Raw genomic sequence first — 57,671 nt, 5'->3', positions numbered from 1 at the left:
CAGGTAACTTTTTAAGTAAAGGATACGCCGGAGAATCTAATAATTCAGTAGGCGGATGGGAAGATATTGATGAGGAATATGTACTATTCCCATCAGATGAAGCAGAAGAGGACCATTTCGACGATGCTGAAACATTTTCTGATTTCCGTACAGAAGTCTCGGATTATTTTCCAAACTTTGTCGGCATGATTGCAAACGGGTTTTACGTAGATGATGAATTACAGGAAGTAAAAATCGACATTCCGATTCAGTTTGACTCCCAATCTGAAGTAACCGGCTTTACCCAATATGTGTACAGTCTGGTCATGGAAATGTTTGAAGATCACTATTCCGTAGAAGTAAAGATTAACAGCATGGATCAACAGGAAAGCTTAATCGTCAAGGAACCAGACCAGGAAGAGCCTTTCATTCATATTTATGACTAATTATAGGAAGCCATGACGGCAGGCAGGAGCCTGAGCCGAGCCGTCGTGGCTTTTTGTTTTGCCCATAAGCGGTGAGTTTCTGCCCATAAACAAAAATATTCGCCCATAAAGGCATAGAAAAGCCCATAAACTGCATAATACCGCCCATAAATAACAATAGAAATAATTTGAAGAAACCAGCAACATACGATAGAATATTTTGTGGAAACGCTTAATGTAACAATTTTCAAAAAAAGCGTCTGACCCCAAAATATGAGGAGGCGGTTTTACATGGTAGTTCCTTACAAGCATGAACCTTTTACTGATTTTACAATTGAAGAGAATAGGAAAGCAATGGAAGATGCCATTAAGCAGGCTGAAGCAGACTTAGGCAAAGATTACCCGTTGATCATCGGCGGAGAGCGAATTATGACAGACGATAAAATAAAAGTAGTTAACCCAGCCAATAAAAAAGAGGTCGTTGGCTACGTGTCCAAAGCGAACCAGGACCTGGCTGAGAAAGCTCATCAAATTGCGGATGACACATTTAACTGGTGGAGAAAAACGAAAGCACAGTTTCGAGCTGATATTCTTTTCCGTGCTGCAGCAATTATCCGCCGCCGTAAGCATGAATTCACGGCTCATCTCGTGAAAGAAGGAGGCAAGCCTTGGAAGGAAGCTGACGCCGATACTGCAGAAGCAATTGACTTCCTGGAATATTACGGCCGGCAGATCATCGAAATCGATAAAGGGGTGGAAATTAACTCCCGGCCTATCGAAAATAACCGGTTCCATTACATACCGCTTGGTGTGGGAGTAGTCATTTCTCCATGGAACTTCTTATTCGCCATTATGTGTGGGACGACGGTGGCATCGATGGTATCAGGGAATACAGTCCTTCTTAAGCCGGCAAGTGCGACACCAATCATTGCGTTTAAGATGATGGAAGTGCTCGAAGAAGCCGGGCTTCCCGCAGGAGTCATCAATTATATTCCTGGCAGCGGCAAAGAAGTGGGCGATTACCTCGTTGATCATCCTCGTACTCGCTTTGTAAGCTTTACTGGCTCCCGTGAAGTTGGAACGCGCATCTTTGAGCGGGCGTCAAAAGTTCAGCCAGGCCAGAAGTGGCTGAAGCGCACGATTATTGAAATGGGCGGAAAGGATACGATCGTGGTGGATAAGGACTCTGACCTGGAGTTGGCCGCTGTTGCCATCACATACTCTGCTTTCGGATTTTCCGGTCAAAAATGTTCTGCCTGTTCCCGGGTGATAGCGCACGAAGACATCTATGATGAACTGCTTGATAAAGTAGCAGCCAAAACGAGGGAATCTGTCTCCTATGGTGATCCTGCTGCACATGACACATACATGGGACCAGTTATCGATCAAGCGGCTTTCGATAAAATTATGAGCTATATTGACATTGGCAAGGAAGAAGGCAAGCTTGTGACTGGAGGAAAAGGGAATGACAGCAAAGGGTGGTTTGTAGAGCCGACTGTATTTGCTGAGTTAGCTCCTGATGCGCGCATAATGCAGGAAGAAATTTTCGGACCTGTGGTTGGTTTCACGAAAGCGAAGACGTTCGATGAAGCGATTGAAATCGCTAATAATACAGATTACGGCCTGACCGGGGCAGTAATTACGAATAATCGTCATAATCAGGAGAAAGCCCGGGAGGATTTCCACGTCGGAAACCTGTACTTTAACCGCGGGTGCACAGCCGCCATTGTCGGCTACCATCCATTTGGAGGGTTTAATATGTCAGGAACAGACTCCAAAGCCGGAGGACCCGACTATTTAATTCACCACATGCAGGGAAAAACAACTTCAGAGATGCTTTAGAGTCAGGCAGCCCCACTTTATGTTTTTGAAGCAGAAGTGGGGTTTTTTTATGAAAAAAGGGTATTAGGTAACTATCCGGATTGTGTCGTTTGAATCAGGGAAAAAGGCCCTGGAAATTATGGGATGATTACCCCTTCTAAACTTTTATTTATAAGATTATATGAATAGATATCATCTATATGGGAGAAATTTAATTATATATTGCAAATTAACGTATATTTAATCATGAAAAAGTTAATATTATAATTTTTGTAATGTTCTAACGACTATATTGTGATATAGTGGTAGCTGAGTTTGGCTTTTCTAACTTCTATGCTTGATTTGTAGGATTTCTGAATTATTTGAAAATTGCATAGAAGTGTATATTACAAAATATGGAGGTGACCTCGTGTTTGAACTAGCAGCCGCTGCAGGACAATATTCACTTTCAGGCGCAACATGGTTTTGGCTTTTTGTACCAATGCCGTTATTAATTATTCTATCACTTATCTCAGTATTTACAGGAAGGAGCGAATAAGAAAACATGGGTTCAGCAACATTAATTACGTTTATAGTATATCTCATAGGTATGCTGTTAATTGGTTTTGCAGCATATCGCTTAACAAGCGATTTATCAGATTACGTACTTGGAGGCCGTCGTTTAGGACCGGGAGTAGCAGCACTAAGTGCTGGAGCTTCAGACATGAGCGGGTGGCTGCTGTTAGGTTTACCGGGAGCGATTTATGCATCTGGTTTAGCAGAGGCATGGATTGGTGTAGGTCTGGCAATAGGTGCATACTTAAACTGGCAGTTTGTCGCTCGACGTCTTCGCATTTTCACTGAGGTTTTTCAGGACTCGATCACTGTGCCGGATTATTTAGAGAATCGTTTCCACGATCACTCACATATCTTACGTGTGATTTCTGCTCTTGTTATTTTAGTATTTTTTACGTTTTACACATCTTCAGGGATGGTCGCGGGAGCTACACTATTTGAGGCTTCATTTGAATTAACTTATAATCAGGCTCTATGGGTTGGCGCAATTGTTACCATTTCTTACACATTCCTAGGCGGGTTCTTAGCTGTAAGCTGGACGGACTTCGTACAGGGTATCTTAATGTTCTTAGCTTTAATAGCCGTTCCAATTGTAGCCGCACAGGAACTTGGCGGATTCACTGAAGCTGTAAATGCGGTTGGCGAAATTGATTCAGGACATCTGCAGATGGTACAGGGTGTCGGTGCAATGGCAATTATTTCATCTCTTGCGTGGGGACTTGGTTACTTTGGCCAGCCTCATATCGTCGTGCGTTTTATGGCTTTACGTTCACCTAACGACGTACCTAAAGCACGTCTAATCGGAATTGGCTGGATGGTTATCGGCCTTTATGGCGCTATTTTTACAGGGTTATTCGGAATGGCTTATATGGCCACGAATGACGTAGAGGGGTTAGGCAGCTTTGGTGTAGAACTGGTAAATGAGGGTGGAGTACAAATGCTCGATAACTCTGAAACCATCTTTATCGCGTTCTCACAAATTCTCTTCCACCCGATTATTGCAGGTATTCTCCTGGCAGCCATTCTTTCTGCTATTATGAGTACGATTGATTCACAATTGCTTGTATCATCTTCAGCACTTGCGGAAGACTTTTACAAAGCGATTTTCCGAAAAAATGCTTCTGACCGTGAGCTTGTATGGATAGGGCGCGCAGCCGTAGCCGGAATTGCACTTATCGCCATTCTGCTTGCAGGTAACCCGGATAGTACAGTACTCGAGCTTGTTTCCTACGCGTGGGCAGGATTTGGTGCCGCATTTGGTCCGATTATCGTACTGTCCCTATTCTGGAAAGGCATTACACGAAATGGTGCTCTTGCCGGGATTATTGTGGGAGCTATAACTGTGATTGTATGGGCCAGCTTGAGCGGAGGTATTTTTGATCTTTATGAGTTGTTACCAGGATTTATCTTAAGTGGTATTGCCGCTATCCTGGTAAGTTTAGCAGGTACACCTCCTAAAGAAGTAATCGCAGAATTTGAAGAAGCATCAAGCAAGTAATGTAAAAGGATCTCCAGCAGGCAGCTGGAGATCTTTTTTGTATAATAAAGAGAAGAAAAGGAGGAAAGCCATGATTATAAAAGAATGAAACAAGCCGGACCAAATGCTGGCGCTGGAATCCCTGCATAGAAGGACGAGTTTGAGAAAAGAAGAGATTGAAAAAGATCTCCTGCTGACGGGGGCAGGCTATCGCGGGTAAGAAGCGCTGGATTATCATTTACGGCAGCTCCCGTCTCATTATTAAATCTTTCATGATCTAAGGCTCGCCGCTGGTGAACTCTTCATTCAGCTGGACACCCTGCTCATAACAGAGAATCTCATGATCATTATCGAAGTGAAGAATATTACCGGCACATTAACCTTTGATGAAGAGCGGCATCAGATGATTCGCACGCTCGAAGGAAAAGAAGAAGCATTTCTCGACCCGCTGCTGCAAGTAAGAAGGCAGAAGAATCTTTTGCAAAAGTGGATCAACGCTAAGGGTTACCCCGAAACCCCCATTGAAACCCTCGTCGTCATAAGTAAACTCTCAACGATTATTCATACATCCAACCCCTCCGTCATCCACAGCGCCTATCTCCCCTTTAAAATAAATGAACTCTCAAATAAGTATGGCGGGCAAGTACTCGGGCAGAATGATTTACTACGCCTGGGTCAGGAGCTGAAGCAGGCTCATACACCACGAAAAGTCGATGTGCTTCAGAAATATAAAATTAAGAAAGAAAATTTACGGGTGGGCGTGCACTGCCTAGGCTGCAGAGCTCTGCCTATGATAAGGGTTTATGGAAAATGGCAATGTTCTTTTTGTGGAGTGGTTTCGGTGGATGCGCACATAGAGAGTCTGCGCGATTACCGATTGCTGTTGGGAAATGTTATTACGAATCGAGAGCTGCGAGGGTTCTTACAAATTGACTCTGAAAGAATAGCAAGGAGCATTATCCAATCCTTGTATCCAGTTGGGAAAACGAAAGGAAGGACATACAGGCTGGATTTTTAGTGATTGTCAGAATTAATGCATATAATGTCAGAAAAACTAGTTGGAATGTCAGAAAAACCACCTCAAATGTCAGAATCCCTGCGCCCGATTGGCTCAACTAACATTCAGGAAAAACCCCCTGAATGAAGTTTCGCTTTATGTTATGATAGGAAGGGTGTAAAGCTGTACGTTGCGAATGAAAACAGATTTTTGGTATGATCATATATTATGTGAGATCGAAATGGAGGTAACGACAATATGTCCCGAATTAGTAAAGAAGAAGTGAAGCACGTGGCACACCTGGCCCGTCTTTCCATTAAGGAAGAAGAAGCTGATCTTTTCACAAAGCAGCTTGACGATATTATTACGTATGCGGAGCAGTTAAATGAACTGGATACCGAAGGCGTAGAGCCGACGACACACGTTCTTGATCTGCAGAACGTGATGCGTAAGGACGAACCGAAGAAATGGATTGAAAAAGAAGATGCGCTTAAGAACGCACCAGATCATCAGGGTGGACAATATAAAGTCCCATCCATTTTGGAATAGGGAGGGTATTTCATGTCATTGTTTGAACATTCTTTACGTGAGTTGAAAGACAAGCTACATAGTAAAGAAATTAACGTAACAGATTTAGTCAATGAATCGTACAATCGAATTGAGGAAGTGGACGAGCAGGTTAAAGCTTTCCTTACGTTAAATAAAGAAGCTGCTTTAAAGCAGGCAGCTGAACTTGATGAAGCACGCGGCGACGATGCTGCCAAGCTTTTCGGCCTGCCAATCGGCGTAAAAGATAACATCGTGACCAAAGGCCTGCGCACGACAGCAGCGAGTCAGTTCCTGGATAACTTCGAGGATCCGCTTTATAACGCAACCGTCGTGAACAAGCTGAACGAAGCGAAGTCTGTGACGATCGGAAAGCTGAACATGGACGAGTTTGCCATGGGATCTTCCAACGAAAACTCAAGCTATTATGCGACGCGCAACCCGTGGAATACAGATTACGTTCCAGGCGGGTCAAGCGGTGGATCAGCTGCTTCCGTAGCTGCCGGCGAAGTACCATTTTCGCTTGGTTCTGATACAGGCGGATCCATCCGCCAGCCAGCAGCATTCTGCGGAGTTGTCGGACTGAAGCCTACCTACGGCCGTGTGTCCCGTTTCGGCTTGATCGCATTTGCGTCTTCCCTGGACCAGATCGGACCGATCACCCGCTCGGTTGAAGACAACGCGTACCTGCTTGAAACGATCGCAGGCTATGACAATATGGACTCCACATCTGCGAACGTAGAAGTGCCAAGCTATACAGATGCTCTTACAGGCGATGTAAAAGGGTTGAAAATCGCCGTGCCGAAGGAGTATCTCGGCGAAGGTGTAGCACCTGAGGTGAAAGAGGCCGTCCAAGCCGCACTGAAAAAGTATGAAGAGCTTGGAGCGACTTGGGACGAAGTATCCCTGCCTCACTCTAAATACGCCGTAGCGACATACTACCTGCTGTCATCTTCAGAAGCGTCCGCCAACCTTGCCCGCTTTGACGGCGTCCGTTACGGCAAGCGCACAGAAAACGCAGAAACGATGCTTGATATGTTCAAGCGTTCCCGTTCTGAAGGATTCGGTAACGAAGTGAAGCGCCGTATTATGCTTGGAACCTTTGCGCTCAGCTCTGGTTACTATGACGCCTACTACAAAAAAGCACAGCAGGTTCGTACATTGATTAAAAACGATTTCGAAAAAGTACTCGAAGACTATGACGTCATTGTAGGACCGACTACGCCTACTCCAGCATTTAAAGTCGGAGAGAAAATCGATGATCCGCTGACGATGTATGCGAACGATATTTTAACCATCCCAGTTAACTTAGCTGGTGTGCCGGGAATCTCTGTTCCTTGCGGCTTCTCATCTGACGGCCTTCCGATCGGCCTGCAGATTATCGGGAGACACTTTGATGAGTGCAGCGTTTATCGTGCTGCTCATGCTTATGAACAGGCGACAGACTTCCATAAACAACGTCCATCCCTTGGAGGTGCGCGCTAATGAATTTTGAAACAGTGATTGGACTTGAAGTCCACGTAGAATTAAAAACAGCATCTAAAATTTTCAGTCCTTCTCCGAACATGTTTGGAGATTCACCGAATACAAACGTTAACCCGATTGACCTTGGCTATCCGGGGGTGCTTCCTGTTCTGAACGAGGAAGCGGTAAACTATGCCATGAAGGCTTCAATGGCGCTGAATTGTGAGATTGCAACGGATACGAAGTTCGACCGTAAGAACTATTTCTATCCAGACAACCCGAAGGCGTACCAGATTTCTCAGTTTGATAAACCGATCGGGGAAAATGGCTACATCGACATTGAAGTCGATGGGGTGAAGAAGCGCATCGGCATTACCCGTCTGCACATGGAGGAGGATGCTGGTAAGCTGACACACAGCGATGACGGCTATTCTCTTGTTGACTTTAACCGTCAGGGGACGCCGCTGGTAGAAATTGTGTCCGAGCCAGACATTCGTTCACCAAAAGAAGCATATGCTTATTTAGAAGCATTAAAAAATATTATCCAATATACAGGTGTTTCGGATTGTAAGATGGAAGAAGGATCACTGCGTTGTGACGCGAACCTTTCCATCCGTCCAATCGGTCAGGAAGAATTCGGGACGAAGACGGAGCTTAAAAACTTAAACTCGTTCTCGTTTGTGCAAAAAGGCTTAGAGTTTGAAGAGAAGCGTCAGGAGAAGGTTCTTCTATCCGGCGGAGAGATTCTTCAGGAAACCCGCCGTTATGATGAACAGACGAAAGAAACCATCCTTATGCGTGTAAAAGAAGGCTCGGATGACTATCGTTACTTCCCGGAGCCGGACCTAGTGCCTCTTCACATTGATGAAGCGTGGAAAGACCGGATCTTCAGTCAGATTCCTGAGCTTCCGGATGCGCGTAAGAAACGCTACATTGAAGATTTAAAGCTGCCGGCATATGATGCAATGGTGTTAACGAATAACAAAGAGATGTCCGATTTCTTCGAGGAAACGATCGAGGCAGGCGGAGATGTGAAGCAGGCGTCCAACTGGCTGATGGGTGAAGTATCGGCTTATATGAACAAGCATGATAAAGAGTTCAGCGACATTGCCTTAACACCTGAAGGTCTGGCGAAGCTGACGAAGCTGATTGAAGACGGAACCATTTCCTCTAAGATCGCGAAGAAAGTGTTTGGAGACCTTGTAGAAAAAGGCGGCGACCCTGAGAAGATTGTTAAAGACAAAGGTCTTGTACAAATTTCCGACGAAGGTCAGCTGCGCGAAATTATTACAGGTATTCTTGATAACAACGAGCAGTCAATTGAAGATTATAAGAATGGAAAAGATAAGGCGATCGGTTTCTTAGTCGGCCAGGTGATGAAACAGACAAAAGGTCAGGCGAACCCGCCAATGGTAAACAAAATTCTTCTAGAAGAAATAGATAAACGTTAGATTTAAAGCGGCAAGGGTACGGCCCTTTCCGTTCACAATGAGAGCAGGCACTCATCGTGCGTGCTTTTATTCGTGGAATACAAAAATGTTTGCAAATAACGGAAAAAGAGCTATGATGTTATTTGGAGCATGATGGATGAGGGGGTCATACTATGCAGCGTGCCCGTATTATATATAATCCTACCTCTGGGAGAGAGATTATTAGAAAAGTTCTTCCTGATGTCCTGCAGCGCTTTGAACAGGCAGGCTACGAAACTTCTGCCCATGCGACAACGTGTGAAGGCGATGCGACAGAAGCGGCTAAAATTGCCGTGGAGCGCAAGTTTGATGTTGTGGTGGCAGCAGGCGGGGATGGAACCATTAATGAAGTCATAAACGGAATAGCTGAGCAGGAATTCAGGCCGAAGCTTGGCATAATTCCTGTAGGAACTACAAACGACTTTGCGCGTGCGTTATGCGTGCCGCGTAATATTCATAAAGCCGTAGATGTAATTTTAGCGGATTATTCAACGCCTTTAGATATTGGACGAGTCAACGATCAGTATTTCATGAACATTGCCGGCGGCGGCAAAATCACCGAAATTTCGTATGAAGTGCCAAGCAAGCTGAAAACAATGCTTGGACAGCTCGCCTACTATTTAAAAGGCATCGAGATGCTGCCTTCGCTGCGTCCGACGTTTGTCCAGATGGAATACGACGGTCGTCTCTTTGAAGGCGAAGTGATGCTGTTTCTCGTATCGAATACGAACTCGGTCGGCGGACTTGAAAAGCTGGCGCCTGAGGCGAAGATGGATGACGGTGTATTTGATCTGATGATCATTGAGAAAATGAACATCGCTGAATTCGTCCGCCTTGCTACACTGGCGATCCAGGGCAACCACCTGAATCATCCGAAGTTTATTCATACGACAGCGAGTCGTGTGAAAGTGCATACCGAGGAAAAAATGCAGCTGAACATTGATGGAGAATATGGCGGCCAGCTCCCCGGAGAGTTCGTCAACCTATACCGGCACATGGAATTTTTCGTGCCCGAGGATAAATTCTCTTCAGATCCAAAGGATAATTGTTAACCGTAAACGCTGCCGTTCTAATGACGGCAGCGTTTTTGTTATAATAGGGAGAGTTAAGAAATGAAAAGGACGGATAAACGATGGCAAAACCTAAACCGCCGGTAGAAAAAAATCAAACGATCGAGATCACTTTCGAGGACCTGACTCATGAAGGCAGCGGCGTCGGCAAAGTGGACGGGTATCCCTTATTCGTGCCGTACGGACTGCCGGGAGAAAAGGCACAGGTCAAAGTAGTGAAAGTGAAAAAGAACTTCGGATTCGGCAAGCTGTTAGAAGTGGAGGCACCGAGCGATGAACGAGTCGAACCTCCATGTGACGTCTATTACCAGTGTGGAGGCTGTCAGCTCCAGCACATGAGCTACAGCATGCAGCTTGAAATGAAGCACAATCAAGTCAAAAACGCGATGAAAAAAATCGCTCATTTAGAGCACATTCCTGTCCACGAAACCATCGGAATGGCCGATCCATGGCGCTACCGTAACAAAATACAAATTCCCGTCGGGCAAAAAGAAGACGGCCAGCTGATGACCGGCTTTTATCAGAAACGCAGCCATAACATTATCGACATGGATACATGTGTAATTCAGGATGAAATGAACGACCGCATGGTAGAGTCCGTCCGCCGCATCGCCAGCCGTCTCGGCATCGATGCCTACGACGAAGAAAACCACCGCGGTGTGCTGCGGCACATTATGGTACGCACCGGCCAAACGACGAAGGATATTATTGTCGTCCTCGTCACCCGCACGAAAAAGCTTCCTCACCAGGAGAAATTAATTGATGAGCTTCGGGAAACGTTTCCTAATGTGAAGTCAATCGTCCACAACGTGAACAGCGGCAGGACGAACGTCATTTTAGGAAAAGAAACGAAAGTGCTCTGGGGCGATGAATACATTTACGATACTATCGGCGATGTGAAGTTTATGATCTCGCCAAAATCCTTTTACCAGGTCAATCCGACCCAGACGAAAAAACTTTACGACCAGGTACTTGAATACGCTGACCTTCGCGGAGGAGAAACCGTCATCGACGCCTACTGCGGCATTGGCACAATTTCGTTATTCTTAGCGCAAAAAGCGAAGAAAGTGTACGGCGTAGAAATTGTTCCTGAAGCCGTAACGGATGCAAAGAAAAACGCCCGCTTAAATAAAATGGACAACGCCGAATTTTACGTCGGACAGGCCGAGGAAATCATGCCATGGTGGCGCAACCAGGGCTTGCAGCCAGATGTTATTGTGGTGGACCCGCCGAGAAAAGGATGCGATGAGGAACTGTTGAAGGCGATGCTGGATATGGGGCCGGAACGTATCGTGTACGTTTCCTGTAATCCATCAACACTTGCACGTGACTTGCGTGTACTAGAAGATGGGGGATATGAGACGAAAGAAGTTCAGCCTGTTGATATGTTCCCGCAGACGAATCACGTGGAGTGTGTGACGTATTTAACCCTTAAATCATAGGGTTTTATAGGAGAAAAACACGTGAGTGGTCACATTTTGACCACTCATATGTTTTTTCGGAGGTAATTTCCGAATTTTTCAGCTGATTCAGTTTTCATATTTTCAGTTACGTGAGCGTAAATATCACCAGTTGTTTTTATGCTTTTGTGACCAAGACGATCTTGGACATCTTTTAATGAATTTCCTGCTTCTAACATTAATGAAGCATGGGTGTGCCTCAGATCGTGAATGCGAATTTTTGTTACTTTTGATTTCTTAATTAGCCGATTGAATATAGTAGTCAGGGTTCTTGGGTAAATCGGGCGGCCGTCTTCACGACAAAATACTAAACCGTAATTATGGTCGTATTCTTTGCCGAGTAACAGTTTAAATTCACTCTGTTTCTTTTTATGTTTTCTCAATTCTTTGGTGACATATTCATCAATCTTAACTGTCCGATAAGAGGATTCATTTTTAAGCTCTCCAAATCGAAACCCTTCTTTATCATAGATGAGGTTTCGCTTAACTTCGATTAACTCATTCTCTAGATCAATATCTTCCCATTTCAACCCCAATAATTCACCACGTCTTAACCCTGTATAAATGAATGTCAGAAAAACAGTATAGTAATTAATGTTTTCATATTTAGCGAAGTGTAGGAACCTTTCTATTTCTTCCACCGACCACGTAAGAGGTTTTCTCCTTCTCCCTCTAGGAATATCCACTTTTTCCATTGGGTTACGCGGGAGCAGCGGTTCATATAACTAACCGTTTTAAAGCACTGTTTAAATGACTGGATTTTGACTGGATAATACTCATGTCCATCCATGTGTTATTTATCAAAAAAGTATCTTGGTTAGCTGAAAGGGCTTTTATATAAGGGATTTCATTTTTTATTGATAGATATTGTTGTCAAAAAGGGTATGGGCGGCATGATGTAAGCAACCTTATACCTCGGGTAAACGCTAGAATTAAGTTTACAGTTTTCGCTTGATTAGATTTTACACTTTTGCTTTATCAGCCTGTTCCTTTTGAAAAATAGTAGGTGACGTTATTTAGGGAATTTGCTAAGCAATAATTAGCTTATACAGAAAGAGCTTCATCCTATTGGTTGAGGCTTTTTGCTTTGTTAGAGAAATAGAAAAAAAGACTATATTTTTTACGGATTTAAAAGGATTACATAAAGTTTTGTATAATATATAGTTCTAAAGGAGGTGTGGAATTGGGAAAAGTAACTATGGATTCAGGTTTTGGATATCCTTTGGACTATCCGGTTAACGGAGATATCAATATTTTATTTACCATTAAGAAGATTAAAAAGGGAGAAAATGATCGTTACATTCTTATGGAGTATTTGCCGAACTACCCTTCCGTAAAGTCCTTCAGTCGCAGATCCCCACCCTAGATAACCACGCAAAAAGCTTCTTACTTAGCAAACTTTCTGACATTGATGCAGGAAAATATGATACTTATAATCTGCTTGCTCAGAGAATATATGCAACTGAGAAAAAATATTAAGAGAAACCTCACATTAATGGTGGGCTTTTTATTTTGTAACTAACGGAATCTTTTATTGATTAAAAAGTCTCAGGATGAATATAATAAGAACAAAAGTTCGTATATGAAGTGAAATCATGGAAAGTTTGTTAATCAAAGCTAGTGAAGAAAAAATAAAGCTTGAAATGATTTATATGGATTCACAAGGAGAGCTAACATACCGAGTAATTAGAACAGTGAAGAATGAAGAAGAACATATCCTTGGATACTGTTATATAAAAAAGGAAATACGTTCATTTAGGAAAGATAGCATTCTTTCCATTTATCCATATAAACCTAGTGAAAGGAAAGAAGCCAAAAGTATGTAATCAGTATCCTGTGCAGCACCATAGCAATATAAGCACGCTGAAGCTGTCCGCCACTTAACTCGTCAATAAACTTATCTTGTAACTTTATTAATACCATATAATGTATGGCTTGCTCTACTCGCTCCCAATCTTCTTTTCTTAACTTTCCCTGGGAATAAGGAAATCTCCCAAAGCTGACCAATTCTCGAATGGTTATTCTAATATTTACATTGTTAGATTGCTTTAAAGTAGAAATGGCCTTTGCTAAGTCATTACTCTTAATAGTGGTGATATCTCTCCCATCCAAAAGAACAGAACCTTGGTCCCTCGAAATAAGTCGAGAAACCATGGATAATAACGTGCTCTTACCAGCACCATTTGCATATCACGAATGAACTTAGCAGTTAAAAAGGTTCATGAGAACTTCTATAGCGAATCACCTTGTATTAAATAGGTGATTCGTATTTTTTATATTTTTTACTCTTGAGCTTTCGACACTAAACGTCTTTTCAACAAAGTTAAAAATTATGAATTGTCTAAAATTTGTTTGAATTATTAAAGATAGTGTGCTAGAATTTCGATTATAGGATTAACAAACCGATAATCGGATAAAAAGATGTTGGATCCTGTCAAAACAACTGCTAGGAGGGATAGGATGAAAAAAGCATTAGAAGATATTGTAGTTTTAGATTTAGGTCAGATCTATAACGGACCTTATTGTTCGTTAATGTTAGCTTTTCAAGGAGCGAAGGTTATTAAAATTGAACCTTTAAAAGGAGAAAACCTTCGAGTTAGAAGGAAGGGGGATAGTCATGAGCTGCTTATGCTCAACTCTAATAAAAAGAGTGTGTCTATAGACCTTAAATCAGAAGAAGGAAAAGAGCTGTTTCTAAATCTAGTAAAAAAAGCAGATGTATTGGTCGAGAATTTTTCTCTTGGAGCTATGGACCGGCTGGGACTAGGATATGAAGTTTTAAAAGAAGTGAATCCGAGTTTAATTTATGCCTCTGGTAAAGGTTATGGCCTTGAAGGACCATATGCGGAAAGGCTTGCCATGGACTTAACGATTCAGGCTATGGGTGGAGTGATGGCTACAACAGGGTTTGCGGATAAACCACCCGTAAAAGCTGGCCCGGCATTATGTGACTTTCTTGGCGGCATTCACTTATTCGGAGGAATTACCACAGCCCTTTACCAAAGGGAAAAAACAGGAAAAGGCCAATTGATTGAGGTTTCCATGCATGACACTATTTATCCTACATTGGCTTCAGCCTTGGGTGCTTACTATAGCAGTGGGGGGAAGGTTTCTCAGAGGACCGGCAACCAACATAGCGGCATGGCCACAGCCCCATATAACGTGTACGCAGCAAGTGATGGTTATATTGCGATTCTCTGTGTGGCAGACAGACAATGGCAATCACTATTAAAAGTTATCGATAAACATGACCTTTTAGAAGATGAGCGTTTCCAAACGAATATTGATCGATCCGCCCATACAGAGTTGGTAGATGAAATCGTGACTAACTGGACTTTTGATAAAAAGAAGCTGGAAATATCCGATATTCTCATTGAAGCAAATGTCCCTCATGCCCCTGTATTGTCTATAGACGAAGTAGCTGATGACCCCCATCTGAAGTATCGAAAAATGATCCGCGAAATTGAACATCCACAAGCAGGAAATATTAAAGTGCCTGGTTCTCCGATCCGTCTGTCAGATTCAACATTGGAAGAAGTGATAGCAGCTCCTCTTCTCGGTCAACATACGGATGAAGTCCTTCAGGATATGCTTGGTCTATCGCATGATCAGTTAGAATCTCTACATCAGAAAAAAGTAATCCTGACAAAGGAAAAGGCGGTCCAATAAATTTCAATAAAATTGGAGGAAGTTATGCTATGGAGTCAAAAATTTTAACCAGTATAGAGAAAAATATAATGGTCATTACATTAAACCGGCCGGAAATGAAAAACGCATTAGATGGACAAATGATTGATGAATGGGTAGATGCGCTGGAGGAAGCCCAGAGAAATAATGAAGTTCATGTCATTGTGGTGACAGGAAAAGGGAGTGCCTTTTGTGCAGGCGGTGATGTTGGAGGTATGAAACAAGACCAGACGGCTCTGGATAACAAAAACAAGCTCTGGAAGAATATTCATCGTGTTCCTCTTACTCTAAAAAATATTGATAAACCTGTTATAGCAGCTATAAATGGTCCTGCTGTTGGCGCTGGATTGGACATGGCTTTAATGTGTGATCTCCGCACAATTGTAAGCGCTTCTAAAGTGAGCGAAGGTTATGTGAGAGTCGGTCTTGTCCCGGGAGATGGAGGAGCGTACTTCTTACCTCAAATTGTCGGAGAAGCAAAAGCTTTAGAACTATTGTGGACGGGAGATTTTATTAGTTCAGAGAAGGCTTATGAGTTAGGTTTGGTAAATCATTTGTACGAAGAAGAAGAATTCTTTTCAAAAACCATGGCCTTAGCCGAAAGAATTGCTTCTGGACCACAGGTGGCTATTAGAATGACGAAAAGAGCGGTCAAATATTCAAGAACGATGGAGCTTGAACCCGCATTGGATTTAATGTCTTCTCACTACTCCATTATTAAAGAGACAGAGGATCATAAAGAAGGAGTAAAAGCTTTTAAAGAAAAAAGAAGGCCTGTTTTTAGAGGGGTATAAATCAACTATTTAGAAGGAGAGTTGAGATGAGCTTAATAGAATATGAGAAAAAAGGACAAATCGCATACCTGTATTTAAATCGCCCTGAGAAAAGAAATGCTATTAATTCTGAGATGTCTGATAACTTATTAGATTATTTACGAGAATATAAGGAAGACAATGACGCACGCGTGCTGATTATTACAGGGAAAGGTGAAAAAGCTTTCTGCAGTGGAAGAGATTTAAAAGAGTCTAAAGAAAACCCAGAGGCTTTTAAGCGAAAACCTCTAAGGGGCCGCCTTTTTAATGCCATGATTGAAACCTATAAACCTATCATTTCAGCAGTTAATGGAGCGGCAGTAGGGGCTGGCTGTGAAATTGCCTTGGCCAGCGACATTCGTCTAGCCAGTTCGGACTGTAAATTGGGAATGCCGGAAGCAAAACGAGGAATGGGGGCTACATTTGGCGCTACGATCCTGCCAAAGTTAATTTCTCCAAGCCTAGCCGCTAAAATGCTATACACGGGACAGCTTATTTCAAGTGAAGAGGCTTTAAATATAGGGCTGGTAGATGAAGTATTAAGTGACAATGAAGAATTAATGAAACGGGCACATGAGATTGGAGAACAAATTTGTGATTGTGCTCCTTTATCTGTACAGCGTATAAAAGAAACGATATGGAAAACAATGGATGTCCCTCTGTTTCAAGCATTGCAGTTGGATATCGGCCCGAATGTCTATGAAAGCGAAGATCGTTTGGAAGGAGCTCAAGCTTTTATAGAAAAACGAAAGCCAGTTTGGAAAGGTAGATAGGTTTAGGGTTTAAAACTATTCAGTAGAAGGTGAAAAGTTTGTTTCAATATATAAAAAAAGAGGTTGATCAATTTGTTGGGAAGATCATTATTAATAGAGAAGAAGCTAGAAATGCACTTAATCATGCGACCTTAGAAGAATTTCAAGAAGCTTTTGAAGAATTTGATAGTGATCCGGACCTTAGGATTATTATTATAAAAGGCGCAGGGGAAAAGGCGTTCATTGGAGGCGCGGACATAAAAGAGCTGTATCAAAGAACGATGCTAGAGGCCCTCGCTCCAGGATTACAGAGCATTTACAAAAAGGTTGAACAATCCTCTAAAGTTACGGTTGCCGCTATAAATGGTCATGCACTAGGAGGCGGACTTGAGCTAGCTTTAGCTTGTGATATTAGAGTTTCAGCCGCGCAATCTAAAATGGGTCTTCCTGAACTGAATTTAGGTATTATTCCAGGGGCAGGCGGTACTCAAAGGTTAAGTAGAATTATAGGTAAAGGAAGGGCATTGGATATGGTGTTAACGGGGAAAGTCATCGATGCCAAGGAGGCCTTAAAAATTGGATTGATTACCTATTTAGCTGAGGGATCCGACCTTACACTGGTGATAGATAACTTAGTGCAATCTCTTTTGTCTAAGGGGAAATTAGCTGTTCACCTTGCCAAAATAGCGGTTAACCAGGGTGCTAATACGAATTTGGAAACAGGATTAATGATCGAGAAATTAGCTCAAACCATTGCTTTCTCATCCGAGGAAAAAGAAGAAGGAACTAGAGCTTTTCTGGAAAAAAGAAAACCTAGTTTTCATATCAAATAAAATTTTTGGAAGGAGGAGACTACGTGCCTAATACAGTGATCGTTGAGTCTGTAAGAACACCTATAGGAAAATTAGGAGGAACCATTCGAGATGTTCCAGTAGATTATTTAGCTGCAAAAGTAATAAAAGAGACGATACAAAGGTCGGGGATTGAAGAAAATATGGTAGATGAAGTGATCTTGGGACAGGCAAAACAAAGCTCTGATGCTTCCAATATGGCAAGAGTTGCTTTATTGCGTGCAGGTCTCCCAAATGAAACACCAGGCTATACCATTCACCGGCAATGTGGTTCAGGATTGCAAGCGATTAATAATGCAGATATGCAAATTAAGCTGGGGCTCAGCGATGTAATGATAGCAGGAGGAGCCGAAAGCATGAGTACGGCACCCTACTACATTCGTAACGCCAGGTTTGGATATCGATCAGGGAACGGTTTGCTGCTTGATCCTAATACAGAGAGTCAGCCCAATTCCCAGCCTTTTGAGGAGTTTGGAAATTTAACGATGGGGATGACGGCAGAAAATCTGGCAAGCGTATATAGTATTGAACGGCAGGAACAGGATGAATTTGCTTTGCGAAGTCAGGAACTAGCAGCAAGAGCGATTCACACCGGTCTTTTCCAAGATGAAATTGTGCCGTATGAAGTAAAGGAAAGAAAGAAAACGATCAAATTTGATCAAGATGAACATCCACGAACGACTACATTTGAGAAATTACAATCTCTAAAACCGGTCTTTAAAGATGGAGGGACCGTTACAGCAGGAAATTCATCCGGGAGAAATGATGGAGCTTCATCGCTGCTTTTAATGAATGAATCATTTGCCAAGGAAAGAGGTTTCACCCCTAAAGCAAAAATTCTATCTCATGCAAGTGCAGGGGTATCGCCGGATATCATGGGAATCGGTCCTGTAGAAGCTACAAAAAAAGCCCTGAAAATAAGTGATCTTACTATAGAAGATATTGATCTAATTGAATTAAATGAAGCTTTTTCTGCGCAAGCTTTATCCGTTCTTAAGGATCTCAACCTTGACTTAAACAAAGTAAATGTTAATGGAGGCGCGATTGCATTAGGTCATCCAATAGGAGCCACAGGGGCGATACTAGCTACTAAAATTGTTCACGAAATGGAGCGCAGGGGAGCAAGGTATGGCTTGGTTACTTTATGTATAGCTGGCGGGATGGGGATTACCACCATTTTTGAAAATTTAAGAATTTGAAGGAGAGGACAGAGAAATGAAGAAAGTTGCCATCATAGGATCTGGAACGATGGGACGAGGCATTGCGTATGTAGCCGCACTAAACGGGTTTAAGGTAACCGTAAATGATATAGAACAAGAATCTCTCTTAAAGGCTGAACACTATATTTATGAGGAATGGTCCAAAAGTGAAGAACGAGGATTTATTACAAAAGAAGATGTTCAGAAGGGGAAAAACAATCTGAGCTTCACTTTAGATCTGGAAGACACCGTTCATAATGCAGACCTTGTTATAGAAGCAGTATTGGAAATTATGGAGGTGAAAATTAGAGTTTTTAAGGAATTAGATCAATTATGTCCGCCACATACGATACTTGCGACCAATACTTCTACGATGAGCCCTACAGAAATAGGGGCACAAACATTGCGTCCTGATAAGGTCATTGCTATGCACTTTTTTAACCCTGTTCATAAAATGAAACTTATTGAAATTGTCAAAGGGCTTGATACTTCAGATGAAACGGTAAATTCTGTTATTAAAATAGCGGAACAGTTAAAAAAAGAAGCTGTGGAAGTCAATGAGTTTCCAGGGTTTATAACGAGCAGAATGAACTGTTTGATAGGAAATGAAGCAATGAATATGTTCATGGAGGGAGTGGCCTCTGCAGAGGATATTGATAAATCCATTAAATTGGGGTTAAATCATCCTATGGGGCCCCTGGAGTTAGCCGATTTAGTAGGATTAGATACAAGGCTGCGTAATATGGAATACCTTTATCAAACGCTTGGAGAGAAATATCGTCCATGTCCACTGCTTACCAAGTATGTGAAAGCAAGTAAATTAGGTAAGAAAACAGGTGCTGGTATTTTTACTTATCCAAATAAAATAAAAGAAGGAGTAGTCCAATCATGACTATTAAAAAGGCGATCCTTACGCTTATCTCAATAGGTATAATTTTAATAATGACAGGTTGTTCTGGAGCGTCTAATGCTAATGGCGGTTCTAAAAATGTAATGATTACTACTGGGGATACGGGAGGCACTCTTTATCCAATCGGCGCATCTATCACAAAAATAGTAAATGACAAGCAGAAAGATATTAAATTAACAAATCAAGCCTCAGGAGGGTCCGTCGAAAATGTGAATCTTCTTCAGCAAAACGATTCCGAATTTGCTATTATCGGCGGCGACGTCGCGACAGACGCTTATGAAGGGGAAGATTTCTTTAAAGATGAGCCTAAAAATGTTAGCGGAGTATTCGCCGCTTATAGTCAGCCTCTTGCCATCTTAACACGTGCCGACTCACCGATAAATTCTATTCAGGATATTAAAGGAAAGTCTATTCGTGTAGGAGAGCCAGGGAGCGGAAATGAAGTAAAAACAAAAAAGGTCCTTGAAAATTTAGGTATTACTTATGACGATATTAACCCGCAATTTATTTCCTTCTCTGAGTCTGTTGACGCCCTTAAAAATAATCAAATCGATGCCGCTATGTTCTGGGCTGGAAGTCCCAATGCATCCATTATGGATTTATCGACAACAGAAGATATCAAGCTGATCTCTTTATCTGAGGAGGAGAGAAAGGTGATTTCAAGTAAGATGCCGTACTTTGAGAACTACTCAATTCCGGCAGGAGTATACGATGGAGTAGATGAAGAAGTACAGACTCTGTCTGTTAATGCTCAAGTTGTAGCTTCAAATGAAGCTTCAGAAGAAGTGGTGTATTCATTCACAAAAGCACTTTTTGAGAACTTAGAATCGTTTAATGAATCACATGGTGCAGTTAAGGACTTAACAGTGGAAAATGCCGCAAGTAATACAATTCCTTTACATCCCGGCGCAGAAAAATATTTTAAAGAAAAGGGTATCATTGAATAATACACCATCTATTGTAAGCGGTTCCTTAACCCATAACAGTAGCTATCCTATTCATAGAAAGGAGAGGTTAGGTTGACTAGTTCAATAAAAGAGTATGGCATAGTAAAAAAGATTATTTTCCCCTTAACATTAATTCTCTCATTGTTCCAATTATATACAGGCGGGTTTGGAGTATTAACTCCAATGCTGCAAAGAGGCGTTCACTTAACTTTAGTATTAATGATCATTTTTTTGATATACCCTATCAGCAAATCTTTTAAATTTCGTTGGTTGGATTATCTGGCTGTAATTCTTGCTTTAGCCAGTGGGATTTACCTTTATTCCACTTATTACGACTTGTTTGAAAGAGTAGGAAACCCTAATTTAGCCGATCAAATTTTTGCAGGTGTAACAATCATTCTTCTCTTGGAAGCTACTAGAAGATTAACGGGCTGGATCTTACCATTCATTGGAGTTCTATTCTTAGCATATGGATTTTATGGATATCTATTGGGCGGCATGTTTTCAATACGAGAGATTTCTTATGAAAGAATGGTATCTCTAGTATACATGTCCACAAATGGCATCTGGGGGACTACATTAGGAGTTGCAGCTACTTTTATCGCATTGTTTATCCTTTTTGGAGCATTTTTGAATTCGACGGGAGCTGGGAAACTATTCGTAGATATGGCATTTGCTATTGGCGGGAAGTTTAGAGGTGGTCCTGCTAAAGTATCTGTACTTGCAAGTGCCTTAACGGGTACAATTTCAGGCAGTCAAGTAGCCAATGTCAGTATAACCGGTCAATTTACCATACCTCTCATGAAGAAGGTGGGGTACAAACCCAAGGTTGCAGGAGGAGTGGAATCTGTTGCTTCAACCGGAGGGGCTATCATGCCACCGATTATGGGGGCGGGTGCGTTCGTAATGGCTGAAATGACAGGAATTCCCTATTCAGAAATTATTATTGCTGCCTTAATTCCAGCATTGTTGTACTTTCTCTCTGTTTATTTTTCAGTAGATTTTGAAGCGGCAAAAAAGAATATGAAAGGGCTTAAGAAAGAAGAATTGCCTGATTTGAAGAGAGTAGCAAAGCAGGGCGTTCATTTGTATATTGGGCTCGCCGTACTAATTTATATGCTAATGATTGTCCACTCTTCCCCAATGAGAGCTGCTTGTTGGGCAATAGTTGCTCTTGTTATCTCAACTTTTATTTTTAAAAGAAAAACCATTAAATGGAGTTTTCTTTTAGATGCTCTTCATACGGGAGCCAAAGGCATGCTGATGGTAACCGTAGCCTGTGGAACAGCAGGAATCGTCGTAGGGATAGTAAACTTAACAGGAATTGGGATTACATTAACGAGTCTTATGATAGGAATTGCTGATAGTTCCTTCTTTCTCACACTTCTCATTGCCACAGTGGCAAGTATTATCTTGGGTATGGGGCTTCCTCCCACTGCAGCTTATATTTTATTAGGTGTCCTAACAGCACCAGCATTGGTGGAAGTAGGGCTGCCAGTCATTGTTGCTCACATGTTTGTTTATTACTACACTTGTCTTGCTCCTATAACACCACCAGTAGCCCTTGCATCGTATACAGCTGCTGGTATTGCCGGGAGTAATCCGATGGCTACTAGTTTTACTTCATTACGTATTGGATTGGTGGGTTTTATTATTCCATTTATGTTCGTATATGGACCAGCTCTATTGTTTCAAGGAGATGGACTGGACATCATACTCGCCTTTACTACCAGCCTTATGGGAGTCATCTTGTTATCATCCGCTACAGTGGGTTGGATGCGAAGAAGCTTAACACTTATCGAAAGAGTAATTCCATTGGCAGCTTCTTTGTTACTGATATTCCCTGAATCAATAACAGATACCATAGGTATAGCACTTGCTATATGTTTTGTTGGATATGTATATTTAGTGAAAACAAACGTTTACGCTTCGAATAGCAAAGAAGAAGCACAGTAAAAAAATCCCCGTATCGTTCGGGGATTTTTAATGATTGAAGTTACATGACTACTTCTAAAGAATTTTCGATTTGCTTTGCTGCATCGATCAAGTATTTAGAAAAAGTAGTAACTGTATCCTTCTCTTTTCTAAAAACAGGGAAAGTAATAGAGATGCCAGCAAGAATACGGCCATTCGATGATAAAATTGGTACCGATACATTTACGGCTCCTTTGTACACTTCACTTTCTGAATGTGCAAAGCCATCTGTTTTAATCTTCTCTAAATCCTTTTTTAATTCATCAATATCTGTGAACCCATCCGCAATAGCTCTTTGAAAAACTTGTTCTTGCTGGGGTGGTTCCATGAATGCCAGCATAACTTTCTTAGATGCACCGCGATACAGAGATCGGCTTGTCCCCACAGGAGTTGAGAATTTGATTTCTTGTGGACTTTCAAGTGATGTAATACAAATCCCGTTTAAAGTAAGCGGATTGACGACATACATGCTCACGGTTTCTTGAGTTTTTTCAGCCACTTGTTCTAGAAATGGAAGAGCTAATTGTTGAAGACTAAAATGAGGGTCAGCACTCAGGCCTAATTTATATGCGTTAAATCCTAATCTGTATTTTCCGCTGTTTACATTTTTCTCTAGATAACCGCTTTCGACTAAAGTATTCACTAGTCGAAAGGTGACGGTTGAGGAAATGTCTAAGTGTTTAGCAATTTCTTTAACGCTGTATTCTGCATCTTTTCCCTGAAAGTAATCTAGCACTAATAATCCTCTTCGTAGAGTTTGGGAGGTTGATTTATCTACCATTTAGATACCTGCCTTCATTATGGTTTATATATCGGATTATAAATCCGATAATCGGTTTAAGTATAAATCTTTATGTAGATTTTGTAAAGCAAAATGGTCAACAAAGGAGTGAGATGATGAATTCTGACCATCCATTTTGGAATCATATCGGGCTTACCGAAGTTTTTAAAAAAGACGGACTTTCTAAAATAGAGTTAGAGGTTACAGGGTTGCTTACTCAAAGACATGGTACGGTACATGGCGGAGTACTGGCCACTATGGTAGATGCTGCTGTAGGAACGTCTATACGCTCCCTATTACCCGAGAAAAAAGCAGCAGTCACAGTAGAAATGAAAGTAAATTATTTGCGTCCGTCTACGGGTTCTAAATTAATAGGTGAAGGAAGAATAATAAATAAAGGGCAATCAATTATTGTAGGAGAGGCTCAAATTAAAAATGAAGACGGGAAAGTAGTCGCTCACGGAACGGCCACTTATATGATTGTTAAATAAATTAGGTGGGTTGCCCATGAATAAATATTTTTTATACTTAATTGCTGCGATCTTTGTCCTATTGCCTATATCTGCTGTTCGTCCAATGACTTCTTTATTTGCAGATTCACTCGGAGCATCGGTAACTGAAATAGGTATACTCACTGCCTGTTATTCTTTAACACCTTTACTGCTTTCCGTAAATATAGGACGATTAGTCGATTTGATTGGTGAGAGAATCCCCATACTGCTTGGAGCTTCAGGGCTTATTCTGGCACTTGTAATCCCTTATTTTTTTCCGAATTTAACTACTCTTTATGCCTCTCAATTATTACTCGGAGGTTCTCAGTTTCTAACATTAGTAGCTCTCCAGAATGGGTTAACAAAATCAGTTTCTTCTCAAAAAAGGGACAGCGCGATCGCAACCTTTAGTCTATTTGTTTCAAGTGGTATGATGTTAGGCCCACTAATAGGCGGTTACTCTTCAGAACATATAGGATTTAAAGCTTCCTATCTTCTTTTTTTCATTATAACAATTGGACTGATAATTGTTGGAATATTCATTAAATCAACCGTGAATTCCAAGGAAATAACAAAAAAAGAACGCAGAGTGAAAGATGTTATCACTATCCCGGGAATGAAAAATATTTTTTTAATCAGTATGTTAAATTTAGCTGTTTTAGATATCTTTTATGTTTTCTTTCCTCTATATGCTAACTCGATAGGAATCAGTCCTTCTGAAATTGGTTGGATTCTAACGATTCAATCATTTGCAAGTATAATAACTAGATTATATCTCCCCATGCTAGTCCACCATTATGGAAAAGTTAAAGTTTTACGCTTCTTTATGTTTTTAGGAGCAATTGCCTACGGTTCTATGTCTTTTATAACGGGATTTATAAGTATTGCTGCTGTATCAGCCATTTTTGGCATTGGTCTTGGCATTGTACAGCCGCTTACCATTATGATAACTGTGTACTTAGCACCTGAAGAAAGAATGGGAGAATCTTTAGCAATAAGAATTGCTGGGAATAGGCTATCGCAAACAATAACCCCTTTATTCATTTCTGGTATCTCTGCAATTATGGGGCTAGGTTATATATTTATATTTAGTGCATTGCCATTAACGCTATGTGCCATTATGAGTAAGAAGATAAATGCTGAATAATTATAAAATACTTGTGAGTTATTATATGGAAGTGAAATAAAATATATAAATCAATACAATATTTGTCTAAGCTATTCCTTACACTCTGTATATTAATCAGAGAGAATATTTTATGTTAGAAGAGAACCTTATTAGTCATTTTTTTGTTGCTTAAGTTGAGAGGCTAAACTTCAACTTAAATCATCCGACTCATTCTAGTCTTTTTTACGATCGGGGGGCGATAGCTGAAGATCGCATCCTAAATTTTTAGCTTCTCCTTTATTCAAGAACCGGGTTATTCTTGAGAATAATTTCTTATTAAAAAACGGTCACGTGGTCACACATTTGACCACGTAATGGTAAATTGGCAATAAAATTCATAGGACGAAAACTTGTTTACATTTGGTTGGTATCACTCAAAGTACAGTGTAATTAAAAGTGATTAAATGCAATTAAAAGGAGTACCTTAGACGAATCACGTGGAGTGTGTCTCGCAACTCATTAGAAGAAAAGGCAACTAACCCTCTGAGTGTTGCCTTTTTTATGTTTCTTTGAATGATTAGCATTGTAATACTTTAGAATAATGATCCATATTCATTATGTAATAGAGGGTTTTGTACTGAAAATATTTAATGGTAAAATTGTCTTAGGTACTAGACTGGGTAATGCATAAACAAATATAGGAGGAATAATATGGCGTACAGAAATGTTCATGAAGTAGAAGTTAAACACAGTGGTTTAAACAAATACCGAGTGATAAGAGGTTCGGATCGATATGTAGTAGAGCAGAAGGCACGAGCTCAAAGAAATCAATGGGCAGATATGTGGGAAAAAAAGCAAGAAGCAGAGGCTAAAAAAGCTGAGCGAGAAAAGATGGCACAAGAAAAAGAAGAGAAAAAAATGTTTGCTTTGCAACAAACAGAGGAAGCTGAAGAAGAACTTAAAAAGATAGAAGAAACTCTGCTCTACACTTTGAGTGTTGATGACAAAATAGACTGGGAAAATTTAAAGGATAAAGGGGAATTTGATAAACCTCAACCTACATCTCCTACAGAATTAAATTCCCCTCCAAGACCTAATAAAAACAATGAAAAATTTCAACCTCAATTAGGGCTTTTAGATAAAATATTTCCTAGTATGAAAGAGAAAAAAGAAAAAGCTATGGAAGAGGACTATGAAAAAGCATTGAGTGAATGGGAAACCGAAAAGAATGAGGCGAAAGAAAAAAATAATGAGAATAAAACGAATTATAAAAAGAAACTAAAGGAGTGGGAAGAAGGAAAAGTATTATTTGAAACTTCCCGTGATGAAAAGAATGAAGCGATTGAAAAGCAAAAAGAAAATTATTTAAATAAGAAACCTACAGCTATCATTGATTATTGTGATATGGTGTTATCAAATTCGGTTTATCCTGATGAATTTCCACAAGAATTTGATATAGATTATAATCCTGAAACTAAAATAATGATAGTTGATTATTCATTGCCTTCACCTGAAGATGTACCTACGTTGAAAGAAGTAAAATACATTCAATCCAGAAATGAATTTAAAGATGTTCACTTATCTGAAGCGGCTCGAAAAAAGCTATACGATGGCTTGTTGTATAATATGACTCTGAGATCTCTACACGAATTATTCGAAGCAGATGTAATAGACGCTTTGGATGCAATTGTTTTTAATGGATGGGTAAATTCCGTTGATAAAGCAACGGGGCAAGCAGTTAATGCTTGTATTTTATCTGTTCAGGCTAGTAAAGAAGAATTCTTGGAAATAAATTTAGAACAAGTGAATCCCAAAATGTGCTTTAAAAAGCTAAAAGGAATAGGAAGCAGTAAGCTACATAGTTTATCTCCGGTGGCTCCAATAATAAAGATAGACAGAGAAGATCCTAGATTTGTTTCTTCTTACGAAGTGGCCGGGGGCATTGATGAGAGTGAGAATATAGCGGCTATGGATTGGCAGGACTTTGAAAATCTGATTCGTGAGTTGTTTGAAAAGGAATTTAACCAAGCTGGAGGAGAAGTGAAAATTACCAGGGCCAGTAAAGATGGTGGAGTCGATGCAGTTGCTTTCGACCCTGACCCATTGAGAGGTGGAAAAATGGTAATACAAGCGAAGAGATATACTAATGTAGTTGGAGTTTCTGCTGTTCGTGATTTGTATGGAACAGTTATGAACGAAGGTGCTACAAAGGGTATTTTAGTTTCTACAGCCGATTATGGCCCGGATGCTTATTCATTTGCTAAAGATAAGCCATTGACTTTATTAAATGGTAATAATTTGTTGCATTTATTAGAAAGGCATGGACATAAAGCAAAAATAGATTTAAAAGAGGCGAAACAGGAACTCAAAGAAAAAGAGATGGACAAAAAATAAATTACTATTACAAAGGTGCAGAGCAATTAAACCATTGCTCTGCATTTTTGTGGTTGAAGTAGTCTCTAACTACTCGAAATGATGCAAGCAGAACTAGGACTGAGTATGGGACGTGAGTAGAAAAGTCATAGATGAAGTAATATTTTTAGGTTTTCAAAATAAAAAAGCACCTTACCCAATGCCTTAGAAGCCAAACAACCCGCTTCAAGCATCCAGGTAAGGTGCTTTTATTTATTATGCCTGTTGAGACACTGTCAAATCACTAGATTGTTTAAGATCAAAACGATCCGCATTCATCACTTTCACCCATGCATTCACGAAGTCACGCACAAATTTTTCTCTGTTATCTTCTTGTGCATATACTTCAGCAAGAGCACGAAGGACAGAGTTTGAACCGAATACGAGATCCACACGTGTAGCTGTGCGGACGAGTTCGCCAGTTTGGCGGTCGCGTCCTTCGTAAAGGTTGTAGTCTGACGGCTTCCATTCAATGCCCATATCAAGCAGATTGACGAAGAAGTCGTTCGTAAGTTCGCCGGCACGGTCTGTGAATACACCGTGGTCAGTACCGCCGTGGTTTGTTCCAAGCGCACGCATGCCGCCGATCAGGACAGTCATTTCCGGTGCGGAGAGGCCGAGCAGCTGAGCTTTGTCTACTAATAGTTCCTCGGGGCTCAGTGTGTAGGCTTTCTTCTCGTAGTTTCGGAAACCATCTGCCATTGGCTCAAATACTTCAAAGCTTTCAACATCTGTTTCCGCTTGTGTGGCATCGCCGCGTCCTGGTGCGAATGGAACGGTAATGTCAACACCTGCGTCTTTGGCAGCTTTTTCTACGGCTGCGCTTCCGCCGAGGACAATTAAATCAGCAATGCTGACTTTCTTATCTAGCTGGTTTTGGATGTCTTCGTAAACAGCAAGTACTTTTTCAAGCTGTTCAGGCTCGTTCACTTCCCAATTCTTCTGAGGAGCCAGGCGGATACGGGCGCCATTCGCACCACCGCGCATGTCGGAGCCGCGGTACGTACTTGCGGAAGCCCATGCTGTTGTGACGAGTTCGCTGACAGATAATCCTGTATTAAGAATCTTTGCTTTCAGCTCTGAGATTTCAGCATCTGATAATTCATAGTCTGCTTCAGGGATTGGATCCTGCCAGATGAGATCTTCTTCTGGAACTTCAGGTCCGAGGTATCTTGATTTAGGCCCCATGTCACGGTGAAGCAGCTTAAACCATGCTCGCGCGAAGGCATCTGCGAATTCATCCGGGTTTTCATGGTAGTGTCGTGAAATTTTTTCATAATCCGGGTCCATACGTAATGCCATATCGGCAGTTGTCATAAACGTTGGAACACGGACAGAAGAGTCTTCTGCGTCCGGTGCAAGGTCTTCTTCTTTAGGGTTTACCGGGGCCCATTGGTTGGCGCCTGCAGCGCTCTTTGTAAGTTCCCATTCGTAGCCAAATAATAAATCGTAATATCCGTTATCCCATACAGTCGGGTTGGCTGTCCATGCACCATCTACACCGCTCGTGATCGTGTCACGGCCTTTACCGCTTCCGTGCGTGCTCTGCCAGCCTAATCCCTGCTCTTCGATATCAGCGGCTTCTGGTGACGCGCTGACTTTTTCAGGGTCTCCGGCACCGTGAGCTTTACCGAATGTGTGACCGCCGGCGATTAAGGCAACTGTTTCTTCATCATTCATTCCCATACGGGCAAATGTTTCGCGAATGTCCTGTGCACTTGCCAGCGGATCCGGATTTCCGTTTGGCCCTTCAGGGTTTACGTAAATCAGACCCATCTGTACGGCGGCAAGCGGATTTTCCAGCTCGCGGTCGCCTGAGTAACGGTTATCTCCTAGCCATTCTTTTTCAGTTCCCCAGTAGACGTCTTCTTCAGGATGCCAGACGTCTTTACGTCCTCCGGCAAAACCGAATGTTTTCAATCCCATCGATTCAAGCGCGACATTTCCTGTCAGTACAAGTAAGTCAGCCCAGGAAATTTTGTTTCCGTACTTCTGTTTAATCGGCCATAGCAGACGCCGTGCTTTATCCAGGTTGGCGTTATCCGGCCAGCTGTTTAGAGGGGCGAAACGCTGTGTACCGGTTGCTCCGCCGCCGCGGCCGTCCCCCGTACGGTACGTACCGGCAGCGTGCCATGACATCCGGATAAAGAGTGGGCCGTAGTGACCGTAGTCAGCAGGCCACCAGTCCTGGCTGTCTGTCATTAGTTCGCGTAGGTCCTGCTTTAATTCGTAATAGTCCAGTTTTTTAAATTCCTCTTCATAATCAAAGTCTTCCCCCATAGGGTTCGTCTTTTTATCGTGCTGATGTAAAATATGCAGGTTCAGTTGATTGGGCCACCAATCTTTATTGGTCGTACCAACTTTTGAGGTGGTAATTGCATTCTCTTCTTCAGTTTTTCCGTGTGATACAGGGCATTTTCCAGCCTGGCTTTCATGCATTTCATTCTTGTCCATATTTCATTCCCCTTTCTTTATGTGGAAAATAATTATAATCTCTATCAAATTATAATTATAATAAACTAGCGGATGAATTGAAAGCAAGATACTCAAATTCTTGAAATTATTTTCAATTAGGCAGTTGAGAAAGTGATTGACTCACCCTAAGCTTTGAGAAGTATGAAAGTTATTGTGACGGAAGTAATGGTTGTCTACCCATTATTTTAACAAATTTACTGAATTTATAGTAGATTTTATCGGTTTTAAAGAATAGTTTTCCAAAGTGATGCAGGAAGTTGCTTTGAAGCGGGAGGGGAGAGGATGATCGTAGTTAAATCTATGGAGTCGCTAGACTAGTTATCCCAAAGTGGGTTTCATTACCTAAAGATATTAGGAGTAAACTAATTAATTATGTTTTTTGTTCAAAATGCAGGGGTGTATCCACTATTAGAGATTTCATCATTGAAGATCACTCACCCGGTATCATTCTCCGGGGAGAGCAGCCAGAGTGTTGAGCTGGAGGAGTGAGGAGCCGGATTTTTCTCTCTGGTCAGTAAAGAAGCAGAAGCTGATAGAATAAATTCTTCTATCAGCTTCTGCTTTATTAAAAATCATTCACCAAACGCTTCAGGCAGCATTTTAAATCCGTCAATTTCAGCGTCTTCTTCAATTTCAATCATGATGCAGCGCTTCCCTTTATAATTAACCTGCCTTACATATTCCAGGTCCTGCGGGCTGATGGAAATGTTGGCGATCTTTGTATTAATTTTAATAGATTTTGATTTATATTTCGGCACTATGCTGCTTGCTTTCAGCTCATACCCTTCGTCATCTGTCACTCTTTGAAAAGCGGTTTTTATTTTTTCCGATTCTACGTTCTCGCCGCTTTGTGACAGAACTCGCTCGACGTCCTTATAATCGAGCCTCGGTGCTTCATCCTCTTCATTTTCTTCTACGACACGATTGATTTCTCCGTATACGTTAGCGAGCGTGGAAGGATTGAGCTGGTCGCCTACGACATCCCTGATGACTTCCTCAAAGACGGTTTTGTCTTCCTTTGCAGTCATGATTTCTTCTCCATTTAATACGTCTTCAATGAAACGATAGTCAGGCTCATTCGCTTTTCCTGAGGCATAAAGAACATGGTTTACGTCTGAAGCTCCATCGGTAATAGTAGGGAAAAGAAATCCTGTCATCGGGTTCTTTAGGTCAATAACTGGATCTACTTCGATCTTGTATTTAAATTCTTTTTCCACATAATCGAACTGGATTTCTTTTTTCGGCTCCTCTGTTTTGTTGATGCTGCACAGAATAAAGGGGTTAGAGTAGACGGCGTCCCGTTCACTTACCTCCGCTTCATCATTGCGGTTTTTCATCGGCTTTAAGTATTCGGCGCGAATGAACGTAATGACGACGTCCTTTTCGTACGGATGGTCTTTAATCATTTTCTCTGTCATCTGCAGCATTTGTTCCTTCCAGTCCTCGACCTCGCTGCTTAACAACCCTTTATGTAAAATAAATTGACTGCTGTTCTCGACGTCACGCTGAAATTTCAGTTCAAATAATTTTTCATCCAGCTGCCCTGACAGTGTTTTCTTGAAATTATTCATGAAAAGTTCCTGCTGATCAGTATCGAGCATTTCGAACGGCTGGCTCTGGTGATGGTAGATGTCGGTTGTTTCCTTCATTATATAGACGTTGAAAATATCACGGATCTTCAATAGATCATTATCGACTTTGAGCTGTCGGCGGATGCCGGCTATATCTTTTTTATCCATTCATTGTCCACTCCTAAACTTTCCTCGCTGTTCTCTGGAGGAGGTGTTTCTATTTTATCATATGGTCTATTTTACATCCTTCCGTTAAGATGTAAACGATCCATGGATTGGACTTTTGCTAGATAACAGGATCAAATGCGCATCAAGATCCTTTTACAGCGTATTGCTGCGGTATTACCTGCTCATTCCGTATAAAGGTTAATTGTGGTAAGGTTGAAGGAGATTTCAACGTTGCGGGGTATTTTATATGCAGAAAGTAAAAAAAGTTTTCCTAATTATCTCAGGCTGTGTGTCATTAGGGATTGGCATCCTCGGCATCGTCCTGCCTTTAGTTCCTACAACACCCTTACTCCTTTTAGCTGCTGCGTGCTTTTTCCGCAGCTCGGACCGCATGTATTGGTGGCTGCTGGAGAATAAATATTTTGGCCATTACATTAAGAACTACCGGGAACATCGTGGGATCCCTCTTAAAGCCAAGATCGTAGGGGTTACGGTTTTATGGATTTCGATTCTCTATTCTGCGTTGTTTGTCGTTCCTTTATTTTTTGTGAAAGTTATTATGATAGGGCTTGCGGTATATTTTACCTGGTTTATGTTATCTTTAAACACCATCAAGTGAGTAACTATTGTGAAAAGATAAAAAAGCAGTGACGCTTGGTCACTGCTTTCAGTTTGTTGAGAAACCTTTCAGAATAAGAAATTATCGCGGGGGGGATCGTTCTCGATTTATGGGCATTTATCGCCGTTTATGGGTCATTTCAAGAATTTACGGGCGATAATTTCAACTTATGGGCAAATAGACAAATTTATGGGCATTTGCGGAAAGTGAACTGTCGTGACCGAGGAGACTTTCCGTCTGCCCCTCTTAAAAGCGGCGCTTTTTCCTATTTTTCTAGATTCTACCAAGTGTACATCCATCCAGGCTTTTTCAACAGTCTAAAAGGCCACGCTCCTTGGGGTTTCTTTAAGATAGAAAAAGACTCTCCTTCACCTAGATCACCCTTGCTAGATGAAGGAGAGTCTTTTTGATAGGCAGCTGTCATCAGCGCCTGTTCCTTCACTTTCTATATAGATTCTTATCCTCAAGATAACAAAAGATCGTGGTGAAAAATGAAAGAAATCAGAAAAAATCAGGCTGCCTTGACTTTCTCGACAGCCTGAGCAGTGACCGCGAACGTGGTCACTGCTTTTTCTTTTAAATAATCAATCTGAATTATAATCTTCAATCTGCTTCTGAATTCTACGGTGACGCTTGCGTTCTTCCTCAAGCCTCGCTTCTTTGTAATCTTCCCGTATAGACTTGAGTAACGATAGACAGGAGATAAACAGAACAATGGAGAATGGCAGTGCTCCGATCAGCGATGCCGTCTGCAGCCCTTCTAAACCTGCACTTAATATGAGGATCACGGCTAAGGCAGCAATTAAAGAACCCCATACAACCTTAACGACGCCAGCTGGGTTTGTATCCCCGTTTGAGCTCATCATGCCCAGTACGAATGTAGCCGAGTCAGCTGAAGTTACTAAGAAAGTAAACAACAGGCAGATTGATAGGACTGACAGAATGGGACCTAATGGCAGATTATCCAGCATACTAAACAAAGCGGTAGCTTCGTCTTCTGCAACGGCTCCGGCAATGTCCGTACCATGGAAAAGATCGAGGTTGATCGCTGTTCCTCCGAATATACCGATCCAGATAATACCGATGAATGGCGGTGCGACCATAACGCCGAGCACGAATTCCCGGACCGTACGGCCTTTTGAAATACGGGCTACGAACATACCGACAAATGGTGCCCAGGCAATCGTCCAGGCCCAGTAATAAACCGGCCAGTCCTGTACCCATGTGCCGTCTGTGTATTGGTCAAGTCTTAAGCTGGCCTGGAAGAAGTTCTGCAGATAATCTCCTATTCCCATTGTAATCGTATCAAGTATAAATCCTGTTGGACCTATAATCAGTACAGCAATCATTAAGAATAAGGCAATTCCCAGGTTGGCATTACTTAAGTATTTAATCCCCCGGTCAAGACCTGAGAGGGTGGATAACATGAAGAAAACAAACATAACTATTACAATAGCGATTTGAGTAGCGCCGCCGGAAGGAGCGTTAAATACACTGCCAAGTCCGCTGTTGATTTGAAGAACACTTAAACCAAGCGTGGTCGCAACCCCCATAACGGTGGCAATGATGGCAATGATATCTACAGTGTTTCGAAGCGGTTTCTTCCCTGTGCTTCCTATGACCGAGTTCATCGTATCACTGATCAAGCTGCGTTCGTCCTGACGATAAATAAAGTAGGATAAGGCAAGACCGACGAATGTAAAGGAGGCCCACTGGTGAATCCCGTTGTTAAAGAACGCATTCCACATAGCTACTCGGGCGGCATCAGCCGACTCAGGTTCCACGTTTCCGTCAAATGGAGGCGGTGTGCCGAAATGAGTCATCGGCTCAGCAACTCCCCAGAAAACAATACTTACACCAAACCCACAGCTGAACAGCATGGCGATCCAGGTGAACAGAGGGTATTTTGGTTTGACGTCGTCTCCGCCCAAGCGGATTTTTCCGTATTTACTAAATGCTAAGTAAAAATTGAAAAGAATTAAAAATAGCACAAACACTAAGTAGAACCATCCAAAGGTGTTCGCGATAAAACCATAAATGTTTTCAGCTTGTGAGGCCAGGGCGCCGGGCGCTAACCCACCCCATAAAGCGAATACAAAAATGATAAGAAAAGAAATCCAAAAAACCCTATTCATGAATTTCCCTTTGGGTTTATTTGTATCCATGACAAGTCTCCTTTAAGTATTGAAATTTAGTTTATTCAGTTTTATATTGTCCGGATTCATATCTCCTTGTTTAGGAATATCAGCCCCAATCATTTAGAGTATTATGCTAGTACCCATACCCTATTTTAAGTAGATTCATGTCAGGAATTTTAAATTCGTACGGCTGGGTGTTTGCTAGTATACTAGAGAATTTGCTCTGAGTGAACAGTAACTACATATATTATCCTTCCCCTCCAATCCAAGTGTATACAACAGTGATTAAATCAGAGCCTGTCTATCGGGAATAGTTATTCATGTTAACTTTCTTGACGTTAAATAAAAAAACAAGCCAAACCTTCTAATTTTATAAACATTATTTAGGTATAAGTTCCTCAATAAATATTACTAATGTTAACTTTCTTAACATAAATAGTTACAAGATAGGACTCTCTGTGATATATTTAATTTAATATTCAAACATTTCAAACGCATGTAACCCACATAAAATAAAGTCGTTGGAGGTTCAGGATGAAAAAGCAGAGACTTGTAGTTATAGGGAATGGGATGGCAGCCATAAGATTTGTACGCAACCTGTTAAAGGAAGACCCGGACTTTTATAACGTTGTAATGTTTGGCAGTGAACCTCATACAAGCTACAGCAGAATTATGCTTTCGTCAGTTTTGCAGGGGGATACTACCGTCGACGATATTACCATTCAACCCTGCAGCTGGTATGAAGAGAATAATATTCAGCTTTTCACAGGGGAAACTGTCCTTACCATCGACAAGGATGATAAGAAGCTGGTCACCGATAAAAGCAGGGAGGTTACGTTTGATAAATTGGTGATTGCTACGGGATCTTCTCCGTTTATTCTGCCGATTGCAGGAAATGACAAAGAAGGAGTTATTGCCTTTAGGACGATTAAAGACTGTGAACGGATGATGGAAACAGCGGAGAAGTTTTCAAAGGCAGTTGTCATTGGAGGGGGACTACTGGGTTTAGAAGCAGCAAGAGGATTAGTAAACCTGGGGATGAAAACAGATGTTGTACATATCTCCAAATATATTATGGAACGGCAGCTGGATAAACAAGCTTCTTTAATGCTTCAGGAGCAGCTCGAAGAACAAGGAATGAATTTTCTGCTGAAGAAAGTAACCGAAGAAATCATAGGGGAAGACAGGGTAAAGGCTGTCCGTTTTAAAGACGGCACGACGATTGAAGCCGACTTAGTCGTTATGGCGGCCGGGGTTAGACCTAACATTAAATTAGCCGAAGAGAGCGGGATTCAAACGGGCCGGGGCATTATCGTCAATGACCATCTGCAGACAAGTGAGCAGGATATATACGCTGTTGGTGAATGTGTTGAGCATAATGGCAATGTGTATGGATTAGTTCAGCCTTTATATGAACAGGCGGAAGTGTTGGCGAAGCATTTATGTCGGAAAAGTACCGGCGGATACAAAGGATCTCTGTTGTATACACAGTTGAAGATATCAGGCGTGCATTTATTTTCAGCTGGTGAAATCCAACCAGGTTCAGAAACAAAAGCGATTCATTATTACAATGAAGTGGATTCCATATATAAGAAGATCGTATTTCAAGGAAACAAAGCTGTCGGCACTGTAATGTTTGGTGATACAAGAGCCGGACCTGCGGTGTTGGACACCATCGTCAAACAAAAGCCGTTGTCATCGAAGGATAAATCGTTATTGCTGGAAAGTCCAGATCCACAACAATCACCGGCTGCTTCTTACTCTTTAGAAAAGCACATTTGTTCCTGCAATAGTGTGAGTAAAGGAACAATTATTCAGGCGGTCCAACAAAGGGGGTTAACGACTGTACCCCAGGTGAGAGAGTGTACTAAAGCTGCAAGCTCGTGCGGCGGGTGTAAGCCGCTGGTTTCGGATTTACTTGATTATATAAAAAGTGATGGTTTTGATGAAGGGGTGATTGATGAGCCGACGCTTTGTAGCTGCACGGGCTTGACAGAGGACGAGCTTGTAGAGCAAATACAAATTCAAAATTTATCAAGTGCTGAGGAAGTGATGGTTCGGCTGGGGTGGTTGAATCTGACTGGCTGCTCTACCTGCAGGCTTGCCCTGGATTACTATTTAGGAATGATTCATCCAGAATACAGCACAGACCGCAAAGAGGATGTATTTATAAATGATTACATGAATGCGAAGGCTCAGCAGGATGGCAGCTATGCTGTGGTTCCTCAATTGTATGGAGGAGAAGTGACGATTGAACAGCTCAAAAATATAACACAAACAGCAGAGAAATTTAATATCTCCAATATGGCGGTGGCCAGCGACCAAAGAATTCATTTGCTTGGTATAAATAAACAAGATTTACGTTCTGTCTGGAACATGCTTGACATGCCGCTTCGTGCTCCTTATGGAAATCGGGTGGAACCAGTAAAAACAAATATCGGAAATCATGATTGTCAATGTCATAAACAATCTGCCCTTAATATTGCCCGGGCAATTGAAAAAAAGACAGAGCTGCTGCAGACACCCTACCGCTTAAAGATCGGAATTTCTTCGTGTATCCATAATGGTGCCGGTTCTACTACGAAAGATATAGGTGCCATAAAGGTGGACGGAAGCTGGGAGATGTATATAGGTGGAAGCAGCGGTCGAAATGCTAGGAAAGGCCAGCTTTTGTGTATAGCGGAGGACGATATACAGCTGGAACGAATGATTCTAGGATGCCTGCAATACTACCGCAAGTCTGCCCGGTATTTAGAGAGGACGTGGCAGTGGATGGACAGGCTCTCCCTTATTCACATTCGAGAGGCATTATTTAACGAAGAGCTGTGTGAGGAGCTCATACGAACATTGAGTGAAGATGCTGCCATTAAGAAGGAACATTTAATCAAAGCTTAAATGAAAGTTCAATACTATCAATATATAAACAAAGGATGAGTCGGCTTGACTGAATTAATGTTGAAGTATTTCCGCAGTAAACAGCAGGATGTCCAGTCAGAGAAAGTCTTCGATTCTCAGTGTCCTTTTTGCAGCATGCAGTGCAAAATGCAGCTCATTGAGCAAAAGGTCGTTTCCCGTACGACTTATAAAACCATTGGCAGGGACAATCCTACGACCCAGGGCAGGTTGTGTGTAAAAGGCATGAATGCTCATCAGCACACTCTCCATAGAGACCGGCTCATGTACCCGTTACTTAAAAAGAATGGAGAATTTGTCCCTGTCAGCTGGAGTGAAGCAATGAGAGTCATTCGTAATCGATTTAACGAGATTCAAGAGAATGATGGTCGTGATGCTTTATCCGTTTACGGGAGTGGTTCACTTACGAATGAAGAAGCCTATCTATTAGGGAAGTTTGCCAGAATCGGCTTGAAGACGAAACATATTGATTACAATGGCAGGCTGTGTATGGCTTCAGCAGCCACCGGGGCTAATCAAAGTTTTGGAGTGGATCGGGGACTTACTAATTCTTTGCAGGAAGTACCGCATACAAAGTGTATTATCCTCGCAGGAACAAATATAGCAGAATGTCAGCCAACGATCATGCCATATTTTGAACAGGCGAAAGAAAATGGAGCATATATTATTGCCATAGATCCGAGAGAAACAGCAACCACAGCTGTTGCTGACCTGCACTTGAAAAATAAACCGGGATCAGACTTAGCTTTAGCCCGCGCTCTACTAAAAATCATTGTGGAAGAAAACTTAGTTGATAAAACTTTTATTTCTGAACGAGTGAATGGGTTTGAAGAGGCGGCTCATGAGGCCTGCTCGTTAGATTTAGAAAAATATGCGAACGTAACAGGCGTTTCTGAGAATCAGTTGTATCAGACAGCTCTTACCTTTGGGCAAGAAGAGTCAGGAATGATATTTACTGCTAGAGGTATTGAACAGCAAATTGACGGAACAGCGGCTGTTAGAAGCTTCATTAACCTCTTGCTTGCTACCGGTAAAATAGGCAGGCCTTACTCAGGCTACGGAGCTATTACCGGACAGGGAAATGGACAAGGGGGAAGAGAGCACGGACAGAAGGCTGATCAGCTCCCGGGGTATCGTTCCATTGAAAATGAAGACGATCGTGCTCACGTTGCGGAAGTATGGGGAGTTGAAGCAGATCAGATTCCTCGAAAAGGCGTTTCTGCCTATGAAATGTTTGAAGAGATGGAGCGAGGCACGATTAAAGGAATGCTCGTCATGTGTTCAAACCCGGTCGTCTCAAATCCGAATGCCAATTTTGTGAAAAAGGCTCTTACTAACCTTAATTTTCTCGTTGCAGTTGATATGTTTCTATCAGAAACAGCCCAGCTTGCAGACCTGGTTTTACCGTCCTCTTCTTACCTCGAGGACCCGGGAACGATGACAAATGTGGAGGGGAGAGTGACGTTAAGAGAAGCAAGCCGGCCGCTGCCCGGGGAAGTGAAGCATGATTGGCAGATTATTAGTGAAATCGCAGCTGTAATGGGAGAAGGGGAGAAGTTCAGCTATGAATCTTCTGAAGACATATTTAATGAATTGCGGTGGGCCACTCGAGGCGCAAGGGCCGATTACTACGGAATAACTTATGAGAAGATCAAGAGAAATCAGGGGATACTTTGGCCGTGTCCGGACTTAGAACACGAAGGGACACAGCGGTTGTTTGAGAATGGATTTGCTCATGAAGGTGGAAAAGCTGAAATGGTCTTCACCGGGGGCATCTTAGGAACTCAAAAGGAAAGTATAACCGATGAATTCCCACTCTTCTTAACTACCGGAAGAGTAATGTCGCATTACTTAACAGGGGAACAGACGAGGAAAAGCCCTTCGCTGGCAGCGCGGCATATTGAATCCTTTATGGAAATCCACCCGAGTACCGGGGAGAAATTTAAATTGAAAGCAAATATGCTCGTACGAGTAACTTCGGCATTTGGAAGTATTGTCGTCCGCAGTAAGTATTCAGAGCAGATACGAAAGGATACAGTATTTGTCCCCTTTCACTGGGGCGGGGAACAAAATGTGAATCGTCTCGTAGCAGATGAATTAGATCCTGACTGCCGGATGCCGGGCTTTAAGCTGGCAGCGGTCAATGTGGAACCTGCGCATAATCAAGCAGAAGCATTACTGAAAAGCTAGGTGCCAGGAATTTTGGAGAATAATTATTTGGAGGGATTTGCGTCATGGAAAAGCAGAAGTTAGTACTGATCGGTAACGGTATGGCTGGAGTTCGGGCAGTAGAGGAAATCTTGAAATTATCACCTGATCAATTTGATATAACGGTGTTTGGCAGTGAACCATATCCTAACTACGACCGGATTCAATTATCCAAAGTACTTCAAGGGGATACAGAGATCAGTGATATTACCTTAAATTCCTGGGAGTGGTACGAAGAGAATAATATCCTGTTATACCCTGGTGAAACAGTAACAGCGGTGGATACGGAGAAGCAGACAGTCACTACGGATAAAGACAGGCAGGTACCTTATGACAAGCTGATCATGGCGACAGGCTCTGTACCTTTCATGCTGCCGCTGCCGGGAGCTGATAAAGAAGGGGTTACTGCTTTTCGAGACATAAAAGACTGCGAACAAATGATTGAATCCGCTGAGCAATATAAGAAGGCAGTAGTTATTGGCGGCGGTCTGCTCGGTTTAGAAGCGGCCCGGGGTCTGCTGAATTTAGGGATGGAGGTTGATGTCGTACACATCGCAGATTTCCTGATGGAGCGTCAGTTAGACCGGACAGCAGGGAAGATGCTGCAGAAGGAGCTTGAGAAGCAGGGCATGAACTTCCTGCTGGAGAAACAGTCGCAAGAAATTATCGGAGAGGATCGAGTGGAAGGTCTGCGGTTTAAAGACGGCGAAGAAGTTGAAGCTGATCTTGTCGTCATGGCGGTCGGCATCCGTCCAAACGCAGCGCTGGCAAGTCAAAGCGGTATTCCGGTAAACAGAGGTATTATTGTCAATGACCATTTAGAAACCGAAATACTAAATGTTTATGCGGTGGGAGAATGTGCGGAGCATAGAGAAATGGTATATGGTCTTGTTGCTCCTCTTTATCAGCAAGGGCAGGAAATGGCTAAGAAAATATGCGGCATAGAAAGTGAAGGGTACCAGGGGTCGGTTTTATCCACCCAGTTGAAGGTCTCAGGAGTAGACGTGTTCTCGACAGGTAAAATCAACGAAGACGAAGACACGAAAACGGTGAAAGTATTCGATGACTGGCGCGGTATTTATCAGAAAGTGCTCGTTGACGAGGGCAAGATAACAGGAGCCGTGCTGTTCGGAGATACGAAGGAAGGCAATCAGCTGTTGTCTTTGATTAATAAGGGAGCAGCCATTGAAGAATATCTTGACCAGGATAAAAGCGATGCGGCTGGAATCGATTTCATTGCCTCGATGGGCTCTGAAGAAATTGTATGCGGCTGTAATGGGGTTACAAAAGGAACGATCGTTAACGCGATAGGTGAGCAGGGGCTTACCACAGTCGATCAGGTTAAAGGATGTACAAGTGCCTCGCGTTCCTGCGGAGGCTGCAAACCCCTTGTAGCTGACTTGCTTGAGCATACATTAGGTGATGAATATGATCATAATCAAAAGGAATCAATATGCGCGTGCACTTCATTATCGAGAGATGAAGTGGTGGAAGAAATAAAATCTAAAGGACTGACTCACATTCGTGAGGTCATGAATGTTCTGGAGTGGAAGACCGAAGAAGGATGTTCAAAATGTAAGCCGGCTTTAAATTACTATCTCGGGATGATCAATCCGTCAGAATACAAGGATGAGAAAGAATCCCGCTTCGTAAACGAAAGGCTGCACGCTAATATACAAAACGACGGCACGTATTCAGTTGTGCCCAGAATGTATGGCGGGGTAACCAACTCCGAAGATTTACGGAAGATTGCCGATGTGGCTGATAAATATGAGGTGAAGATGATTAAAGTAACCGGAGGGCAGAGACTTGACCTCTTAGGGGTTCAGAAAGAGGATCTCCCCCGCATTTGGTCAGAGCTCGATATGCCATCAGGATCAGCTTATGCGAAAGGTTTGCGAACTGTAAAAACGTGCGTAGGTGCAGATTTCTGCCGGTTTGGCACCCAGGATTCCATTGGATTAGGGGTGCAGATGGAGAAGAAGTTTGAAGGTTTGAACACACCGCACAAAGTTAAAATGAGTGTATCTGCCTGCCCGCGGAATTGTGCAGAAGGATCAGTGAAAGATGTCGGGGTTGTGGGCCTCGATGGAGAATTTGAAATCTATGTAGGTGGAAATGGCGGGACTCACATGAGACAGGCTGAACTTTTATCCAAAGTGAAAACAGAGGAGGAAGTAATAGATGCCACAGCCGCCTTCCTGCAGTATTATCGTGAGGATGCCAATTACTTGGAAAGAACGTCTGCCTGGGTTGAACGGGTAGGACTCGATCACATTCAAAGCGTCCTTTCTAATAAGAAGACATTCATTGAATTAATCCAGAGGATGAATGAAGCACTGGCTGTTGTTCAACAACAGGATCCTTGGAAAGAAGCCATTGAAAGTGAAACTCTGCTTCGGGATCTTTACAAAAACGTAAAAGTTGCTGCAGGTTCAAACTAAATCTAAGGAGGAATTTGAGATGGAACAAGTTTTAAAGAGAGTGTTCGCTGCAAAGCTGAGTGATCTTCCTGAGAAGTTAGGGAGAACGGTTGAAGCGGGAGGTCTGGAGCTGGCGATTTTTAAATTAGCGGACGATAATATACGAGTTATTGAGAATCGCTGCCCTCATAAAGGTGGTGTGCTCGCTGAAGGAATGGTGAGCGGGGAGCATGTTTTCTGTCCTATGCACGATTGGAAGATCAGTGTCGTGGATGGGAAGGTTCAGGATCCTGATACAGGTTGTGTTCAAACGTATGACGTAGAAGTACAGAATGGAGACGTCTACATTTATATCCCAGAATAAATGAAGCCTTTAGGAGGGCGTTTATGTCAAAAGTATATTTAGTTGGAGCAGGTCCTGGAGATCCTGATTTAGTTACGGTTAAAGCTCTGAAATGCATACAGACGGCCGATGTAATATTATATGACCGGCTTGTAAATAAACAGCTGCTGGAGCATGCCAGACCCGGCGTCGATTTAGTATTTTGCGGAAAGCATCCGAAGTTTCATATCTTAAAGCAGGAAACCATCAATCATTTACTCGTCAAATATGCTAAACAAGGGAAAAGGGTAACACGTTTAAAGGGAGGAGACCCATTTGTTTTCGGCCGCGGGGCGGAAGAAGCTGTGGCATTAGCTGAGCATGGGATTTCGTGTGAAATTGTTCCGGGAATCACTTCTGGAATTGCCGCCCCGGCTTATGCAGACATCCCTGTCACCCATAGAGAGATGGGGAGCTCATTTGCTGTCATTGCCGGCCACCGTTGTAAAGGAAATGATAAAGCCATCGATTGGAAAAGCCTTTCAGAAAACATTGATACCCTGGCTATTTACATGGGTATCAGCAACCTCCCCTATATCTGCAGCCAGCTGCTGCAGAATGAGAGCAGCAAAGATAAACCAGCAGCGGTTATCGAGCAGGGGACTACTGACAATCAACGTGTAGTCACGGGGACGATCTCAACGATTGTAGAGATTGTAGAAGCACAAGAAATAAAAAACCCTGCCATGATTGTCGTTGGGGAAGTGGTGCGTTTTCGTGAACGACTTCATGAGTTACTGAAAAACCATCAGCAATTTCAAGAATTTGAGGCGATCGAAGCCTAGCGGGAAGCTAAAACTGCTATACTATATCAATATAAAAATAATCTGGAGAGCCCAGGCATTATCATGCTTGGGTTTTTTGAGTTTGTTAAATCCTTTTAACTGCCATAATAAGTTTACAGGAAATTTTTGTGGGAATTCTTTAATAAGAAGAGGAGGGACCAGATTGGGAAACACAAGTATTAAGAATATATACAAGTCTTCCTATTTATCTCGTAATTTATGGTCAGGGTTCTTATTCGGTGTGGGGATTGTTGCTTTTTTAGATGAAACGCTTTTTCACCAATTATTACACTGGCATCATTTCTATGATCAATCAACAACGAATGTGGGACTAGTCTCTGATGGCTTCTTTCATGCGTTCAGCTGGTTCGCAACGATCGGCGGTTTATTTTTATTTGCAGACCTGCGCAGGAGAGAGGGTCTGTGGCTGAGAAGATGGTGGGGAGGTATTTTACTTGGAGCAGGAGTATTTCAGCTGTATGACGGTCTTATTCAACACAAATTAATGAGGCTTCATCAAATTCGGTACGTTGATAATGTACTGGCGTATGACTTCGTGTGGAATGGGATTGCCGTAATAATGATCATTATAGGAGCAGTCATTTTACGTAATACACGTAAGAGTGCTGAGGGAGAGGGAGGAGCATGAGCCATCATTCTGACCATATGTTGTCAGATGGAGCGGTGCTTTGGTCTCAGGTTATTTTATCCCTTCCGTTTATACTAGCTGCCCTCGGCTATGCTGCTGCTCTGTATCGATCAAAAAGGAAGAATAAGAAATGGTCTTTTTACAGAACTCTTTTATGGTTTACAGGTGTACTGTGCGCTGTTATTTCAGTTGCTGGGCCGCTTGCTCAATGGGCGCACACAAATTTCACCGCCCATATGGCCGGTCATTTACTCTTAGGCATGCTTGCTCCTCTGCTCATGGTGTTCGCTGCACCTCTGACATTATTATTCAGGGCATTACCTATCAACTATGCTAAGAAGGTGACGAAGCTTCTAAGGTCACGGTTCGTCAATGTGCTTATGGATCCATTCACTGCCTCTATGCTAAATGTTGGAGGCTTATGGGTATTGTATAGCACAAGCTTATATGCTTTAATGCACGAGTATTTAGTGCTGCATATTTTTGTTCATGTACATGTTTTTCTTGCGGGTTACTTATTTACAGCTTCGATGATATATGTTGATCCGGTGTCTCATAGGCGTAGATATACTTATCGTGCCGTTATTTTAACAGCCGCGCTTGCTTTTCATGGAATTTTATCTAAATATATTTATAGTCATCCGCCTGCAGGGGTTCCTTCCCGGCAGGCGGAAGCAGGCGGGAAACTGATGTATTATGGAGGGGATGCTGTTGATTTGGTACTTATCTTCTTTTTATGTATGCATTGGTATCATGCCGCCCGTCCCCGTTCGGTGGAAAGGGGCAGAGAGACCTGCCAAACCGTATAATGGTTGAGAAGCAGGGCACTGCCTCTATAGAACTATATATTCAGATGTTAATATGTGATAGAATTTGACGATATATTAGAATTTTCACTAAAGTTTCACGAATCGGAGGTATTTAGATGCAGAAAAACACCACAACAAAAAGCTATTGGAATTACCTTTGGCATTTACATGAACAAGCAAAAGATCTAATGAAATTCACCGTAAATGGAAATTCTGATAACATTCCGCAGGCTGACCAAAAAGACAGTCAGGAGGGTGACACCGGCGGGGATTCAAACGGCTCTGGTCCGTCTTTTGGTACGAGACAGAAAGCAGGGTTGTTTTTAGGACCTATTTTGTTTGCGCTTACATTGTTGTTCTTTGAGGCAGAAGGACTTTCGGATAGTGCAGTAGCGATACTGGCGAGTACGCTGTGGATTGCCACCTGGTGGATTACAGAAGCGATGCCCATCCCCGCAACGTCCCTGCTTCCGTTAATTTTGTTCCCGCTGACGGGTGGACTCGATGGGGGAGACACCGCTTCTTCGTACGGAGATAATACAATTTTTCTATTTATGGGCGGGTTCTTAATCGCGTTGGCGATGCAGAAATGGTACTTACATAAAAGGATTGCCCTGTTCATTATTTCAATGATTGGTACGAGCACCGAACGTATCGTTTTAGGTTTCATGGCAGCGACCGGTTTCTTATCGATGTGGATTTCGAATACGGCAACTGCAATGATGATGGTGCCGATTGGTCTTGCAGTAATCTATCAATCTTCTGAGCAATTAAAGCAGTCAGGTGAAGGTGTGGTCGATCATACTTCTTTTAACTTTGGAAAGGTAACCATGCTCGGGATTGCTTATAGTGCATCGATCGGCGGGCTGGCTACTTTAATAGGTACCCCTCCCAACTCTCTCTTTAGAGGAGTGGTGGAGAACCAGTACGGTATTGAAATTTCTTTTCTTGACTGGATGGCTTTTGGGGTGCCTATAACCATTTTATTTATGATTATTGCCTGGGTTTACCTCGTGAAAATTGCCTATCCAATGAAAATGAAACAGCTGCCGGGAGGCAAAGAAGTGATTGCTTCTGAACGTAAATCACTTGGAGTTATGTCCTCCGAAGAAAAAGTAGTCATGACTGTGTTCACTTTAACGGCAGCAGCATGGATACTGCGTTCGTTTGTGTTAGTCCATATTAATGAAAATATAAGCGACACCATTATTGCGATGACTGCCGCAATCATTCTGTTCCTTATCCCTTCCAAAAATAATAAAGGAGATTTCCTTTTAGATTGGGATACTGCCAAAGGGCTTCCATGGGGAATTCTGCTCTTGTTTGGCGCAGGTCTGGCGATAGCGGCAGGCTTTGAAGATTCAGGACTTGCCGAATGGATAGGATCGCAGCTGACCATTTTAGAAGGCATCAGTTTTATCCTGATTGTAGCCACTGTGATTACTTTAGTTATCTTCTTAACTGAGATTACATCAAACACGGCAACAGCAACGATGATGTTCCCAATTATGGCTTCACTTGCTGCGGCCATAAATGTGCATCCGTATAGTTTAATGATTGGAGCCGGTGTTGCGGCCAGCTGTGCGTTTATGCTGCCTGTAGCTACTCCGCCAAATGCTGTCGTATTTGGATCGGGTTATTTGAGAATACCTGATATGGCGAAAGCAGGATTCTGGCTTAACATCGTGGCAATTATTATAGTAACGCTTGCCATTTTCATTTATCTTCCTTTTGTTTGGGGGATTGATCTGACTACCTTCCCGGAACAGTTTAGAGATTAAGGATGATTGCACCATGACCACGCAATTAAAGCCGTACACATCTAAAGAAGCAGCATTTTGGCAGGTCACTGCGGCCTTAATGCTTGCTTCCTTATTAATCTTTTCTACGTTGTACGTATTTCAGCCGCTGCTTCCTGTATTCTCAAACGAGTTTAATGTTACAGCGACTCAGTCCAGCTATTTGATGTCATCGGCTGTTATTTCTATGGTTGGTGGTTTATTTATATTAGGGTTTATGGCCGATCGTTATGGCCGGCTGTTGTTGATGCAGATATCTTTAGGCATGACGGTGCTTCTATTAGTACTGATGCCTTTTATTCCATCGTTTGAAGGATTGGTTTTCCTTCGGCTGCTGCAAGGTTTCTTTCTTGCGGGTGTCCCGGCCGCAGCCATGGGCTATTTAGGGGAAGAAGTCAGCACTAAAGACCTGGGCCTTGCCGTTACTTTATATATTTCCAGCAATGCTTTAGGAGGAATGGGAGGCCGGGTGGTTTCAGGATACGTCACGGACGTATTCAACTGGAACATGACCCTGCTTTTCTTGTCCGGTTTTGGACTAGTGACCACGCTTCTATTTATTTGGCTGCTGCCAAAAGAGAGATTTTTTGAGAAGCAGGAGACACCTATGCGGAAGGACCTTATAGGAATGCTGGTCCATTTAAAAGATCGAAACATGCTGTCCTTGTTTCTCATGGGGTTGCTGCTGCAGGTTGTCTTTACAGCAGCATGGACGTACCTGCCTTTTTACTTGCAGAGCGATCCTTTTAATTGGAGCTTGAAATCGATCTCATTTACTTATTTAGCTTACGGATTTGGTGTGCTGGCTCCTCCACTGGCAGGGAGGCTCTCAGTACGGGCGGGACTGTCTAAAGTAATGCTGGGAGGATTGGTGGTTCTCCTGATGGGTGTATGGATGACAGGGCTTCCTTTAACGGCGTTTCTGCTGCTGGGACTAGGAACTATGTGTATGGGATTCTTCGTAGCTCATTCTATGGCTGCAGCTTTAGTAAGTAAAACGGCTGTTCATCATCGCAGTGGCGCTTCAGGCTTTTATTTAATCAGCTATTACATTGGAGTTGCGATTGGTAGCACAGCTATCGGATCACTGTGGGAGCAGTTTGAGTGGCGGGGGATTATGTCTACGAGTGTGATCTTCTTATTGGCTGCTGCCTGTCTTCCATTTTATAAAAGGCTGGGTTAAAAGCTGATATTGAGTTGCTGCGTTTCTTCCCCTCAAGACCCCCTTACGAACTGCATATTTACGTTACCTTGGATATCGTAGGGAGGGCTGGGAAATGACTCGCTTTCCGTAGGCATGCGCTGAGCCTCCTCTGGAAGTTCTCTGGAGAACTGCTTGATAACTAACATTTATGCAGATGATTGAATATGTTGATAAAGAGCAGTTCGATTGTTTAATAGAGCCGTATAAAATGGGCTGAAAATTTTCGAAGAGATCGTTTTTCGGTTTCTCAAAAAAATTTTTTATTTTTTTAAAACTGACTAAAACGCTAGGAATAAAGGGATTTACGGGCTTAACATGCAATAAATCAACAAAAAACCCCTTTGACAGCTTTTAAATCATGCTGTATATTTCCATTTAATCACATAGTAATTTTTCTTATCCAGAGAGGTGGAGGGACTGGCCCGGTGAAACCTCGGCAACAGACTTAAAATCGTAAAAAGTACTGTGCTAACTCCAGCAGGCATCACCGCTTGATAGATAAGAAGAGCAGAGATCAAATTTCTCATCCTCTTCTTTTATCTAAAGAAGAGGATTTTCTGTTTATGACTGTCTTAGCAATAGACAGTGGAGGCGCTTATTCGGGCTTCCTCATTCATAACTCTTTAGAGGAGGGCTTCATAATGAGTCAGAATGTAATTACCTATGAATCTTTCGTTCAAGATCCATTCAAAGACACACAGCCGGAGGACGGAACGAAAGGGGCTTTAACTATATTGGAATGGGCGTACAGCTCATATGATGACATCGTTTATGCCTGCAGCTTTGGTGCTGAAGGAATCGTTCTTATTGATTTAATTTCCAGGGTGAAGAAAGATGCGCACATAGTTTTCCTGGATACGGATGTTCACTTTCAAGAAACGTATGACCTGATTGACCGTATTAAAGAAAGATTCCCGGATCTGAAGATTACCATGAAGAAACCGAAGCTGACTCTTGATGAGCAGGCGGAAAAGCATGGGGAGCAGCTCTGGAATTCCAACCCTGACCACTGCTGCTACATTCGTAAGATTAAACCACTCGAAGAGGCTCTCAGCGGAGCGACTGCCTGGGTTTCAGGACTTCGACGTGAACAGTCTTTAAGCAGAAGTAAAACAGATTTCGTCAACAAAGATGAGCGTTTTCGTTCTATAAAGGTTTGTCCGTTAATTCACTGGACGTGGGACGATGTATGGGATCACATTAAAGAAAACAATCTGCCTTACAATGATCTGCATGATCAAGGCTACGCGAGTATCGGCTGCATGCCGTGTACAGCACCATCTGATGATCCGAATGACCGTTCTGGAAGGTGGGCAGGATTTGGTAAGACAGAATGTGGGCTTCACACCGCGGCAAGTCAGGATAATCCCTCATGACGCTTTTGATTCTGAGCTTCATTATTGCCTATTTTTACGCCTTTAACGTTGGAGCCAGCGGATCGGCCGCAACAATGGGAATTGCCTATGGAGCTCAAGTAATAAACAAAAAATGGATCGCGCTTCTGTTAAGCGGGATTGGCTGTCTGGCAGGAGCTTTTTGGGGCGGGGAAGTAGTAGAGACGATCGGCAAAGGGCTGCTATCTGAAAGCAGTCTTACCGTCGAAGCAGCAGCTATCATTCTCTTTGTCTCTGCAATCACGTTGTTTGTAACGAATCTATTAGGCATCCCTCTTTCTTCAAGCGAAGTTACGGTGGGTGCGATCGTCGGTGTGAGTATTTCAATGCAGCAGCTATTCGTCGGGAAATTATTTGACATCGTACTGTTTTGGATTTTTGTACCGTTGACCGCTTTTCTGCTTACGTTTTTTTTCGGATTGCTGAAGGAGCGGGTGAAGCCAAAGAAGTTTATGTCCAAAAAATTGACCGCTGTTCTGTCGGTCCTGCTAATCATTACAGGCTTTTTAGAAGCGATTGCTGCGGGTATGAATAATGTTGCCAGTGCCATCGGACCGCTTGTTGGAGCTGACGTTTTAAATAAAAACACCGGCCTGATTACGGGAGGCCTTTTCATGGCACTGGGAGCGTTGTTGTTAGGAGGAAGAGTCCTTGAGACTAACGGCAAAAGGATTTCACATTTATCCCTGTCTGACGGGGTTGTGATATCAGGAACTTCGGGGTTTCTTGTCATAGGAGCTTCTTTGCTGGGTATCCCGATCCCAATGACCCAGGTGACCACTTCCGGCATTGTCGGCGTAGGAGCAGTTAAAGACTGGCAGGGGATTTGGAAAAAGAAAGTCATTCATCAGATTGCAAAAGTCTGGGTGACGTCGCCGCTCATTTCTCTTGTATTTGCTTACTGCCTGACTGAGATTTTTCTTATGGCTAAAGTATCCACTGTACTCATCATTGCAAGCGGGATTTTCGCAACATTGGTACTTACCAATTTCGGAAGAACTTCAATAATAAAAAAAGCAAGACATCCACTTAAGGAGGAGTTTTAAAATGACGAGTCAACCACATGGAGGAGTATTAGTTAATCGAATTGTAGAAGTTGAAGATTTATCTAAACAAAATATTTCAAACAATATTGAATTAGATGATATTGCCATTAGTGATTTAGAACTGATTGCCAATGGAGCTTACAGCCCGCTTAAAGGATTTTTGAAAAAAGGGGACTACGAATCAGTCGTACACGATATGCGCTTATCCAATGGTCTTCCGTGGAGTATCCCGATTACTCTGCCCGTAGATGAAGGGAAAGCAAATGAACTGCAGGAAGGCAGCCTGGTCAGCCTGTCTAAAGACGGGGAGGTTTATGGCTGGATTGAAGTTGAGGAAATTTATGAATCACAGAAAGAAACAGAAGCCAGCTACGTCTATCAGACCACTGAACTAGAACATCCCGGCGTAAAGAAGCTGTTTGAACGCCCGGATTACTACGTTGGAGGACCTATTCATTTAGTGAAGCGGCCGAATCGGAAACATTCTGAGGTGTACTACCTGGATCCAAGTGAAACAAGGAAAGAATTTGAAGAGCTGGGCTGGAAGAAGATTGTCGGTTTCCAAACGCGTAACCCTGTACACCGGGCACACGAGCACATTCAGAAGACAGCTTTAGAAACGGTAGACGGTCTGTTTTTGAATCCTCTTGTCGGTGAAACGAAAAGTGATGATGTACCAAGTGATGTAAGACTAAAAAGCTATCACGTATTACTGGATAACTATTATCCTAAAAACCGAGTATTCCTGGCTGTATTTAATGCCGCAATGAGATATGCCGGACCTAGAGAAGCCATTTTTCATGCCATCGTCCGTAAGAACTTCGGCTGTACACACTTCATAGTAGGGCGTGATCATGCGGGTGTAGGCGATTACTACGGCACTTATGATGCGCAGAAGATCTTCTCTAATTTCACAGAAGATGAGCTTGGTATTACACCATTGTTCTTTGAGCACAGCTTTTACTGCCATACGTGTAAAGCTATGGTCTCCAGCAAAACGTGCCCTCACGATAAGAGTCAGCATGTGATTCTATCAGGTACTAAAGTAAGAGAGATGCTGAGAAATGGAGAGAAGCCGCCGGAAACGTTCAGCCGTCCGGAAGTTGCCGGCATTTTAATAGAAGGATTGCAGAAGGTAACGCCATAAAAAGGAGAGTTAAACATGAGTACTAATTTAACGTGGCACGCCACATCCATTGATAAGGAAGATTATCGAAGAAAAAACGGTCATTCGAGCGGTGTCATTTGGCTGACAGGATTATCGGGCTCAGGCAAATCGACTATAGCGAACATCGTTAATCAAATGCTTTATGAAAAAGGCCTGCAGACTTACGTTCTTGATGGTGATAATGTTCGTCATGGTTTAAATAAGGATCTGGGATTTGGAGATCAGGATCGTGAAGAAAATATCCGCCGTGTAGGAGAAGTGGCTAAGCTGTTTGCGGACAGCGGGACGATTGTACTGGCGTCCTTTATTTCTCCATTCCGCTCAGACCGCGATCAAATCCGGGAGAGCTTAGGAGAGAATGAGTTTGTCGAAGTTTTTGTCGACTGCCCGTTAGAAGAGTGCGAGAAACGTGATCCGAAAGGGATTTATAAGAAAGTAAGAAATGGCGAGATACCATCCTTTACTGGAATCGATTCTCCATATGAAGCGCCGGAAAAAAGCGAGTTAATTATACAAACCGAGAAAGAATCAGCAGAGCAGTCCGCTGAAAAAATCATTCAATTTCTACAGGAGAAAAACTGGGTGTAGCAGCCTACCACATGTGGGGGGATATTAGTGACGAAAGTCTTTTTAGTAGGAGCAGGTCCGGGAGATCCGGAATTAATAACAGTCAAAGGATTGAAGGCCATTCAGAAGGCGGACGTCATTTTATATGACCGCCTGGTTAATGAGGAACTGCTGGATTATGCTTCAAGTAAAGCGGAGCTTGTTTTCTGCGGGAAGAAGCCTGACCAGCATACATTGCTGCAGGAAAATATAAATGAACTGCTGTGCCAGTATGCGTTGGAGGATAAAGTGGTCACCCGCTTAAAGGGCGGGGATCCTTTTATCTTTGGCAGAGGGGGAGAAGAAGCAGCAGTGCTGAGTGAAAAAGGAATTGAGTTTGAAGTGGTTCCGGGGATCACGTCAGGAGCAGCTGCTCCCGCCTATGCAGGGATTCCATTAACTCATAGAGAATTAAGCTCTTCAGTTACCTTTGTATCCGGAGTGAATCCAGACGGTGATACAGCCGAATATTGGACGAACTTAGCTAAACACAAAGGAACCCTCTGTATCTACATGGGTGTAAAAAAATTCCCTCAAACATGTGAACAACTGATCTCTCATGGAATGGATCAGGATATGCCTGTAGCTATCATCCACTGGGGCACAACAGAAGAGCAGAAAACAGTGACAGGAACACTAGCTGATATCCATCAACGTTTGCATGAAGTGTCGAACCCTTCTATGATTGTAATAGGAGAAGTCGTAAGGTTGCGCGAAAATTTAAAGTGGTTTGAGAAAGAGCCGCTGTCTGTCATATCATCGGTTATTTAACGAGAAGGGGAGTCTGCATGCAAGGAGTTCTTTATGTAAGTCATGGTACACGTTACGAAAAAGGAAAACAGGAAGCGGTCGATTTCCTAACTAATGTCCGGTCATCTGTTAACGCTCCGCTGCAGGAGATTTGCTTTCTTGAAATTTGTGAGCCGGATGTGCAGGAAGGCGTGCGCAGACTCGTTGAAGCGGGGGCATCGGCAATTACCGTAATTCCTGTCCTGCTGCTGACAGCTGGTCACGCTTTAAATGATATTCCTATTGAACTAAAAAATGTGAAGCATACGTACCCTTGGCTCGAAATCACTTATGGAGAGCCGCTTGGAGTACAGGATCGGTTAATTGACGTATTGGAGGATCGGATCCGCGAAGTTTCCCCTCAACTCGAAGATGACCCTACGATTCTATTAGTGGGCCGGGGCAGCTATGACCCTGCAACGAGGAGAGATATTGAAACAATTGCCGGCTCCGTTGAAAACCGACTGTCCACTAAAGTAGAGACAGCCTATTTAGCGGCCATCGAGCCGAAATTTAATGATGTGATCGAAGCCTGGCCTCGTAACTCAAAGGTCATCGTGGCTCCTTATTTATGGTTTGACGGCCTTCTCATTCAGTCAATGAAGAAAAAGGTTCACGATCTCCAGGAAGCTGGTGTAGACGTTGACCTTTGCCGTCAGTTAGGGGATCATAGAAATATAGTGAACGCGTTAATTGACCGCGTTCATGAATCTTTTGAGTGTCCATTCGTCGTAATCGAGGCGAAGAACTGACTATCTGGAGGCATTGTACATTGAGTGGATTAACAGACAAAACCGTAGCTATTGCCGCTGACCGCCAGGCGGAATCAATTGGCGAGCTCGTGCGTAAGCAGGGGGGAGCTCCTTTATCTTTCCCCATTCAAGGACAGAAGGTATTGAATGAAAAAGATGCTGAAGCCGATGTGAAGAAGCTGATCGAATCCCATTTTGACTATGTAATTTTAACGACTGGCATCGGATCAAAGACGCTGGAAGAGGCGGCGGAAAGATTAGGTCTTCAGAAAGAATATATTCAAGCCTTACGAAATACAAAACTGGCAGTTCGAGGCAGTAAAACGTTGAAATGGCTGAAGGAAAATGAATTGGAGCCTGACATCGTATCAAGTGACGGAACGATGAACGAATTGGTTGAAGCAATAAGCAGCATCAATTTAGAAGGACAGCGTTTTTTCCTTCAACAGTACAATAAAGAGGAGCAGGAACTTCTGGATAGGCTGAATGGACTTCCCATTCAGCTATATGAATCCCTCCCTTATCACTACGTTGCACCCGGGGATGAAACAATAAGCGAGCTGCGAAGCTTAATTACCGGGCAAAAAGTGGACGCTGTCGTTTTCACGAGCAAAACGCAGGTCCAGAACCTATTTGAAGAGAACCGTGAGGCATTAAAAAACGGCTTTAACGGCAAGGTTACAGCAGTGGCTGTCGGCAGCATAACTGCAGCTGAATTACGTAAAAATGAAGTGGTTGAACACATCGTAGAGCCTTCCAAGCCTAAAATGGGTGCTATGATTATTGCCTTAACCCAATATTTTAAAGCGAATGCCTGAGACATGAACCCATCCCCTTATCAAGGAGATGGGTTCATTGTTGTGACTGCAAGTGATGAAGCATGTGAACCTGCTTATCCTTATTAAAAAAATCTTCCTCTACCAGACGCCGGAGGATCACTTTCCTTTCATTGGGAGAGAGAGAAGTCTGTTTAATGAGCTGACGGGCTTCATACAAAAAGTCTACGTATTGCTCATACCCCTCATCATATTTATCTTCTAGATCATTTTTTATTTGTGAAGCTAATATAGGACTTGCTCCTTGCGTGGAAACACTGATCGACAGTCTGCCTCGTTTACAATGAGTAGGAAATTGGACATTTCCTTCTTCAGCTTCCTGCACGCAGTTTATAAGGGCATTTGAAGGAGAAGCATTAATGACGGCTTGATTTGTACTTGTGTCATTGGAAGCAGCTACAATTAGAAAGGCATCAACTGCATCTTCTGGCGAGAAATATTTCTGCTGCCAGCGGATTTTTTTAGCAGCGTTCAGAGAAAACAGTCCTTCCGTTACATCAGGACTGATGACCTCAATATCAGCCTCCCCTTCTATAAGAGTATGCACCCTCCGCTCCGCAATGGGGCCGCCCCCTACAACAACTACTTTCTTATCAGTGAAATCAACCATCAATGGAACGACGCTCATTATCATCATCCTTTTTAGTATGTGTGTACCAGGTACCATTATAAACGATTTGCGTACCGGGTACTTAATTTTTGGGCAATTTCTGTATTGGGAAGGAGCGGGGTCCATGTAATAGAGTCCGTCTCTTCGTCAGGTATGGTGATCGGGAGCTGGTGATTGCTTCGTTCCTGAAAATAAAAGTTTCGTCAGATCTCCTGAAAAGCCACCCTCCAAGCTTACTAAAAGCCAAAGGATGTTTTAACATATTCATAATCTAAAGCAATAAAATCGAACCTTTTACCTTTTAACATATAATAAAAACCTATTGGTATCCCCTGTGATGATCATCACACAAAGCGAGGTACTCAGATGTATGGTGTTGTGGTAAGATGGGGGTAACTTTTATTGAACGGAGGGTTCTTTATGTTATTTTGCAGACTTCGATCCCGCTTGGGAGCCGCTAACTGAATATTCAACATGTCTCTCTATAAGTACAGGGATCAATGGGGAGTCTGCCTGATGTAAAAGAACATAGATGCCGAACGGAGAAGATACTTAACCAAATAATATTCTATTTTCTCATTCTTGAACACGGGCGGACTTACCCGTGTTTTTCTATTATAAAAGGAGAAAGGCGGGCAGCTGATGTCTAAAGAAATGGAGCAAGTAGTAAAGCTGGCTGAGAACCACGGTTTGACCATAAGAAAAGAAACGCTGGAAGTTAACAATTCAGGACTCGATTTTCAAGTTGTATTTGCAACGGATATAAGCGGCAGGGAATGGGTGTTAAGAATTCCAAGACGGGAAGATGTCGTCTCAACTGCCAAAAAAGAAAAAGATATTCTTGATAGAGTGAAAGGGAAACTTCCTATTCAGGTACCTGTTTGGGAAGTGTTTTCACAGGAGCTTATTGCTTATCAAAGGTTGGAGGGAGTACCTGCAGGGACCATCGATCCAGAGGCTAAAGCGTACGTATGGGAAATAGACGAACAAAACGTGCCTCTTCTGTTTCACAAAACGTTAGGAGAGGCTATGACCGCCCTGCATCGTGTGAATCGTGTGGAAGATCCTCAAGCCCAGGACTTAAGAAAATCAATGCAAGACCGTATGGAGATTGTAAAGAGAACTTACGGTGTAAGCGAGGAACTGTGGCAGCGCTGGCAGGCGTGGCTTTCAAAAGAAGAATGGTGGCCTAAGCATAAAGCTTTTGTTCACGGCGACCTTCATGCCGGGCATATTTTGATAAACAAAGAAGCCCGTGTAACAGGCTTTATAGACTGGACCGAGGCGCGCATCGATGACCCGGGTAACGACTTTGCAGTTCATCTTGCAGCCTTTGGAGAAGGGGCCCTGCATGAATTAATCAAGGAGTATGAGGTGGCTGGTGGAAGAACGTGGCCGCATATGTTTGAACACATTAAAGAGTTATTAGCGGCTTACCCTGTAGCTATCGCCGAGTTTGCCATTAAGTCTGGATCAGAGGAATATAAATTAATGGCTAAACAGGCTTTAGGAACAGCAGAGAGTTAACAGCTGCCGGCGGAAAGGGAAGGTCTATGGAAGAAAGCCTCTGGGGAGATCACATAGAAGCGGACACAGCTCATCGTTAGAGTACGGATCACATTAGTAAGAAAAAGATAAATTCAGCGGGGTGATTAAAATGAAATGGAACTTATACGAAAAGTTAATGAAAGATTTTGATAAAAGCTTTAACTATGATGGAATTGTCGGTGAGAGGTTAGCGTCGAGGCTGCACGCCATTTCAGAAATCGGCTTAACTCCTGATGGTGGGAGCCGCCGGCCCGGTTTTTCTAAAGAAGAACAGCAGGCCAAAGACTTGGTGAAACAATGGATGAAGCAGGCCGGACTTACGATCTTGGAAGACGGCGCGGGAAATGTATTCGGCAGACTGGAAGGGAAGCAGCCGCAATTACCCGTCGTTCTAAACGGATCCCATGTGGACAGTGTCCCTAATGGTGGTCATTTTGACGGCCCTCTTGGAGTACTCTCCTCCCTTGAAGTTGTAGAAGCCTGGAAGGAGCAAGGGTATCAGCCTGAACGTAGCTATGAGGTTGTTATCTTCTCAGATGAAGAAGGAGCCAGGTTTAATAATGGTTTGACAGGAAGCCGTGCCATGACAGGAGGAGTCGATCGGGACATCCAAGAAGGATTAGTAGATTATGATTCGGTCACTTTTAATGAAGCTCTTAACGACGTGGGGCTGTCTTCTGAAGAATTTTATAACGCGGAAAGGAATTTGGAAGCAGCCAGTCATTTCGTTGAGGTTCATATTGAACAGGGAAAGATACTAGAGCAAAAAGGGCTTCCTGCTGGCATCGTATCCGGTATTGCTGGACCTTCCTGGCTTGAGATGACCTTTGAAGGAACAGCCGGTCATGCCGGAAATACACCCATGACAGAACGTAGAGACCCGCTCGCAGCAGCCGGGGAATTCGTAAGTAGAATTCATACCCTGCCAAAAGAAGTGAGCCCGACATCCGTAGCAACCGTCGGAAAGCTGAATGTAGAGCCGAATGGAGCCAATGTGATTGCAGGGGAAGTTAATTTGATAGTAGATATTCGTGACATTTATGAAGAAACGAGAGATCAACTTGTTGAATTAGTAATTGAACAAGCAGAGCTTATTTCCACAAAGTACGGCGTAACCGTGGAGGACAAGCAGACATTAAAAGTAGCCCCCGTACCCATTGCAGCCGAATTCACACAGCTCTTGGAACAATCATTAAGCAAACAACGAATCGAACCATATACCTTGCCAAGTGGTGCTGGTCATGATGCATTAATCGTCGGTCATCATTTACCCGTCTCGATGTTATTTGTCAGAAGTAAAGACGGCATTAGTCATACACCAAAAGAATGGTCCTCCTTAAACGACTGCGTCCAAACCGTTCACGTGCTAAAAGACTATATCGAAACCCTCACTAAAAACTAATAAACCCCTGTGCACCATTGTGCACAGGGGTTTATGGTTGTACCGGGTACAGAAATCGCATCAGGTTGTACCGGGTACAGAAATCGCATCAGGTTGTACCGGGTACAGAAATCGCATCAGGTTGTACCGGGTACAGAAATCGCATCAGGTTGTACCGGGTACAGAAATCGCATCAGGTTGTACCGGGTAC

Annotated in this window: 48 protein-coding genes, 1 pseudogene and 1 riboswitch (1 of these 50 running past the window's edge); of the genes and pseudogenes, 42 read left to right on the top strand and 7 right to left on the bottom strand. The window is 42.7% G+C overall.

The window, feature by feature from the left end; genetic code table 11:
* The 10 genes from LF822_RS15565 to rlmD all read left to right on the top strand — a co-directional run.
* A protein-coding gene (locus LF822_RS15565) for a CamS family sex pheromone protein (protein WP_253925007.1) crosses the window boundary here: on the top strand, nt 1-425 show its end. It extends 724 nt beyond the left edge of the window; only the last 425 of its 1,149 coding nucleotides appear in the window; its start codon lies beyond the left edge, outside the window; its stop codon occupies nt 423-425.
* A gap of 270 nt (nt 426-695) precedes the next feature.
* A complete protein-coding gene (pruA, locus tag LF822_RS15560) occupies nt 696-2,246 on the top strand; it encodes an L-glutamate gamma-semialdehyde dehydrogenase (protein WP_253925006.1) in 1,551 nt (516 codons plus the stop codon).
* Nucleotides 2,247-2,634: 388 nt separating this feature from the next.
* Entirely contained in the window at nt 2,635-2,763 is a 129-nt protein-coding gene (locus LF822_RS22865; RefSeq protein ID WP_256522189.1) for a hypothetical protein, read from the top strand.
* Nucleotides 2,764-2,769: 6 nt separating this feature from the next.
* Nucleotides 2,770-4,278, top strand: a complete 1,509-nt coding sequence (gene putP / locus LF822_RS15555) for a sodium/proline symporter PutP (RefSeq protein ID WP_253925005.1) — start codon at nt 2,770-2,772, stop codon at nt 4,276-4,278.
* Between the two features lie 244 nt (nt 4,279-4,522).
* Entirely contained in the window at nt 4,523-5,275 is a 753-nt protein-coding gene (locus tag LF822_RS15550) for a nuclease-related domain-containing protein (RefSeq protein ID WP_371925954.1), read from the top strand.
* Between the two features lie 237 nt (nt 5,276-5,512).
* On the top strand, nt 5,513-5,803 hold the full coding sequence (gene gatC / locus LF822_RS15545) for an Asp-tRNA(Asn)/Glu-tRNA(Gln) amidotransferase subunit GatC (protein WP_253925004.1): 291 nt from the start codon (nt 5,513-5,515) through the stop codon (nt 5,801-5,803).
* A 12-nt stretch (nt 5,804-5,815) separates the two neighbouring features.
* Complete coding sequence (gatA, locus tag LF822_RS15540) at nt 5,816-7,285, top strand: Asp-tRNA(Asn)/Glu-tRNA(Gln) amidotransferase subunit GatA (protein WP_253925003.1); 1,470 nt, start codon at nt 5,816-5,818, stop codon at nt 7,283-7,285.
* Entirely contained in the window at nt 7,285-8,715 is a 1,431-nt protein-coding gene (gatB, locus tag LF822_RS15535) for an Asp-tRNA(Asn)/Glu-tRNA(Gln) amidotransferase subunit GatB (RefSeq protein ID WP_253925002.1), read from the top strand. Before gatA ends, gatB begins: the two co-directional genes overlap by 1 nt.
* A gap of 152 nt (nt 8,716-8,867) precedes the next feature.
* Entirely contained in the window at nt 8,868-9,785 is a 918-nt protein-coding gene (locus LF822_RS15530) for a diacylglycerol kinase (protein ID WP_253925001.1), read from the top strand.
* 80 nt (nt 9,786-9,865) lie between these two features.
* Nucleotides 9,866-11,245 carry a 23S rRNA (uracil(1939)-C(5))-methyltransferase RlmD gene (gene rlmD, locus LF822_RS15525; protein WP_253925000.1) on the top strand — a complete coding sequence of 460 codons (1,380 nt, stop codon included), beginning with the start codon at nt 9,866-9,868 and terminating at the stop codon, nt 11,243-11,245.
* Nucleotides 11,246-11,289: 44 nt separating this feature from the next.
* Here the strand turns inward: rlmD and LF822_RS15520 are convergent, their stop codons facing one another.
* On the bottom strand, nt 11,290-11,958 hold the full coding sequence (locus tag LF822_RS15520; RefSeq protein ID WP_253924999.1) for a site-specific integrase: 669 nt from the start codon (nt 11,956-11,958) through the stop codon (nt 11,290-11,292).
* Nucleotides 11,959-12,446: 488 nt separating this feature from the next.
* Here LF822_RS15520 and LF822_RS15515 point away from each other — a divergent pair, with 488 nt between their 5' ends.
* Together LF822_RS15515 and LF822_RS15510 are read left to right on the top strand one after the other, a co-directional pair.
* Entirely contained in the window at nt 12,447-12,629 is a 183-nt protein-coding gene (locus tag LF822_RS15515; RefSeq protein ID WP_253924998.1) for a hypothetical protein, read from the top strand.
* Nucleotides 12,630-12,858: 229 nt separating this feature from the next.
* Nucleotides 12,859-13,089: a hypothetical protein gene (locus tag LF822_RS15510; protein WP_253925478.1), complete on the top strand. Its 231-nt coding sequence runs from the start codon at nt 12,859-12,861 to the stop codon at nt 13,087-13,089.
* On the opposite strand, the pseudogene LF822_RS15505 reads toward LF822_RS15510, so the two are convergent.
* Nucleotides 13,077-13,447: pseudogene (locus LF822_RS15505) on the bottom strand (ATP-binding cassette domain-containing protein); the annotation flags it as partial. The gene LF822_RS15510 and the pseudogene LF822_RS15505 overlap by 13 nt on opposite strands.
* Before the next feature lie 276 nt (nt 13,448-13,723).
* Here LF822_RS15505 and LF822_RS15500 point away from each other — a divergent pair.
* From LF822_RS15500 to LF822_RS15465, 8 genes are all read left to right on the top strand, one after another.
* Complete coding sequence (locus LF822_RS15500) at nt 13,724-14,932, top strand: CaiB/BaiF CoA transferase family protein (protein ID WP_253924997.1); 1,209 nt, start codon at nt 13,724-13,726, stop codon at nt 14,930-14,932.
* A gap of 29 nt (nt 14,933-14,961) precedes the next feature.
* Complete coding sequence (locus LF822_RS15495) at nt 14,962-15,744, top strand: enoyl-CoA hydratase/isomerase family protein (RefSeq protein WP_253924996.1); 783 nt, start codon at nt 14,962-14,964, stop codon at nt 15,742-15,744.
* A 26-nt stretch (nt 15,745-15,770) separates the two neighbouring features.
* Nucleotides 15,771-16,535, top strand: a complete 765-nt coding sequence (locus LF822_RS15490) for an enoyl-CoA hydratase/isomerase family protein (protein WP_253924995.1) — start codon at nt 15,771-15,773, stop codon at nt 16,533-16,535.
* A 38-nt stretch (nt 16,536-16,573) separates the two neighbouring features.
* Entirely contained in the window at nt 16,574-17,347 is a 774-nt protein-coding gene (locus LF822_RS15485) for an enoyl-CoA hydratase/isomerase family protein (RefSeq protein WP_253924994.1), read from the top strand.
* A 23-nt stretch (nt 17,348-17,370) separates the two neighbouring features.
* Nucleotides 17,371-18,564: a thiolase family protein gene (locus tag LF822_RS15480; RefSeq protein ID WP_253924993.1), complete on the top strand. Its 1,194-nt coding sequence runs from the start codon at nt 17,371-17,373 to the stop codon at nt 18,562-18,564.
* Nucleotides 18,565-18,580: 16 nt separating this feature from the next.
* Nucleotides 18,581-19,456, top strand: a complete 876-nt coding sequence (locus tag LF822_RS15475) for a 3-hydroxyacyl-CoA dehydrogenase family protein (protein ID WP_253924992.1) — start codon at nt 18,581-18,583, stop codon at nt 19,454-19,456.
* Nucleotides 19,453-20,421, top strand: coding sequence for a TAXI family TRAP transporter solute-binding subunit (locus LF822_RS15470; protein WP_253924991.1), 969 nt, complete (start codon nt 19,453-19,455; stop codon nt 20,419-20,421). The genes LF822_RS15475 and LF822_RS15470 overlap by 4 nt, the downstream gene beginning before the upstream one ends.
* Before the next feature lie 72 nt (nt 20,422-20,493).
* Nucleotides 20,494-22,377 (top strand): TRAP transporter permease, encoded by a 1,884-nt coding sequence (locus tag LF822_RS15465; RefSeq protein WP_253924990.1) that lies wholly within the window; start codon nt 20,494-20,496, stop codon nt 22,375-22,377.
* A 40-nt stretch (nt 22,378-22,417) separates the two neighbouring features.
* Here LF822_RS15465 and LF822_RS15460 read toward each other — a convergent pair whose 3' ends face one another.
* Nucleotides 22,418-23,176 carry an IclR family transcriptional regulator gene (locus LF822_RS15460; RefSeq protein WP_253924989.1) on the bottom strand — a complete coding sequence of 253 codons (759 nt, stop codon included), beginning with the start codon at nt 23,174-23,176 and terminating at the stop codon, nt 22,418-22,420.
* 116 nt (nt 23,177-23,292) lie between these two features.
* Here LF822_RS15460 and LF822_RS15455 point away from each other — a divergent pair, with 116 nt between their 5' ends.
* The 3 genes from LF822_RS15455 (at nt 23,293) to LF822_RS15445 (ending at nt 27,169) form a co-directional block, all read left to right on the top strand.
* Nucleotides 23,293-23,667, top strand: a complete 375-nt coding sequence (locus LF822_RS15455) for a PaaI family thioesterase (RefSeq protein WP_253924988.1) — start codon at nt 23,293-23,295, stop codon at nt 23,665-23,667.
* Nucleotides 23,668-23,683: 16 nt separating this feature from the next.
* Nucleotides 23,684-24,814, top strand: coding sequence for an MFS transporter (locus tag LF822_RS15450; RefSeq protein ID WP_253924987.1), 1,131 nt, complete (start codon nt 23,684-23,686; stop codon nt 24,812-24,814).
* Between the two features lie 672 nt (nt 24,815-25,486).
* Complete coding sequence (locus LF822_RS15445; protein ID WP_253924986.1) at nt 25,487-27,169, top strand: restriction endonuclease; 1,683 nt, start codon at nt 25,487-25,489, stop codon at nt 27,167-27,169.
* Nucleotides 27,170-27,403: 234 nt separating this feature from the next.
* Here the strand turns inward: LF822_RS15445 and katG are convergent, their stop codons facing one another.
* Nucleotides 27,404-29,641, bottom strand: a complete 2,238-nt coding sequence (katG, locus tag LF822_RS15440) for a catalase/peroxidase HPI (protein WP_253924985.1) — start codon at nt 29,639-29,641, stop codon at nt 27,404-27,406.
* A gap of 593 nt (nt 29,642-30,234) precedes the next feature.
* Nucleotides 30,235-31,401: a DUF4317 domain-containing protein gene (locus tag LF822_RS15435; RefSeq protein ID WP_253924984.1), complete on the bottom strand. Its 1,167-nt coding sequence runs from the start codon at nt 31,399-31,401 to the stop codon at nt 30,235-30,237.
* Nucleotides 31,402-31,648: 247 nt separating this feature from the next.
* On the opposite strand from LF822_RS15435, the gene LF822_RS15430 reads away from it, so the two are divergent.
* Entirely contained in the window at nt 31,649-32,020 is a 372-nt protein-coding gene (locus LF822_RS15430; RefSeq protein ID WP_253924983.1) for a YbaN family protein, read from the top strand.
* Nucleotides 32,021-32,604: 584 nt separating this feature from the next.
* Here LF822_RS15430 and LF822_RS15425 read toward each other — a convergent pair.
* The gene (locus LF822_RS15425; RefSeq protein ID WP_253924982.1) at nt 32,605-34,185 is read right to left on the bottom strand and encodes a BCCT family transporter; all 1,581 of its coding nucleotides are present in this window, start codon (nt 34,183-34,185) and stop codon (nt 32,605-32,607) included.
* A gap of 507 nt (nt 34,186-34,692) precedes the next feature.
* Here LF822_RS15425 and nirB (LF822_RS15420) point away from each other — a divergent pair.
* The 16 genes from nirB (LF822_RS15420) to LF822_RS15345 all read left to right on the top strand — a co-directional run bounded on the left by nirB (LF822_RS15420) (nt 34,693) and on the right by LF822_RS15345 (nt 53,903).
* On the top strand, nt 34,693-37,053 hold the full coding sequence (gene nirB / locus LF822_RS15420) for a nitrite reductase large subunit NirB (RefSeq protein ID WP_253924981.1): 2,361 nt from the start codon (nt 34,693-34,695) through the stop codon (nt 37,051-37,053).
* Nucleotides 37,054-37,098: 45 nt separating this feature from the next.
* Nucleotides 37,099-39,261, top strand: a complete 2,163-nt coding sequence (gene nasC, locus LF822_RS15415) for an assimilatory nitrate reductase catalytic subunit NasC (RefSeq protein WP_253924980.1) — start codon at nt 37,099-37,101, stop codon at nt 39,259-39,261.
* A gap of 44 nt (nt 39,262-39,305) precedes the next feature.
* On the top strand, nt 39,306-41,723 hold the full coding sequence (gene nirB, locus LF822_RS15410) for a nitrite reductase large subunit NirB (RefSeq protein ID WP_253924979.1): 2,418 nt from the start codon (nt 39,306-39,308) through the stop codon (nt 41,721-41,723).
* Between the two features lie 19 nt (nt 41,724-41,742).
* Nucleotides 41,743-42,066: a nitrite reductase small subunit NirD gene (nirD, locus tag LF822_RS15405; protein WP_253924978.1), complete on the top strand. Its 324-nt coding sequence runs from the start codon at nt 41,743-41,745 to the stop codon at nt 42,064-42,066.
* A gap of 23 nt (nt 42,067-42,089) precedes the next feature.
* A complete protein-coding gene (cobA, locus tag LF822_RS15400) occupies nt 42,090-42,869 on the top strand; it encodes a uroporphyrinogen-III C-methyltransferase (protein ID WP_253924977.1) in 780 nt (259 codons plus the stop codon).
* A gap of 163 nt (nt 42,870-43,032) precedes the next feature.
* Complete coding sequence (locus tag LF822_RS15395; protein WP_253924976.1) at nt 43,033-43,518, top strand: DUF2243 domain-containing protein; 486 nt, start codon at nt 43,033-43,035, stop codon at nt 43,516-43,518.
* Nucleotides 43,515-44,327, top strand: coding sequence for a cytochrome c oxidase assembly protein (locus tag LF822_RS15390; RefSeq protein WP_253924975.1), 813 nt, complete (start codon nt 43,515-43,517; stop codon nt 44,325-44,327). The genes LF822_RS15395 and LF822_RS15390 overlap by 4 nt, the downstream gene beginning before the upstream one ends.
* Nucleotides 44,328-44,443: 116 nt before the next feature.
* Nucleotides 44,444-46,108 carry an SLC13 family permease gene (locus tag LF822_RS15385; protein WP_253924974.1) on the top strand — a complete coding sequence of 555 codons (1,665 nt, stop codon included), beginning with the start codon at nt 44,444-44,446 and terminating at the stop codon, nt 46,106-46,108.
* A gap of 13 nt (nt 46,109-46,121) precedes the next feature.
* Complete coding sequence (locus tag LF822_RS15380; protein WP_253924973.1) at nt 46,122-47,309, top strand: MFS transporter; 1,188 nt, start codon at nt 46,122-46,124, stop codon at nt 47,307-47,309.
* Nucleotides 47,310-47,723: 414 nt separating this feature from the next.
* Nucleotides 47,724-47,835, top strand: a riboswitch (SAM riboswitch).
* A gap of 136 nt (nt 47,836-47,971) precedes the next feature.
* Complete coding sequence (locus tag LF822_RS15375; protein ID WP_253924972.1) at nt 47,972-48,706, top strand: phosphoadenylyl-sulfate reductase; 735 nt, start codon at nt 47,972-47,974, stop codon at nt 48,704-48,706.
* A complete protein-coding gene (locus LF822_RS15370) occupies nt 48,703-49,770 on the top strand; it encodes a sulfate permease (protein ID WP_253924971.1) in 1,068 nt (355 codons plus the stop codon). Before LF822_RS15375 ends, LF822_RS15370 begins: the two co-directional genes overlap by 4 nt.
* A 1-nt stretch (nt 49,771) precedes the next feature.
* On the top strand, nt 49,772-50,917 hold the full coding sequence (sat, locus tag LF822_RS15365) for a sulfate adenylyltransferase (protein ID WP_253924970.1): 1,146 nt from the start codon (nt 49,772-49,774) through the stop codon (nt 50,915-50,917).
* 15 nt (nt 50,918-50,932) lie between these two features.
* The gene (gene cysC, locus LF822_RS15360; protein WP_253924969.1) at nt 50,933-51,526 is read left to right on the top strand and encodes an adenylyl-sulfate kinase; all 594 of its coding nucleotides are present in this window, start codon (nt 50,933-50,935) and stop codon (nt 51,524-51,526) included.
* 27 nt (nt 51,527-51,553) lie between these two features.
* A complete protein-coding gene (cobA, locus tag LF822_RS15355) occupies nt 51,554-52,315 on the top strand; it encodes a uroporphyrinogen-III C-methyltransferase (RefSeq protein WP_253924968.1) in 762 nt (253 codons plus the stop codon).
* A 17-nt stretch (nt 52,316-52,332) separates the two neighbouring features.
* The gene (locus LF822_RS15350) at nt 52,333-53,085 is read left to right on the top strand and encodes a sirohydrochlorin chelatase (RefSeq protein ID WP_253924967.1); all 753 of its coding nucleotides are present in this window, start codon (nt 52,333-52,335) and stop codon (nt 53,083-53,085) included.
* 20 nt (nt 53,086-53,105) lie between these two features.
* On the top strand, nt 53,106-53,903 hold the full coding sequence (locus LF822_RS15345) for a uroporphyrinogen-III synthase (protein WP_253924966.1): 798 nt from the start codon (nt 53,106-53,108) through the stop codon (nt 53,901-53,903).
* A 34-nt stretch (nt 53,904-53,937) separates the two neighbouring features.
* Here LF822_RS15345 and LF822_RS15340 read toward each other — a convergent pair whose 3' ends face one another.
* A complete protein-coding gene (locus LF822_RS15340; protein WP_253924965.1) occupies nt 53,938-54,549 on the bottom strand; it encodes an NAD(P)-binding protein in 612 nt (203 codons plus the stop codon).
* Nucleotides 54,550-55,173: 624 nt separating this feature from the next.
* Here LF822_RS15340 and LF822_RS15335 point away from each other — a divergent pair.
* Together LF822_RS15335 and LF822_RS15330 are read left to right on the top strand one after the other, a co-directional pair.
* A complete protein-coding gene (locus LF822_RS15335) occupies nt 55,174-56,058 on the top strand; it encodes a macrolide 2'-phosphotransferase (RefSeq protein ID WP_253924964.1) in 885 nt (294 codons plus the stop codon).
* A 130-nt stretch (nt 56,059-56,188) separates the two neighbouring features.
* Nucleotides 56,189-57,481: a Zn-dependent hydrolase gene (locus LF822_RS15330; RefSeq protein WP_253924963.1), complete on the top strand. Its 1,293-nt coding sequence runs from the start codon at nt 56,189-56,191 to the stop codon at nt 57,479-57,481.
* Nucleotides 57,482-57,671: the final 190 nt, after the last annotated feature.

The sequence above is a fragment of the Halobacillus sp. A5 genome, from assembly GCF_024189315.1.
Taxonomy (GTDB): Bacteria; Bacillota; Bacilli; order Bacillales; family Halobacillaceae; genus Halobacillus_A.
Note: the sequence above shows the minus strand (reverse complement) of the source record. Positions and strands in the feature narration are given on the sequence as shown.

Excerpts from the sequence above, each read along its gene's own strand:
- LF822_RS15350 (WP_253924967.1), top strand. The coding sequence starts at position 52,333 with ATGCAAGGAGTTCTTTATGTAAGTCATGGTACACGTTACGAAAAAGGA.
- LF822_RS15450 (WP_253924987.1), top strand. The coding sequence starts at position 23,684 with ATGAATAAATATTTTTTATACTTAATTGCTGCGATCTTTGTCCTATTG.
- LF822_RS15375 (WP_253924972.1), top strand. The coding sequence starts at position 47,972 with ATGAGTCAGAATGTAATTACCTATGAATCTTTCGTTCAAGATCCATTC.
- LF822_RS15330 (WP_253924963.1), top strand. The coding sequence starts at position 56,189 with ATGAAATGGAACTTATACGAAAAGTTAATGAAAGATTTTGATAAAAGC.
- LF822_RS15425 (WP_253924982.1), bottom strand. The coding sequence starts at position 34,185 with ATGGATACAAATAAACCCAAAGGGAAATTCATGAATAGGGTTTTTTGG.
- LF822_RS15430 (WP_253924983.1), top strand. The coding sequence starts at position 31,649 with ATGCAGAAAGTAAAAAAAGTTTTCCTAATTATCTCAGGCTGTGTGTCA.
- gatB (WP_253925002.1), top strand. The coding sequence starts at position 7,285 with ATGAATTTTGAAACAGTGATTGGACTTGAAGTCCACGTAGAATTAAAA.
- nirB (WP_253924979.1), top strand. The coding sequence starts at position 39,306 with ATGGAAAAGCAGAAGTTAGTACTGATCGGTAACGGTATGGCTGGAGTT.
- katG (WP_253924985.1), bottom strand. The coding sequence starts at position 29,641 with ATGGACAAGAATGAAATGCATGAAAGCCAGGCTGGAAAATGCCCTGTA.
- cysC (WP_253924969.1), top strand. The coding sequence starts at position 50,933 with ATGAGTACTAATTTAACGTGGCACGCCACATCCATTGATAAGGAAGAT.
- gatC (WP_253925004.1), top strand. The coding sequence starts at position 5,513 with ATGTCCCGAATTAGTAAAGAAGAAGTGAAGCACGTGGCACACCTGGCC.
- LF822_RS15445 (WP_253924986.1), top strand. The coding sequence starts at position 25,487 with ATGGCGTACAGAAATGTTCATGAAGTAGAAGTTAAACACAGTGGTTTA.
- LF822_RS15500 (WP_253924997.1), top strand. The coding sequence starts at position 13,724 with ATGAAAAAAGCATTAGAAGATATTGTAGTTTTAGATTTAGGTCAGATC.
- LF822_RS15370 (WP_253924971.1), top strand. The coding sequence starts at position 48,703 with ATGACGCTTTTGATTCTGAGCTTCATTATTGCCTATTTTTACGCCTTT.
- LF822_RS15490 (WP_253924995.1), top strand. The coding sequence starts at position 15,771 with ATGAGCTTAATAGAATATGAGAAAAAAGGACAAATCGCATACCTGTAT.
- nirD (WP_253924978.1), top strand. The coding sequence starts at position 41,743 with ATGGAACAAGTTTTAAAGAGAGTGTTCGCTGCAAAGCTGAGTGATCTT.
- LF822_RS15520 (WP_253924999.1), bottom strand. The coding sequence starts at position 11,958 with ATGGAAAAAGTGGATATTCCTAGAGGGAGAAGGAGAAAACCTCTTACG.
- LF822_RS15455 (WP_253924988.1), top strand. The coding sequence starts at position 23,293 with ATGAATTCTGACCATCCATTTTGGAATCATATCGGGCTTACCGAAGTT.
- LF822_RS15380 (WP_253924973.1), top strand. The coding sequence starts at position 46,122 with ATGACCACGCAATTAAAGCCGTACACATCTAAAGAAGCAGCATTTTGG.
- LF822_RS15495 (WP_253924996.1), top strand. The coding sequence starts at position 14,962 with ATGGAGTCAAAAATTTTAACCAGTATAGAGAAAAATATAATGGTCATT.
- LF822_RS15335 (WP_253924964.1), top strand. The coding sequence starts at position 55,174 with ATGTCTAAAGAAATGGAGCAAGTAGTAAAGCTGGCTGAGAACCACGGT.
- sat (WP_253924970.1), top strand. The coding sequence starts at position 49,772 with ATGACGAGTCAACCACATGGAGGAGTATTAGTTAATCGAATTGTAGAA.
- LF822_RS15475 (WP_253924992.1), top strand. The coding sequence starts at position 18,581 with ATGAAGAAAGTTGCCATCATAGGATCTGGAACGATGGGACGAGGCATT.
- LF822_RS15340 (WP_253924965.1), bottom strand. The coding sequence starts at position 54,549 with ATGAGCGTCGTTCCATTGATGGTTGATTTCACTGATAAGAAAGTAGTT.
- LF822_RS15460 (WP_253924989.1), bottom strand. The coding sequence starts at position 23,176 with ATGGTAGATAAATCAACCTCCCAAACTCTACGAAGAGGATTATTAGTG.
- LF822_RS15385 (WP_253924974.1), top strand. The coding sequence starts at position 44,444 with ATGCAGAAAAACACCACAACAAAAAGCTATTGGAATTACCTTTGGCAT.
- gatA (WP_253925003.1), top strand. The coding sequence starts at position 5,816 with ATGTCATTGTTTGAACATTCTTTACGTGAGTTGAAAGACAAGCTACAT.
- putP (WP_253925005.1), top strand. The coding sequence starts at position 2,770 with ATGGGTTCAGCAACATTAATTACGTTTATAGTATATCTCATAGGTATG.
- LF822_RS15510 (WP_253925478.1), top strand. The coding sequence starts at position 12,859 with ATGGAAAGTTTGTTAATCAAAGCTAGTGAAGAAAAAATAAAGCTTGAA.
- pruA (WP_253925006.1), top strand. The coding sequence starts at position 696 with ATGGTAGTTCCTTACAAGCATGAACCTTTTACTGATTTTACAATTGAA.
- LF822_RS15435 (WP_253924984.1), bottom strand. The coding sequence starts at position 31,401 with ATGGATAAAAAAGATATAGCCGGCATCCGCCGACAGCTCAAAGTCGAT.
- nirB (WP_253924981.1), top strand. The coding sequence starts at position 34,693 with ATGAAAAAGCAGAGACTTGTAGTTATAGGGAATGGGATGGCAGCCATA.
- LF822_RS15390 (WP_253924975.1), top strand. The coding sequence starts at position 43,515 with ATGAGCCATCATTCTGACCATATGTTGTCAGATGGAGCGGTGCTTTGG.
- LF822_RS15470 (WP_253924991.1), top strand. The coding sequence starts at position 19,453 with ATGACTATTAAAAAGGCGATCCTTACGCTTATCTCAATAGGTATAATT.
- rlmD (WP_253925000.1), top strand. The coding sequence starts at position 9,866 with ATGGCAAAACCTAAACCGCCGGTAGAAAAAAATCAAACGATCGAGATC.
- cobA (WP_253924977.1), top strand. The coding sequence starts at position 42,090 with ATGTCAAAAGTATATTTAGTTGGAGCAGGTCCTGGAGATCCTGATTTA.
- LF822_RS15530 (WP_253925001.1), top strand. The coding sequence starts at position 8,868 with ATGCAGCGTGCCCGTATTATATATAATCCTACCTCTGGGAGAGAGATT.